General features: G+C 66.1%; 55 protein-coding genes (1 of these 55 running past the window's edge). 33 read left to right on the top strand and 22 right to left on the bottom strand.

Going from position 1 to position 52,906, the window contains the following annotated elements:
- Positions 1–261 precede the first annotated feature (261 nt).
- The 5 genes from BCY78_RS14095 to BCY78_RS14075 form a co-directional block, all read right to left on the bottom strand.
- Positions 262–1,182 carry an ABC transporter permease gene (locus BCY78_RS14095; protein WP_068302976.1) on the bottom strand — a complete coding sequence of 307 codons (921 nt, stop codon included), beginning with the start codon at positions 1,180–1,182 and terminating at the stop codon, positions 262–264.
- The gene (locus BCY78_RS14090; protein ID WP_068302975.1) at positions 1,175–2,185 is read right to left on the bottom strand and encodes an ABC transporter permease; all 1,011 of its coding nucleotides are present in this window, start codon (positions 2,183–2,185) and stop codon (positions 1,175–1,177) included. The genes BCY78_RS14095 and BCY78_RS14090 overlap by 8 nt, the downstream gene beginning before the upstream one ends.
- A 96-nt stretch (positions 2,186–2,281) precedes the next feature.
- Positions 2,282–3,988 carry a peptide ABC transporter substrate-binding protein gene (locus BCY78_RS14085; RefSeq protein WP_068302973.1) on the bottom strand — a complete coding sequence of 569 codons (1,707 nt, stop codon included), beginning with the start codon at positions 3,986–3,988 and terminating at the stop codon, positions 2,282–2,284.
- A gap of 55 nt (positions 3,989–4,043) precedes the next feature.
- Positions 4,044–5,045: an ABC transporter ATP-binding protein gene (locus BCY78_RS14080; protein ID WP_068302971.1), complete on the bottom strand. Its 1,002-nt coding sequence runs from the start codon at positions 5,043–5,045 to the stop codon at positions 4,044–4,046.
- The gene (locus BCY78_RS14075; RefSeq protein WP_068302968.1) at positions 5,042–6,061 is read right to left on the bottom strand and encodes an ABC transporter ATP-binding protein; all 1,020 of its coding nucleotides are present in this window, start codon (positions 6,059–6,061) and stop codon (positions 5,042–5,044) included. Before BCY78_RS14075 ends, BCY78_RS14080 begins: the two co-directional genes overlap by 4 nt.
- A 269-nt stretch (positions 6,062–6,330) precedes the next feature.
- On the opposite strand from BCY78_RS14075, the gene argE reads away from it, so the two are divergent.
- From argE to BCY78_RS14045, 6 genes are all read left to right on the top strand, one after another.
- Complete coding sequence (argE, locus tag BCY78_RS14070; protein ID WP_068302965.1) at positions 6,331–7,506, top strand: acetylornithine deacetylase; 1,176 nt, start codon at positions 6,331–6,333, stop codon at positions 7,504–7,506.
- A complete protein-coding gene (locus tag BCY78_RS14065) occupies positions 7,503–8,192 on the top strand; it encodes a type 1 glutamine amidotransferase (protein WP_068302962.1) in 690 nt (229 codons plus the stop codon). The genes argE and BCY78_RS14065 overlap by 4 nt, the downstream gene beginning before the upstream one ends.
- The gene (locus BCY78_RS14060) at positions 8,189–9,538 is read left to right on the top strand and encodes an FAD-binding oxidoreductase (RefSeq protein ID WP_068302959.1); all 1,350 of its coding nucleotides are present in this window, start codon (positions 8,189–8,191) and stop codon (positions 9,536–9,538) included. Before BCY78_RS14065 ends, BCY78_RS14060 begins: the two co-directional genes overlap by 4 nt.
- A 64-nt stretch (positions 9,539–9,602) precedes the next feature.
- A complete protein-coding gene (locus BCY78_RS14055; protein ID WP_068302957.1) occupies positions 9,603–10,775 on the top strand; it encodes a M20 aminoacylase family protein in 1,173 nt (390 codons plus the stop codon).
- 5 nt (positions 10,776–10,780) lie between these two features.
- Positions 10,781–11,950 (top strand): M20 aminoacylase family protein, encoded by a 1,170-nt coding sequence (locus BCY78_RS14050; protein WP_068302955.1) that lies wholly within the window; start codon positions 10,781–10,783, stop codon positions 11,948–11,950.
- Between the two features lie 31 nt (positions 11,951–11,981).
- The gene (locus BCY78_RS14045) at positions 11,982–13,142 is read left to right on the top strand and encodes a M20 aminoacylase family protein (RefSeq protein WP_068302952.1); all 1,161 of its coding nucleotides are present in this window, start codon (positions 11,982–11,984) and stop codon (positions 13,140–13,142) included.
- Positions 13,143–13,433: 291 nt separating this feature from the next.
- Here the strand turns inward: BCY78_RS14045 and BCY78_RS14040 are convergent, their stop codons facing one another.
- From BCY78_RS14040 to BCY78_RS14020, 5 genes are read right to left on the bottom strand one after another with little or no spacing between them, the layout of a single operon-like run.
- A complete protein-coding gene (locus tag BCY78_RS14040; RefSeq protein WP_068302950.1) occupies positions 13,434–13,817 on the bottom strand; it encodes a hypothetical protein in 384 nt (127 codons plus the stop codon).
- Positions 13,818–13,829: 12 nt separating this feature from the next.
- Positions 13,830–14,930 carry a flagellar biosynthesis protein FlhB gene (locus tag BCY78_RS14035; RefSeq protein WP_068302948.1) on the bottom strand — a complete coding sequence of 367 codons (1,101 nt, stop codon included), beginning with the start codon at positions 14,928–14,930 and terminating at the stop codon, positions 13,830–13,832.
- Positions 14,927–15,724, bottom strand: a complete 798-nt coding sequence (locus BCY78_RS14030; protein ID WP_083195038.1) for a flagellar biosynthetic protein FliR — start codon at positions 15,722–15,724, stop codon at positions 14,927–14,929. The genes BCY78_RS14035 and BCY78_RS14030 overlap by 4 nt, the downstream gene beginning before the upstream one ends.
- Complete coding sequence (gene flhA / locus BCY78_RS14025) at positions 15,721–17,802, bottom strand: flagellar biosynthesis protein FlhA (protein ID WP_068302945.1); 2,082 nt, start codon at positions 17,800–17,802, stop codon at positions 15,721–15,723. Before flhA ends, BCY78_RS14030 begins: the two co-directional genes overlap by 4 nt.
- Positions 17,799–18,509 carry a lytic transglycosylase domain-containing protein gene (locus BCY78_RS14020; protein WP_233499410.1) on the bottom strand — a complete coding sequence of 237 codons (711 nt, stop codon included), beginning with the start codon at positions 18,507–18,509 and terminating at the stop codon, positions 17,799–17,801. The genes flhA and BCY78_RS14020 overlap by 4 nt, the downstream gene beginning before the upstream one ends.
- A 310-nt stretch (positions 18,510–18,819) precedes the next feature.
- Here BCY78_RS14020 and BCY78_RS14015 point away from each other — a divergent pair, with 310 nt between their 5' ends.
- The 8 genes from BCY78_RS14015 to BCY78_RS13980 all read left to right on the top strand — a co-directional run bounded on the left by BCY78_RS14015 (position 18,820) and on the right by BCY78_RS13980 (position 25,845).
- The gene (locus BCY78_RS14015; protein WP_068302942.1) at positions 18,820–19,026 is read left to right on the top strand and encodes a cold-shock protein; all 207 of its coding nucleotides are present in this window, start codon (positions 18,820–18,822) and stop codon (positions 19,024–19,026) included.
- Positions 19,027–19,262: 236 nt separating this feature from the next.
- The gene (locus BCY78_RS14010) at positions 19,263–22,133 is read left to right on the top strand and encodes a monovalent cation/H+ antiporter subunit A (RefSeq protein ID WP_068302939.1); all 2,871 of its coding nucleotides are present in this window, start codon (positions 19,263–19,265) and stop codon (positions 22,131–22,133) included.
- A 1-nt stretch (position 22,134) separates the two neighbouring features.
- Positions 22,135–22,482, top strand: coding sequence for a Na+/H+ antiporter subunit C (locus BCY78_RS14005; protein WP_068302931.1), 348 nt, complete (start codon positions 22,135–22,137; stop codon positions 22,480–22,482).
- 10 nt (positions 22,483–22,492) lie between these two features.
- The gene (locus tag BCY78_RS14000) at positions 22,493–24,202 is read left to right on the top strand and encodes a monovalent cation/H+ antiporter subunit D (RefSeq protein ID WP_068302930.1); all 1,710 of its coding nucleotides are present in this window, start codon (positions 22,493–22,495) and stop codon (positions 24,200–24,202) included.
- A gap of 1 nt (position 24,203) precedes the next feature.
- Positions 24,204–24,695, top strand: a complete 492-nt coding sequence (locus BCY78_RS13995; RefSeq protein ID WP_068302927.1) for a Na+/H+ antiporter subunit E — start codon at positions 24,204–24,206, stop codon at positions 24,693–24,695.
- Entirely contained in the window at positions 24,692–24,961 is a 270-nt protein-coding gene (locus BCY78_RS13990) for a K+/H+ antiporter subunit F (RefSeq protein WP_068302925.1), read from the top strand. Before BCY78_RS13995 ends, BCY78_RS13990 begins: the two co-directional genes overlap by 4 nt.
- 10 nt (positions 24,962–24,971) lie before the next feature.
- A complete protein-coding gene (locus tag BCY78_RS13985) occupies positions 24,972–25,400 on the top strand; it encodes a Na+/H+ antiporter subunit G (RefSeq protein WP_068302922.1) in 429 nt (142 codons plus the stop codon).
- Between the two features lie 85 nt (positions 25,401–25,485).
- Positions 25,486–25,845 carry a hypothetical protein gene (locus BCY78_RS13980; RefSeq protein ID WP_068302920.1) on the top strand — a complete coding sequence of 120 codons (360 nt, stop codon included), beginning with the start codon at positions 25,486–25,488 and terminating at the stop codon, positions 25,843–25,845.
- Positions 25,846–25,879: 34 nt separating this feature from the next.
- Here BCY78_RS13980 and mscL read toward each other — a convergent pair whose 3' ends face one another.
- Complete coding sequence (gene mscL, locus BCY78_RS13975) at positions 25,880–26,332, bottom strand: large conductance mechanosensitive channel protein MscL (protein WP_068302916.1); 453 nt, start codon at positions 26,330–26,332, stop codon at positions 25,880–25,882.
- A 164-nt stretch (positions 26,333–26,496) separates the two neighbouring features.
- Between mscL and BCY78_RS13970 the strand changes: the two genes are divergently transcribed.
- From BCY78_RS13970 to BCY78_RS13955, 4 genes are all read left to right on the top strand, one after another.
- Positions 26,497–27,204 (top strand): glutathione S-transferase N-terminal domain-containing protein, encoded by a 708-nt coding sequence (locus tag BCY78_RS13970; RefSeq protein ID WP_068302915.1) that lies wholly within the window; start codon positions 26,497–26,499, stop codon positions 27,202–27,204.
- 225 nt (positions 27,205–27,429) lie between these two features.
- A complete protein-coding gene (locus tag BCY78_RS13965; RefSeq protein WP_068302914.1) occupies positions 27,430–28,083 on the top strand; it encodes a protein-L-isoaspartate O-methyltransferase in 654 nt (217 codons plus the stop codon).
- Positions 28,084–28,163: 80 nt separating this feature from the next.
- Positions 28,164–29,555, top strand: a complete 1,392-nt coding sequence (locus BCY78_RS13960) for a TolC family protein (RefSeq protein ID WP_068302911.1) — start codon at positions 28,164–28,166, stop codon at positions 29,553–29,555.
- Between the two features lie 81 nt (positions 29,556–29,636).
- Positions 29,637–30,506 carry a hypothetical protein gene (locus BCY78_RS13955; RefSeq protein WP_068302906.1) on the top strand — a complete coding sequence of 290 codons (870 nt, stop codon included), beginning with the start codon at positions 29,637–29,639 and terminating at the stop codon, positions 30,504–30,506.
- A 116-nt stretch (positions 30,507–30,622) separates the two neighbouring features.
- Here the strand turns inward: BCY78_RS13955 and BCY78_RS13950 are convergent, their stop codons facing one another.
- Positions 30,623–31,543 carry a manganese-dependent inorganic pyrophosphatase gene (locus BCY78_RS13950; RefSeq protein WP_068302905.1) on the bottom strand — a complete coding sequence of 307 codons (921 nt, stop codon included), beginning with the start codon at positions 31,541–31,543 and terminating at the stop codon, positions 30,623–30,625.
- Positions 31,544–31,633: 90 nt separating this feature from the next.
- Complete coding sequence (locus BCY78_RS13945) at positions 31,634–32,356, bottom strand: ZIP family metal transporter (RefSeq protein WP_233499409.1); 723 nt, start codon at positions 32,354–32,356, stop codon at positions 31,634–31,636.
- 39 nt (positions 32,357–32,395) lie between these two features.
- Between BCY78_RS13945 and BCY78_RS13940 the strand changes: the two genes are divergently transcribed.
- From BCY78_RS13940 to BCY78_RS13930, 3 genes are all read left to right on the top strand, one after another.
- Positions 32,396–33,064: a DUF2161 domain-containing phosphodiesterase gene (locus BCY78_RS13940; protein ID WP_068302997.1), complete on the top strand. Its 669-nt coding sequence runs from the start codon at positions 32,396–32,398 to the stop codon at positions 33,062–33,064.
- A 175-nt stretch (positions 33,065–33,239) separates the two neighbouring features.
- A complete protein-coding gene (locus BCY78_RS13935; RefSeq protein ID WP_139103173.1) occupies positions 33,240–33,692 on the top strand; it encodes a hypothetical protein in 453 nt (150 codons plus the stop codon).
- Positions 33,693–33,714: 22 nt separating this feature from the next.
- Positions 33,715–34,188 carry a hypothetical protein gene (locus BCY78_RS13930; RefSeq protein WP_068302899.1) on the top strand — a complete coding sequence of 158 codons (474 nt, stop codon included), beginning with the start codon at positions 33,715–33,717 and terminating at the stop codon, positions 34,186–34,188.
- Positions 34,189–34,204: 16 nt separating this feature from the next.
- Here the strand turns inward: BCY78_RS13930 and BCY78_RS13925 are convergent, their stop codons facing one another.
- Positions 34,205–34,669, bottom strand: a complete 465-nt coding sequence (locus BCY78_RS13925; RefSeq protein ID WP_068302897.1) for a protein-tyrosine phosphatase family protein — start codon at positions 34,667–34,669, stop codon at positions 34,205–34,207.
- 102 nt (positions 34,670–34,771) lie between these two features.
- On the opposite strand from BCY78_RS13925, the gene BCY78_RS13920 reads away from it, so the two are divergent.
- From BCY78_RS13920 to groL, 5 genes are all read left to right on the top strand, one after another.
- Positions 34,772–35,134 carry a GerW family sporulation protein gene (locus BCY78_RS13920; protein ID WP_068302896.1) on the top strand — a complete coding sequence of 121 codons (363 nt, stop codon included), beginning with the start codon at positions 34,772–34,774 and terminating at the stop codon, positions 35,132–35,134.
- The gene (locus tag BCY78_RS13915; protein ID WP_068302894.1) at positions 35,131–35,658 is read left to right on the top strand and encodes a hypothetical protein; all 528 of its coding nucleotides are present in this window, start codon (positions 35,131–35,133) and stop codon (positions 35,656–35,658) included. Before BCY78_RS13920 ends, BCY78_RS13915 begins: the two co-directional genes overlap by 4 nt.
- On the top strand, positions 35,655–35,942 hold the full coding sequence (locus BCY78_RS13910; protein ID WP_068302892.1) for a hypothetical protein: 288 nt from the start codon (positions 35,655–35,657) through the stop codon (positions 35,940–35,942). The genes BCY78_RS13915 and BCY78_RS13910 overlap by 4 nt, the downstream gene beginning before the upstream one ends.
- A gap of 130 nt (positions 35,943–36,072) precedes the next feature.
- Positions 36,073–36,360, top strand: a complete 288-nt coding sequence (groES, locus tag BCY78_RS13905; protein ID WP_068302891.1) for a co-chaperone GroES — start codon at positions 36,073–36,075, stop codon at positions 36,358–36,360.
- A gap of 48 nt (positions 36,361–36,408) precedes the next feature.
- Positions 36,409–38,058 carry a chaperonin GroEL gene (gene groL, locus BCY78_RS13900; RefSeq protein WP_068302889.1) on the top strand — a complete coding sequence of 550 codons (1,650 nt, stop codon included), beginning with the start codon at positions 36,409–36,411 and terminating at the stop codon, positions 38,056–38,058.
- A gap of 158 nt (positions 38,059–38,216) precedes the next feature.
- On the opposite strand, the gene BCY78_RS13895 is transcribed toward groL, so the two are convergent.
- On the bottom strand, positions 38,217–38,690 hold the full coding sequence (locus tag BCY78_RS13895; RefSeq protein WP_083195037.1) for an SRPBCC domain-containing protein: 474 nt from the start codon (positions 38,688–38,690) through the stop codon (positions 38,217–38,219).
- 1 nt (position 38,691) lies between these two features.
- Positions 38,692–38,895 carry a SlyX family protein gene (locus BCY78_RS13890; RefSeq protein ID WP_068302884.1) on the bottom strand — a complete coding sequence of 68 codons (204 nt, stop codon included), beginning with the start codon at positions 38,893–38,895 and terminating at the stop codon, positions 38,692–38,694.
- A gap of 112 nt (positions 38,896–39,007) precedes the next feature.
- On the opposite strand from BCY78_RS13890, the gene hisS reads away from it, so the two are divergent.
- From hisS to BCY78_RS13870, 4 genes are read left to right on the top strand one after another with little or no spacing between them, the layout of a single operon-like run.
- Entirely contained in the window at positions 39,008–40,534 is a 1,527-nt protein-coding gene (gene hisS, locus BCY78_RS13885; RefSeq protein WP_068302879.1) for a histidine--tRNA ligase, read from the top strand.
- Positions 40,535–40,536: 2 nt separating this feature from the next.
- Positions 40,537–41,628: an ATP phosphoribosyltransferase regulatory subunit gene (locus tag BCY78_RS13880; protein ID WP_199523158.1), complete on the top strand. Its 1,092-nt coding sequence runs from the start codon at positions 40,537–40,539 to the stop codon at positions 41,626–41,628.
- On the top strand, positions 41,625–42,314 hold the full coding sequence (gene hisG / locus BCY78_RS13875) for an ATP phosphoribosyltransferase (RefSeq protein WP_068302874.1): 690 nt from the start codon (positions 41,625–41,627) through the stop codon (positions 42,312–42,314). Before BCY78_RS13880 ends, hisG begins: the two co-directional genes overlap by 4 nt.
- Positions 42,311–42,973: an HAD family hydrolase gene (locus BCY78_RS13870; protein ID WP_068302872.1), complete on the top strand. Its 663-nt coding sequence runs from the start codon at positions 42,311–42,313 to the stop codon at positions 42,971–42,973. Before hisG ends, BCY78_RS13870 begins: the two co-directional genes overlap by 4 nt.
- A gap of 72 nt (positions 42,974–43,045) precedes the next feature.
- Here the strand turns inward: BCY78_RS13870 and BCY78_RS13865 are convergent, their stop codons facing one another.
- From BCY78_RS13865 to BCY78_RS13840, 6 genes are all read right to left on the bottom strand, one after another.
- Entirely contained in the window at positions 43,046–44,794 is a 1,749-nt protein-coding gene (locus BCY78_RS13865; RefSeq protein ID WP_139103172.1) for a hypothetical protein, read from the bottom strand.
- A gap of 451 nt (positions 44,795–45,245) precedes the next feature.
- The gene (locus BCY78_RS13860; RefSeq protein ID WP_068302869.1) at positions 45,246–45,980 is read right to left on the bottom strand and encodes an SDR family oxidoreductase; all 735 of its coding nucleotides are present in this window, start codon (positions 45,978–45,980) and stop codon (positions 45,246–45,248) included.
- Positions 45,977–47,296, bottom strand: coding sequence for an FAD-binding oxidoreductase (locus BCY78_RS13855; protein WP_068302866.1), 1,320 nt, complete (start codon positions 47,294–47,296; stop codon positions 45,977–45,979). The genes BCY78_RS13860 and BCY78_RS13855 overlap by 4 nt, the downstream gene beginning before the upstream one ends.
- Positions 47,287–47,712: a GtrA family protein gene (locus BCY78_RS13850; RefSeq protein WP_083195036.1), complete on the bottom strand. Its 426-nt coding sequence runs from the start codon at positions 47,710–47,712 to the stop codon at positions 47,287–47,289. The genes BCY78_RS13855 and BCY78_RS13850 overlap by 10 nt, the downstream gene beginning before the upstream one ends.
- Positions 47,706–49,157: a UbiA family prenyltransferase gene (locus tag BCY78_RS13845; protein WP_233499408.1), complete on the bottom strand. Its 1,452-nt coding sequence runs from the start codon at positions 49,155–49,157 to the stop codon at positions 47,706–47,708. Before BCY78_RS13845 ends, BCY78_RS13850 begins: the two co-directional genes overlap by 7 nt.
- A gap of 145 nt (positions 49,158–49,302) precedes the next feature.
- Positions 49,303–50,445: a winged helix-turn-helix domain-containing protein gene (locus BCY78_RS13840; RefSeq protein WP_068302988.1), complete on the bottom strand. Its 1,143-nt coding sequence runs from the start codon at positions 50,443–50,445 to the stop codon at positions 49,303–49,305.
- 867 nt (positions 50,446–51,312) lie between these two features.
- On the opposite strand from BCY78_RS13840, the gene BCY78_RS13835 reads away from it, so the two are divergent.
- The 3 genes in view from BCY78_RS13835 to BCY78_RS13825 are tightly spaced (at most 26 nt apart) and all read left to right on the top strand, a layout consistent with a single transcriptional unit that may run on beyond the window.
- Positions 51,313–51,726, top strand: coding sequence for a Rieske (2Fe-2S) protein (locus tag BCY78_RS13835; RefSeq protein ID WP_068302863.1), 414 nt, complete (start codon positions 51,313–51,315; stop codon positions 51,724–51,726).
- 26 nt (positions 51,727–51,752) lie between these two features.
- The gene (locus BCY78_RS13830; protein WP_083195035.1) at positions 51,753–52,826 is read left to right on the top strand and encodes an amidohydrolase family protein; all 1,074 of its coding nucleotides are present in this window, start codon (positions 51,753–51,755) and stop codon (positions 52,824–52,826) included.
- Position 52,827: 1 nt separating this feature from the next.
- Positions 52,828–52,906: the 5' end (the start) of an amidohydrolase family protein gene (locus BCY78_RS13825; protein WP_068302861.1), read on the top strand. It continues 1,031 nt past the right edge of the window; only the first 79 of its 1,110 coding nucleotides appear in the window; its start codon is at positions 52,828–52,830; its stop codon lies beyond the right edge, outside the window.

Genomic DNA, 52,906 nt, shown 5'->3' with positions numbered 1-52,906 from the left:
CGCCCACCCACCCCGTGCGCCTCGGCTGCCCTGCGCCTTAGGCGGTGCCTTGGGGAACCTGCGATCGAGTATTTGCCGCAGAGTGATGAGGCGGGGCGCGCGGTCCTCGACCGTCGTTGAGTATTTGCAACAAGGTGAGCGGGAATGGAGTGCATGCTTCCAACCGCGCGCATCTTTGTGCCCTAAATATCCTCGGGGGTGAATTTGCGCAGCAAAGAGGGGGCCCGAGGGCCCCCTTCTTCCTGTCCGATTTGCCCGCGGTCAGCGTCCGCGGATGCGGGGATCCAGAGCGTCGCGTAGTCCGTCACCGATATAGTTCACGCTCAGGACCGTCAGCGAGATGAACACGCCCGGCAGCATCGCCCGCGAAGGATATTGCTGCAGGTAGTCGATCCCGTCATAGACAAGCCGGCCCCAGGTCGGGAAATCGGGGGGGAAGCCCATGCCGAGGAAGCTCAGCGCGCTTTCGGTAATGATGGCGGTGGCGATCATCAGCGTGGCCGAGACCATGACCGGCGACAGCACGTTGGGCAGGATGTGGCGCAGGATCAGCCGGCGGTTCGGCGTGCCGATCGAGCGTGCGGCGAGGACGTATTCGCGCTCTTTCAGGGCCAGCACATCGCCGCGCACGACGCGGGCAGTTCGCATCCACGAGGTGATGCCGATGGCCGCGACGATCAGCAGGAACATCCCCGTCTCGACCCCGAACACTGCCGAGAGCGGCTGGCGGAACAGCATCGACATGACCAGCAGCAGGGGCAGCAGGGGCAGGGCGAGGAACAGGTCCGTCAGACGCATCAGCATGCCGTCCGCGCGGCGGAAGTAGCCGGCGGCGACACCAATCAGCGTGCCGATGAAGATCGACAGCAGCATGGCGACGATGCCCACCGCCAGCGAGACCTGACCCCCGGCCATCATCCGGGCCATGATGTCTCGGCCCAGCTGGTCGGTGCCGAAGGGATGGGCGAAGCTCATGCCCTGGTTGCGCGAGCGGATGTCGATATAGGTCGCGTCATAGGGCCAGAGCCAGGGCCCGACGAAGCAGAACAGCAAGATCAGGATGAACACGAGCGAGCCCGCGAGTGCGCCCTTGTGCACCTTGAACTGGTCCCAGACATCCCACCATTGGTTGCGGGGCGGCCGGATCTTGGCCGTATCCTTGGGGGCGGTGGCGTCAGTCATAGCGGATCCTCGGGTCGAACACCGCGTAGAGCAGGTCGGCAATCAGGTTGAAGAGCACGATCAGGATGGCGAACACGACGGAGAGGGTCAGCACCATCGGGATATCCGAGGCATAGATCGCGGTGATCAGCAGCTGACCGAGGCCGTTCACGCGGAAGATCTGCTCGGTGATGATGGCGCCGGTGAAGATCTGCGGGATCCCCAGCGCGATGACGGTGATCACCGGGATCATCGAGTTGCGCAGGACGTGGACCAGCAGGACGACATTCTCGGTCATGCCCTTGGCGCGGGCGGTGCGGACGTAATCCTGCGACAGGTTGTCCAGCATCGAGGCGCGCATGAAGCGGGTGATCTGCGCCGCGTTGTAAAGCGTCAGCACGAAGACCGGCATGGCCATCTGCCTCAGCTGCGTGAGGAAATCGCCCCAGCTGTCGACGACCAATGTCGTGTCGTAGATGATCGGGAACCAGCCCAGCCAGATCGAGAAGATCAGCATCAACAGCGGGCCGGTGAAGAAGGTCGGCAGCGAGAAGCCGACCATCGACACGAAGGTGCCCGCCTGGTCGAACCAGCTGTACTGGCGATAGGCCGACCAGATGCCGATCGGCAGGGCCACCAGAATGCCGAAGATGTAGCTCAGGCCCACGACCCACAGCGTCTGCGGCAGGCGCTGCGCGATGATGTCGCCAACCGGCGAGCGGGTCTGGAACGAGATGATCCGTTGCCCTTCCAGCGCCAGCCAGTCGAGGCCGGTCATGTTGGCCAGCACATGGCTGGGTTCCACGACCGAGAACAGGTAGAGCCACTTCACGAAGCGGGTGTACCAGGGTTCGCCCAGACCCAGCGCGAGGCGCATCTGCTCGCGCACTTCGGGCGGGATGGTGAGGGGCATGTCTGCCATCGGGTCGCCGGGCGAGAGTTCCAGCAACAGGAAGATGGCGAGAGCGATGAACAAAAGCGTCGGGATTGCCAGCAGCAACCGTCGCAGGGTGTAGTTGAACATGGGGTTCGGCGCCTTGGTTCAGCGTTCCGTCAAATGGGCCCGCCCCTTTTGCCTGGGGCGCGGGGCGGACCCGGTGAGTGTCAGATCGTACTCAGATCACTCGGTGCGGTACCAATCGGCGATGTTCCACAGGCCCGAGTCCCAGGTGTTCAGCGCAACGCCGCCCAGGGTGGTCGAGTGGGCATCGACGCGGCCACGGTGGACCAGCGGGATGATGACGAAGTTCTGCATCAGCATGTCGTTGAGTTCACGCGCGATGCGGGCACGCTCGTCGATCGAGGCGGTCTGCGCCAGCTGCAGGTGCAGCTCGTCATAGGCCGGGTCACAGTAGCGGTTGATGTTCTCGCCCTGCCACTGGGTCGACGGACGCGGCTCGCGGCCACAACGGTAGGCGCCCAGATACTGCTCGGGGTCGGTGCCGTTGAAGTTGTTCGCGTACATCTCGACGTCGGCATAGAACTTCTGGAAGGTGTCCGGCGAACCGGGGTCGCCACCGAAGAAGACCGACGAGTTGATGTTGCGCAGGTTGGCTTCGACGCCGATCTCGCGCCACCACTGCTGGATCAGGGCCTGGAAATCCTGACGCACGGCGTTGGTCGAGGTCTGGTAGTCCAGAACCAGGCGGCGGCCGTCGGCGTTCACGCGGATGCCGTCACCACCGACCGTCCAGCCGGCCTCGTCCAGCAGCGCGCGGGCACCGTCGAGGTCCTGCACCATGCAGGCGTCGTTGGCGTCCGAGGCGAAGGCGGGCGGGGCGGGGACCAGGTTACAGGTCACCTGACCGGCCTGACCATAGCCGACTTCGACCAGCAGTTCGCGGTCGATGGCCATCGACAGGGCCTGACGCACGCGGATGTCCGACAGGACCGGGTGCGGCGCTTCCAGCGTCGAGCGGACTTCCGGCGCCAGATCCGGCGACGGGTCGGTCAGGTTGACTTCGATACGCTCGACCAGCGTGCCGAAGGCCGACACGGGCATACCGCGACCGCCTTGAGCCATCGTGTCGATGACATCGGGGGCCAGCTGCAGGTTCCAGGCGTAGTCCATCTCGCCGGTTTCCATCACCGCGCGACCGGCCGAGGCCGCGTCACCGCCGCCCTTCAGGGTCAGCGTGGCGAAATGGGGCAGCATGGGATCGCGATAGTTCGGGTTCGCTTCCATCTGGATCACGTCGTTCGGACGGAAGTCCACGACGCGGAAGCCGCCGGTGCCGATCGGATAGAAGTTGGCTTCGGTGCATTCCGGAGCGCGGGCGCCAAGGCAATCCGCGAACTGGGCGGCTTGCAGGACCGGCGACTGGGCGGTCACGAAGGGCAGGTAGGGCACGGGCTTCGGCACGGTGAAGTGCACGATCACGGTGCGGTCATCGACGACTTCGACATTGTCGACGTCGTTGAAGAACGAGGCCTGCGCGCAACCGCCTTCGGGATGCATGCAGTATTCCGCGGTGAAGGCCACGTCAGCCGAGGTCACCGCCGTGCCGTCCGACCACAGAAGGCCTTCACGCAGGGTCCAGGTGATCGACATCAGGTCTTCGGCCACGCCGCCGTTTTCCACGGTCGGGATCTCTTCGGCCAGCCAGGCAACCAGCTCGCCGTCTTGGTTGTAGCGCGCGAGCGGCTCCAGCACGATCGACGAGGCTTCGACGTCCTTGGTCCCGCCCGAGAGGTACGGGTTCATGATGGACGGCGCCTGCCAATAGATGATGTTCAGGTGCCCGCTGTCCCCACGCTCGGCCGCGGCCGCAAGCGGCATCAGCGCGAGGGTGGCAGCAGCCCCGAACAGGGCCATTCTGCTTTTCATTAAACCTCTCCTTGTTGGGTTTGTCATATTGTGCTCGACCTCACATGCCGCCGGTTCAGCCGGCGGTCTGGGGTTTCGTCACCAGGTGGCAGGCCACGTAATGGCCGGGCGCCGCTTCGATGGTCTCGGGCTCCACATCCTTGCAGAGGTCCATGACCTTCGGGCAGCGCGTGCAGAAGTTGCAGCCCTTGGGCGGGTTCGCGGGCGAGGGCACATCGCCCTTCAGCACGATCCGGTCCTTGCGCGCCTCGAGCGAGGGATCGGGCTCGGGCACGGCCGAGAGCAGGGCCTCGGTATAGGGGTGCAGGGGGGCGTCGTAGAGGCGCGACACCGGCGCCAGCTCGACGATCTTGCCCAGATACATCACCGCCACGCGATCGGCGATGTGACGCACCATCGACAGGTCGTGCGAGATGAACAGATAGGTCAGGCCGAACTGGTCCTGCAGTTCTTCCAGCAGGTTCACCACCTGCGCCTGGATCGACACGTCCAGCGCGGCAATGGGTTCGTCACAGACGATGAACTTGGGGTTCAGCGCCAGCGCGCGGGCGATGCCGATCCGCTGCCGCTGACCGCCCGAGAAGGCATGCGGATAGCGATTGGCGAAGTCGCGGTTGAGACCCACGGCGTCCATCAGCTCGTAGATCCGCTCCAGCTTCTTGGCGCGCGACCAGTTGGTATGCTCGTCCAGCGGCTCGCCGATGATGCCCGCCACCGTCATGCGCGGGTTGAGCGAGGCCTGCGGGTCCTGGAACACCATCTGCATGCTGGGACGCTTGCGGCGCAACGTTTCCGGCGGGAGGGTGGCGATGTCGTCGCCGTCGATGCGGATCGAGCCCGCGGTGGCCTCGTAGAGGCGCAGCACGGCGCGACCGGCGGTCGACTTGCCACAGCCCGATTCGCCCACCACGCCCAGCGTCTCGCCCTCGAAGATGTCGAACGAGACGCCGTCCACGGCCTTCACCGCCCCGACCTGACGGCGCAGAACGCCGCCATAGATCGGAAAGTGCATCTTCAGGTCGCGAACCTCGACCAGCTTGCGTTTCTGCTCGCTCATGCCGGGGTCTCCGTGACGAGGGCGGCATCGGCACTGCGATGGTCCCAATGGCAGGCCACGTCATGGCCGGGGTCGATATCGCGGCGCGCCGGGTTCTCGGCGGCGCAACGGTCAAAGGCATGGACGCAGCGCGCCATGAACGGGCACGAGGTCGGATGACGGCCCAGCATCGGCGGCTGGCCCTCGATCACGCGCAGCTTGGCATCGCGGGTGCCGTGCATCTTCGGCATCGTCTGCAGCAGCGCGCGGGTATAGGGATGCGCCGGGTTGCGGAAGACTTCGCGCACCGGGCCGTGCTCGGCCACCTGACCGCCGTACATGACCATCACGCGGTCGGCGATGCCGGCGATCACGCCCAGATCATGGGTGATCCAGATGATGGCCATGCCCAGCTTTTGTCGAAGCTCTTTCACCAGCTCCAGGATCTGCGCCTGAATGGTCACGTCGAGGGCCGTCGTCGGCTCGTCCGCGATCAGCACTTTCGGGTCACAGGCCAAGGCGATGGCGATCATCACCCGCTGGCGCATCCCGCCCGAGAACTGGTGCGGATAATCGTCAAGGCGACGGCGGGCATCGGGGATGCCGACCAGTTCCAGAAGCTCGACCGCACGGTCCCGCGCGGCGGCCTTCTTCAGGCCCATGTGCTTCTTCAGAGGCTCGGTCAGCTGGAAGCCGACGGTGAACACAGGGTTCAGCGAGGTCATCGGATCCTGAAAGACGAACCCGATGTCCTTGCCGCGAATTTCGCGCAGGCGGTCTTCGCCGATCTTCAGCAGGTCCGTGTCGCCCAGCAACACCTGACCTTCGCGCACCTCGGCGGGTGGCGAGGGCAGGAGGCCCAGCAGCGACATCATCGTCACCGATTTGCCGGACCCGGATTCGCCCACGACGCCCAACAGCTCACCCGGCTTGAGGTCAAAGCTGACGGAATTCACGGCGTGTACTTCGCCCGATCGGGTACTGAAAACCGTCTTCAGGTTCTTGACCTCAAGAACCGGACTCGCGCCCTCTGTCATGCGCGTCTCCCCGTTAGTTTTTATCTACCGGTCAGTTTCTGACTCGGCGTTTGTTTCGTCGAGCTTGGCAATATTCGGATCATCGGGCAAGCCTGAATATGTGCTGTTATACGCTTGTGGAATGACGTCACTTGCCCACAGATTGAGCAAAATCAGAACCGAACCCCCTGATTCTGCATAGCGGGTGCCAGCCCATTGCAGCTTTCTTGGGCTTGACCTCTGTATTCGGCCACGGCGAGGATGCGCCGGGTAGCAGGCGGAGAACCTCCATGACGAACCCCGACGGCGCAGTGCTGAACCCGCGCCAGATTCTTGAAACCCTCGTGGCTTTTCCGACGGTCAGCCGCGACACCAACCTGCCGCTGGTCGACTGGGTGGAGGGCTATCTGACCGCTCAGGGCATCCCCAGCCACCGGGTGATGTCGCCCTGCGGGACCAAGGCGCATCTCTATGCGCAGGTTGGCCCCGACGCGCCGGGCGGCGTGATTCTCTCGGGCCACACGGATGTGGTGCCGGTGGACGGGCAGGCCTGGACCTCGGACCCGTTCACGCTGGTCGAGAAGGACGGCAAGCTCTACGGCCGGGGCGCCTGCGACATGAAGGGCTTCGACGCGCTGGCGATCTGGGCGCTGGTCAAGGCGGCCAAGGCGCCGCTGGCCAAGCCGCTGCAGCTGGCCCTTTCCTTCGACGAGGAAGTCGGCTGCATGGCCGTCGTCGATCTGGTCGAGGCGATGATCGCCTCGGACCTGCCGCGAGCGGAATCGGTGATCGTGGGCGAGCCCTCGATGATGAAGGTCGTGACCGGCCACAAGGGCGGGGTGGGCGTGAAGGTCCATGTCCACGGCTTCGAGGTGCATTCCTCGCTGCAGCCCTACGGCGTCAGTGCCGTGATGGAGGGCGCGCGCCTCATCCAATGGTGCAACGACATGAACGCGGCCAACGCCGCCTCGGCCCCGCCCAATCCGCTGGCCGCGCCGTTCGATCCGCCGTTCTCGACGCTGCATGTCGGCGTGATCTCGGGGGGGACCGCGCATAACATCACCGCCAAGGATTGCGAGTTCCTGATCTCGGCCCGTCAGGTGCCGGGCGATACCGGCTGGGGCGACAAGATCGTCGCGGCCGCCCGCGAGGTGGAAATCGGCATGAAGGCGATCCGCCCCGAGGCCTATATCGAGCTCGACAGCACCTTCGGCGTGCCGCCGCTGGCGCCTGAGATGGGTGGCCCGGCCGAAACGCTGGCCCGTCGCCTGACCGGGGACAACGGCGAGCACGTCGTCAGCTACGGCACCGAGGGCGGGCAGTTCCAGGTCCGTGGCTATTCCGCCGTGGTCTGCGGACCGGGCGATATCGCGCAGGCGCACCAGCCGGACGAATACCTGACGCTGGAGCAATTCGCGGCGGGCGAGGTCTTCATGGACAAGCTCATCGAGGATCTCTGCCGTTGAGCCGTGTTCTGCTGATCGGCCATGGCTACGACGCGCCGTTCCCGGACCGGGTGCGGCTTTTCCTGCAAGCGCAGGGCCGCGCCTATGACGAGATCGCGCCCTGCAACGGTGACGCCTTGCCCGAGAGCTTCGACGATATCGCGGCGGTGGTGATCTACGGCGGCGCGCAGGAGATCTACCAGACCGACCTCTACCCCTATCTTGCCGACGAGCACGCCTTTACCCGGCGTCTCGTCGCGGCGGATATCCCGGTGCTGGGCCTGTGTCTGGGCGCCCAATGCATCGCCTATGCCCATGGGGCCGAGGTCACGACGCGTTCCGATTCTGCCTATGAATTCGGCTATTACGACGTGACCCCGACCGAGGCCGGACATGATTTCCTGCCCGATGGCCCGGCGCGGATGCCGCAATGGCATTGGCATTACGCCGCGCTGCCGGAGGGCGCCGAGCTTCTGGCCCATAGCGAGCTGTTCCCGACTCAGGCGTTCCGGCTTGGCTCGGCCTACGGGTTCCAGTTCCACCCCGAGGTCACGCCCGAGATCATGCGCTTTTGGCAGGACCTCGACGGTGCGCCCTATGGCCGTCCCGGCAGCCAGACCCGCGATGAGCAGGATCGCCATCTGGCCGAGCAGGACGCCCGCATCGACCGCTGGTTCAACGCCTTCCTGACGGAGTTCTTCGCATGAACGCCTTCCCCTTCACCGCCAATGCCACGCCGGAATATCTGGGCTATGTGCCCGAGGCGGCGGATGTGGTGGTGATCGGGGGCGGCATTGCCGGGATCAGTGCGGCGTGGGAGCTGGCCGGCAAGGGCCTGCAAGTCGTGCTGTGCGAAAAGGGCCGGGTCGGGGCCGAGCAATCGGGCCGCAACTGGGGTTGGATCCGCGTGCAGGGCCGGGACCCGGCCGAGATCCCGCTGATGCTGGAAGCCCGCCAATTGTGGGAGCGCTGGTCGGAACGGCTGGGGCGCGACCTCGGGTTCAAGCGCAGCGGTGTCACCTATCTGGCCGATACCGACAAGGATCTCGAAGATTTCGAGGCCTGGATGGCCCATGCCCGAGAGTATGAGCTGGACACCAGGATGGTCTCGGCCGCCGAGACGGGAAAGCTGATCAAGGGCGCGGCTGCGGACCGTTGGAAAGGTGCGCTGCACACCGCCTCGGATGCGCGGGCAGAGCCCTGGGTCGCCGTGCCGATGATCACCCGTGCGCTGGCGCAGGCGGGCGTGACGATTTGCGAGCATTGCGCCGTGCGGGGGCTGGATATTCAGGGCGGGCGTCTGGTCGGCGTTTCGACCGAGATCGGGCCGATCCGCGCCGATGCCGTGGTGCTGGCGGGCGGTGCGTGGTCCTCGTTGTTTCTGCGCGCGCATGGGCTGACTTTGCCGCAGCTGTCGATCCTGTCGTCGGTCTGCGCGACCGATCCGTTGGACACCGCCTTCGACAGTGCCGCCGCCGATGGCCGCATCGGCTTCCGCCGCCGGGCGGATGGCGGGGTGACGCTGGCGGCGTCCTCGGCCCATACGATGTTCATCGGGCCCGATGCCTTCCGCCACCTGCGCCCGTTCTGGCATCAGGCGCGGGAGAATTATCGCAGCACAACGTTCAAGCCGTGGTCGCCGCGCAACTGGCCCGACAGCTGGCGCACCCCGCGCAGCTGGTCGCCCGAGGAAGCCACCCCGTTCGAGGCGATGCGCGTTCTGAACCCGACGCCAGACGCCGCCGCGCTGAACAAGGCCCTCGACGATTTCGCCCAAGTCTTCCCCAAGATCGGCAAGCCGGGTGTCCGCGCCCGCTGGGGCGGGATGATCGACAGCTTGCCGGATGTCGTGCCTGTCATCGACCGCATTGCCGCGCTGCCCGGCCTTGTGGTCGGCACCGGCCTGTCGGGCCATGGTTTCGGTATCGGCCCCGCCGTCGGGCGGGTGCTGGCCGACCTCGTGACCGGCGAAGACCCGCGCCATGACCTCAAGCGTTTCCGCTTCTCGCGCTTCAGCGACGGCAGCACGCTGAAGCCGGGGCCGGCTCTCTGAGCCCTCTTGCCCGGCGGAAAAATCCGCGCCACCTTCACATGTGAAGAAAATCCAAGGAGTCGCCATGCCCGTCCGCAACCGTCTTGCCGAGATGCATCCCGAGATCACCGCCTGGCGGCATGACCTGCACGAACACCCCGAGCTGATGTACGACCTGCCGCGCACCGCCGGCGTGGTCGAGGGCAAGCTGAAGGAGTTCGGCTGCGACGAGGTGGTGCCGGGGATCGGCCAGACCGGTGTCGTCGGCGTGATCCACGGGCGCAAGCGTGGCTCGGGCAAGGTCATTGGTTTTCGCGCCGATATGGACGCGCTGCCGATCACCGAGGCGACGGGGCTCGATTACAGTTCGAAGACGCCGGGCAAGATGCATGCCTGCGGCCATGACGGCCATACTGCGATCCTGCTGGGTGCCGCCAAGTATCTGGCCGAGACGCGGAATTTCGACGGCACCGTGGTGCTGGCCTTCCAGCCCGCCGAAGAGGGCGGGGCCGGTGGCAAGGCGATGGTCGATGACGGGCTGATGGACCGCTGGGGCGTGCAGGAGATCTACGGCCTGCACAACATGCCCGGCGAGCCGGTCGGCAAATTCGCGATCCGCGAGGGGGCGCTGCTCGCCTCGGCCGATGAATTCGAGATCAAGGTGACCGGGCGCGGCGGCCATGCCGCGATGCCCCATGCCGCAATCGACACGACCCTCGTGGCCAGCCATATCGTCATCGGCTTGCAATCCATCGTCGCGCGCAACATCGACCCCTTGGGCTCGGTCGTGGTCACGGTTGGCAGCTTCCACACCGATTCGGTGGTCTCGAACGTGATCGCGCATGAGGTCACGCTGAAGGGCACGGTCCGCACTTTGGACCCCGAGTTGCGCAAACTGGCGCATGAGCGCATCATGGCCTTGGCCCCGGCGACCGCCACCGCCTATGGCGCCTCGGCCGAGGTCGATTACCGCTGGGGCTACCCGGTGACGATGAACCACCCCGAGCAGGCCAAGTTCGCCGCCGATTGCGCGGCCGAGGTCGTGGGCGAGGCCAATGTCGAGCGCGACACCAAGCCGGTGATGCCCGCCGAGGACTTCGCCTTCATGCTCGAGGCCCGTCCCGGCGCCTATATCTTCCTCGGGAATGGCGACACGCCGATGTGCCACCACCCCGCCTATCGTTTCGACGACGACGCCATCCCGGTCGGGTGCAGCTGGTTCGTCACCCTCGCCGAACGCCGCATGCCGCTGGAGTAAGACAGATGCCGATCAAGAACCGTTTCGCTGAACTTCTCCCCGAGATCGCCGCCTGGCGTCAGGATTTCCACGCCCATCCCGAGCTGCAGTTCGACCTGCCCAAGACCACTGCCAAGGTCGCAGCCCTGCTGCGCGACTTCGGGGTCGACGAGATCGAGGAGGGCGTCGGCCGCTCGGGCATCGTCGCCGTGATCCATGGCCGCGAAAGCGCCTCGGGCAAGGTCATCGGCTTCCGCGCCGATATGGACGCGCTGCCGATCATCGAGGCGACCGGCCTGCCGCATGCCTCGACCCATCCCGGCAAGATGCATGCCTGCGGCCATGACGGCCATACCTCGATCCTACTCGGCGCGGCCAAGTATCTGACCGAGACGCGCAATTTCGACGGCAAGGTCGTGTTGATCTTCCAGCCGGCGGAAGAGGGCGGCGGCGGCGCCAAGGCGATGATGGCCGAGGGGGTCATGGACCGCTACGGCGTGCAGGAGATCTACGGTCTGCACAATAACCCCGGCACGCCGGTGGGCTCCTTCGAGATCAAGGAAGGCCCGCTGCTGGCCGCGGCGGATTTCTTCGAGATTATCGTGAAGGGCAAGGGTGGCCACGGCGCGCAGCCGCATGTCTGCTTCGATTCGACCCTCGCGGCTTCGGCGGTGGTGATGGCGCTGCAACAGATCGTCTCGCGCAATGTGGACCCGCTGCAGCCGGCGGTCGTCTCGCTGACGGGCTTTGCCACGGATACGATGGCGCATAACGTGATCCCGGCCTCGGCCAAACTGACTGGCACCGTGCGCACCTTCCATGTGCCGACAAAGGAGCTGGTGCGCGACCGCATCAAGGCGGTGGCCGAAGCGACCGCGGCGGCTTACGGCGCGACGATCGAGTTCACCTATGGCGACGGCGTGCTGCCGACGATCAACGCGCCCGCCGAGACCGGCCATGCGATCAAGGCCGCCGAGGCCGTCGCGGGCAGCGTTAACACCGATGTCACGCCGTCGATGGGCGGCGAGGATTTCTCGGAAATGCTGGCCGTCCGTCCGGGCGCCTTCATCCTTCTGGGCAACGGCGATTCCGCTGATCTGCACCACCCGCATTACGAGTTCAACGACGAGGCGATCCCGGCCGGTTGCAGCTGGTTCGCCACCCTGGCCGAGCAGCGCATGCCGATTTCGGCCTGAGCGCCGCCGCCTGAGACAGAGAGAGAAGACAATGCCGGTCAAGAACCGTTTCGCCGAATTGCTGCCCGAGATCACCGCGTGGCGGCGCGACTTCCATGAGAACCCTGAACTTCTGTTCGACACCCATCGTACCGCCGGCATCGTCGCCGAGAAGCTGCGCGAATTCGGCTGCGACGAGGTGGTCGAGGGCATCGGCCGTACCGGCGTCGTGGGCGTGATCAAGGGCCGCGCCACCGGCTCGGGCAAGGTGGTGGGGCTGCGCGCCGATATGGACGCGCTGCCGATCTTCGAGGCCTCGGGCGTCGAGCATGCCTCGAAAACGCCGGGCAAGATGCATGCCTGCGGCCATGACGGCCATACCGCGATGCTGCTGGGTGCCGCCAAGTATCTGGCCGAGACGCGCAATTTCGACGGCACCGTCGTGGTGATCTTCCAGCCCGCCGAAGAGGGAGGCGGCGGCGGCAAGGTCATGTGCGACGAAGGCATGATGAACCGCTGGAACATCCAAGAGGTTTACGGCATGCACAATTGGCCGGGCCTGCCGACGGGTCAATTCGCCATCCGGCCGGGGGCCTTCTTCGCCGCGACGGATACCTTCGTGATCAAGGTCGAGGGCAAGGGCGGTCATGCCGCGAAGCCTCACGAGACGGTCGACACCACGGTCGTCGCCGCGCATCTGGTGACGGCGCTGCAGACCATCGCCAGCCGCAACCATGATCCGGTGCAGAATCTCGTGGTCTCGGTTACCTCGTTCCAGACGGAATCGCAGGCGTTCAACGTGATCCCGCAGCATGTAGAGCTGCGCGGCACAGTGCGCACCATGGACCCTGACACCCGAAAGCTGGCCGAGGTTCGGATGAAGGCTTTGGCCGAAGGTGTCGCTGCTGGCTTTGGTGCCAAGGTCGAGGTCGATTGGCGTCCGGGCTATCCGGTCATGGTCAACGCGCCCGACCAGACCGATTTCGCGGCGTCGGTGGCGACGAAGGTCTCGGGCTCCTGCGCCGAGGCGCCGCTGGTCATGGGCGGCGAGGACTTTGCCTATATGCTGGAGGAACGGCCGGGCGCCTATATCCTCGTCGGCAATGGCGACACGGCGATGGTGCACCACCCGGCCTATGATTTCGACGACAACGCGATCCCGGCAGGCTGTTCGTGGTGGGCCGAGATCGTCGAGCAGCGCATGCCGGCGTGACGGGGGGAGCGGCCTGAGGGGGTGCGGCTTCTTCTGGACTTCCTGCGAGAGGTCTTGGCGCAACAACGGGCCGATGCCCCTTGGCCCGGAATCAAGCGCGAAGCGCGCCGGGCCAGCGCCCGTCCGCCCCCTCGGGCGGGCGCTTTTGCAACGTTACACTGCAATGACACGGTCATGCAGATTTGGCACGATAAAGTGCGCTAATCCGATGTTGCAGCGCCCACCCGCGGACGGTCGCTGGCCCTCGGTTTCGTTGAGGTCGTTCCGGGGTATTTCCGACAAGGTGAGGGATCAGTCGGGCTTGGCCTTTTCCGCCTTGACCTCGGCCCAGGCCTGTTCGGTCAGCTGATCCAGAACGGCGGCGCGGCCGAAGGCCTTTGCGGCGGCGGGTTTCTGGCGCAGCCAGTCGGCCGTGACCATGGCAAGCTGCTGGTTCAGGCGCCGCTGTTGCGCCTCGCCCCAGCGGCGATGGGCCATCCGCGCCTTGATCATCGCCGGGTCGTTGGCCTGTTCGTCCGGATCCAGCGGCGCTTCGGCATTGCGCAGGGCGGCGACGGCCTGCTGCAGGCGGTTGCGCGATTGCGAGACGGCGGCGAGTTTGGCCAGCTCGGCCTCGCGCTTCATCTTCGCCAGCTCTGCCAGCCGTCCGAGGTTGCGCGCCTGTTTGCTGTCCATCTGTCGGCTCCGTTACGATTTCCAGGTGCCACGGGCCATCGCCTTGAGGCGCATGGCCTCGGCGAAGCGGATCGCGGCGGCGACCGGGGCGTAATGCTCGGGCGTGATTTCCTCGCCGATCTTGATCGTCGCATAGAGGGCGCGGGCGGTGGGCGGATCGGAATGGATCGGCACACCGGCCTCGTTGGCCTTCTCGCGGATGCGGGCGGCGACTTCGTCCACGCCCTTGGCCACACAGACCGGGGCCAAGGCGCCATTCGGTGTCCATTTCAGCGCCACGGCGTAGTGCGTCGGGTTGACGATGACCACGGCGGCCTTGGGCACATCCGCCAGCATCTGGTTCATGGCGATTTCCTGCGCGCGCTGCCGGCGCTGGCCCTTGACGAAGGGGTCACCCTCGGACTGCTTGTGGTCTTCCTTCAGCTCCTGATGCGACATGCGCTGACGGCGTTTGTGATCGAACGATTGCCAGAAGAAATCGAGCCCCCCGATCACCAGCATGATCAGCACCACGAGGGCCATGAACTCGACCATCATGCGCATCAGGGCCAGGGTCGCCTGACCCGGGCTGGCACCGATGGTCGACACCAGCGTCGGCAGGCGCGAGAGCAGGAACAGCCACAGCAAGGTGGCATAGATCACCAGCTTGACCGAGGATTTGGCGAATTCCACCAGCCCCGAGATGCCGAACTTGTTCTTGGCGTTCGACAGGGGCGAGATGCGGGACAGTTTCGGCTGCAACTTATCCGGAGCGAACACGAGACCCTTCATGGCGATGAGAATGGCAAGGACGATGAAACCGGGGACGATCAGTGCCGGCGCCATGGCGATGCCGACGTTGCGCAGAATGGTGCCGCCCATGGCCGTGCCGCCATCCAGCAGCAAGGGCCCGAGGCTGTCGGCGCGGGTGAGCAGGCCTTGGCCCAGCTCACCGATCCGCGGGGGGACCCAGCCGCCGGGCAACAGGACCAGCAGCAGGAAGGATCCGGTCGCGACGGCCGCCGTGAGGTCGGCCATGCGCGGGATGTCGCCCTTCTTGCGGGCTTCTTCGAGCTTTCGCGCAGAGGCCTCGTGCGGCTTGTCTGAGCTGTCGTCATCGCCACCCCCGCTCACGGCATCACCGATTGCGTCGTGGGATCCGACAGGACCTCAAGGAAAGCGGGCAGCCAGACCGACAGCATGATCGGCGCGGCGACGAGGAACAGCAGCATCCCGCCCAAGGTCAGGGCCGGTGCGCCGACGAAGGCCACCATGAGCTGCGGCATGGCCCGGTTGATCGCCCCGAGCGCAAGGTTGTAGAGGCCCGCGCCGATCACGAAGGGCGCCGCCAGCGAGAACCCCAGCGCGAAGGCGCGCGAGACCTGAGCGATGCCCCATTCGGCCACGGCCGAGGGCAGGGGCCATTGGCCGGGCGAGAACAGGTCGTAGGACAGCACGATGTATTGCACCAGACGCTCGGGCATCCCGGCCATGGCGGCCATGCAAAGCCCGGCCATCACCAGCACATGCGAGATCGCGGGCTGAGGTTCGGCCCCGGCACCGCCAAAGGCTTGCGACAGCGAGGTTGCCTGCGCGGCCATGGTGCCGCCGATCATCAGGACCATGAAGATCAGCCGCAGGGCCATGCCCAGCATCACGCCGATCATCGATTCCGGCGCGAGAAACAGGAACCAGCCGATCGGCCCCTCGCCGGGAACGGGGATGTCGCCGACGACGGCCGGGGTGACCACCAGCGTGGTCGCCAGCGCGGCGATGATCTTCACGCGGGCCGGCACGCTGCGCTCGCCATAAATCGGCAACAGCGAGAACATCGGCCCGATCCGCACGAAGACCAGCGCGCCGCCCAGGAACCAGGCCTGGATCTGCACGGTCAGGGCGGTCAGGGCCTGGATCAAGTCCGGCGTCATGCCGCGATCTGCCCGACGAGGGCCGGACGCGCGTCCATGCCAATTTCCTCGAAGGCCAGCACCGGCGCGCCTACGTCGCGGGCGGCCATCACCGTGCGCAGGAAGCGGCGACGGCGCGAGGGCGAGACGAGGGCGGCATGGGTGCCTTCCTCGGCCAGCTCGGCGAAGGTCTTGGACAAGGCGTTGGCCAGCTTGCCGAAATCGGCCGGGGGCAGGGCGATGTCCATGCCGCCGCGCTCGCCGTCGATCTGGTAGCGCATGAAGACCTCTTCCCATTCCGGGGCCAGCTGCACCAGCGGCAGGGTGCCATCGCGGCGCTTGAGACCGGCAACCAGCTGGAAGCCCAGACGCTGGCGCACATGCTCGCACACGGCTTCCGGCGTCAGATGCGACACGCGCAGCTCCGAGATGCTCTCGAGGATCAGGGGCATGTTGCGGATCGACACACGCTCGTCCAGCAGCAGACGCAGCACTGAGAGCAGCATGTCCACCGGCACCTTGTCGGGGATCAGCTCGTCGATGAGGCGGCGGTTGGCCTGAGCGCGGGCAGGGTCCGACAGGTTGGTCATCTCGTCCAGCATCCGGCGCAGGCCGCGCAGCGACAGCAGTCGCGCGAAGTTCATCTTCAGCACTTCCAGCAGGTGGGTGGCCAGAACCTCGGCCGGGCCGACGACGGTCAGACCGCTCATGATTGCCGTTTCCTCGTCATGCGGCGAGATCCAGCGGGCAGGGGCCGCATAGACCGGCTCGCGCACATCGGTTCCCGGAGGGGCACCGGCGCCGCCCCCTTCGGGCAGCAGGGCGAGGCGGGCGTCGGGCCGCAGCTTGTCGCGGCCTTGCTCGACCCCTTGGATGAGGATCGCGTATTCGCCGGGATTGAGGGTCGCTTCGTCCGTCAGGCGGATCTCGGGCAGGATCAGGCCGTAATGCCGCGCGACGTGGTTGCGCATGTTCATGATCCGCGCGTCGAGGCCGGTGGCCGGGTCCAGCACCATCGGCACCAGATCGGCGGCGAAGGTCACATGCACCTCGTCGAGGTCCAGCACATCGCCCAGCGAGGTCGGCTTCTCTTCCTCGATCGTCGGTTGATCCGCGGCAACCGCCTGCTTGGCGTTGTTCTTGCGGGCCCACCAGCCGGCCGCGCCAAGGATCGCGGCACCGGTGACGAAGGGCAGGAAGGGCAGGCCGGGGATCAGCGCGAAGAGGCCCATCAGCACGGCCACGGTCAGAAGGGCGGCCGGGTACTTGCCGAGCTGCCCGACCAGCGCGATGTCGGTCGCACCATTGGCACCGCCACGGGCCAGCAGCAGGGCCGCGGCGATCGAGATGACGACGGCCGGGATCTGGCCGACGAGGCCGTCACCCACGGTGAGGATGGCATAGGTCTCGAAGGCCTCGCCCACAGGCATGCCATGCACCAGCGTGCCCATCATCAGGCCGACGATGATGTTCAGCGTGGTGATCAGCAGGCCCGCGACCGCGTCGCCCTTCACGAATTTCGACGCACCGTCGAGCGAGCCGAAGAAGGTCGTCTCGGCCTGGTCCTTCTCGCGGCGGGCCTTGGCTTCGGCATGGCTGATGGCACCGGCCGACATGTCGGCATCGATGGCCAGCTGCTTGCCGGGCATGGCGTCCAGGGCGAAGCGGGCGCCCACCTCGGCCATCCGGCCCGCGCCCTTGGTGATGACGATGAAGTTCACGATCAGGATGACGCAGAAGACCACCACCCCGAGGAAGATGTTGCCGCCCATGATGAAGCTGGCAAAGCCCTGAATGACCGAGCCCGCGGCACCGGGGCCGGTATGACCCTCGCCGATGATCAGGCGGGTGGAGCTGACGTTCAGCGACAGGCGCAGCATCAGCGAGGCCAGCAGCACCGTCGGGAAGATCGAGAAGTCCAGCGGGCGCTCGATGAAGAGCGTGATGGTGAACATCAGGATCGCCAGCGCGAACGAGGTCGCGAGGCCGATGTCCAGCATCCACGAGGGCATCGGCAGGATCATCATCACGATGACCGCCATCAGCGCCATGGCCAGCAACACGGTGGGCTGGAACAGGTTCTTCACGGAGAGGTTCATGGAGCGGCCTCGAAAAGCGGACGGGCGGAGGTGAGACCCATCGGGACAAGCGATCCCGTGGCTGGAGCGGTCGCGGCGGCGCCATCGGCCAGCAGCAGCGGGAAGGTGTTGATGCGCAGCCCGCCGGGATAGGCGTCATCGGCGCGCGTGGCGACAACGGTCTCGTCGGGCAGGGGGGCATCGCGCAGGCTGTCGCGCATCTCGGCGAAGCGGGCGCGGTAGCGGTTGGCGTATTGCGGCGTGCGCGAGTGATAGGCCCCGGCGGCGCCTTCCCAGCTGCCGAACTCGTCATGCAGGCGGGCGATCAGATGCGCGGCGTAGCGGCCGGCGACCATCGGGTCCAGCAGGTCTTCGGGGCGCGAGAAATTCTCGCCGTGCCAGCGCCAGTTGATCTGGAAGCAGCCGAGATCGAACAACGGCTGCCCGCGTGCCAGAAGGCGGCGGGCGAAATCGGCGGCTTCCTGACGGGTTTCGAACCAATGGCCCTCACCCTCGGCATTTGCGGTCCAGGGCCAGGGGCGCAGACGGCCGTCGCTGCGGCGGCCGGTTTCGGTCAGGGAAATGGCGAGCATCACGTCCACGGGGACACCGGCCTCTCGCGCGGCGGCGGCGGCGGCGGCTTCGCAAAGCTCAGCGCGCGCCCAGGCTTGGGGCGCGGCGGCAAGGGCAAGCCACAGCGTGGCGATCATCAGGCGAGATTTCTTCATCGCATGTTCCGGAAAAGGGGCCGGTCGTTAGCCGCACCTTACCGAGAGCGAGGTTTATGAAGCGTTTACAGGGGCAGGCAGGAATGTGGCAAAGCGGGTGAAACCGGCGGATTGTTTCCGGCCTCCATCGGCGGTTTTCCCACGGAACTTGTGTTTACCCTTGAAAATAACAGCGATCTGTCGCATGTATCGGGGCGCTACGTTATTTCCTTCGACTTGCTGTTGGCCACCGGCCGCCTCGTGCTCGATCAAGATCTGACAGAGCCGGGCTGCCGCATACTGTGGGCAGCGCAACTCAGGAGTACACACGATGGCCAATGGCACCGTGAAATGGTTCAACGCCACCAAAGGCTACGGCTTCATCCAGCCGGAAGGCGGCTCGAAGGATATCTTCGTGCACATCAGCGCTGTTGAGCGCGCCGGCCTGCGTGGCCTCGAGGATGGCCAAAAGGTCACCTACGATCTGGAAACCAGCCGCGACGGCCGCGAGTCGGCAAGCAACCTCGCGCTGGCCTGATCGGCCACGACACGCCTTGCCGGCCCTTCGGCCCGAGGCGAAATGTCACAGTGAATTCGGGACGGGCGGTACAGGTACCGCCCGTTTTCTTTTGCCCGGTGAAATCCTGACTATGTCGGTCCGGTTTCGCTTGACACCGGGGGGGTGTTTTCAATTTTAAGGGCTCGGACCCGCTCGGTCCGCCCTCCCATTTCTGCCCCGCGACGCGGCGGGGCATCCCGGACAAAGGAACCCGCATGTCCCTTGCCCTGATCGCGGCGCTGCCTTTCATCGGCGCGCTTCTGCCCGGTCTGATGATCCGCGCCGGACGCAATGTCTGCGCTTCTCTGACCTTCGCCACCACCGCCCTTGCGCTGATCGGCCTGATGATGAACGCCCCCGCCGTCCTGTGGCGCGGCGAGGTCGTCACCGAGGGTTGGGAGTGGTTGCCGCAGATCGGCCTGAACGTCACCTTCATGCTGGACGGGCTGGGTTTCCTGTTCGCGACGATGATCTTGGGCATCGGCCTGCTGATCATCACCTACGCGCGGTTCTACCTGTCGAAAACCGACCCGATGGGCAATTTCTACACCTATCTGCTGCTGTTCCAAGGCGCCATGGTCGGCATTGTCCTGTCCGATAACATCCTGCTTTTGCTGATCTTCTGGGAGCTGACCTCGCTGTCGTCCTTCCTGCTGATCGGCTATTGGAAGCACCTCCCCGAGGGGCGTCAGGGTGCGCGCATGGCGCTGACCGTGACCGGGCTTGGCGGCTTGGCGATGATCGGGGGCATGCTGATCCTCGGCCAGATCGTTGGCAGCTACGACATCTCGGTGATCATCCAGAGCGGCGATCTGATCCGCTCGTCGGACCTGTATCTGCCGGCGCTGATCCTGATCCTACTCGGCGCCTTCACCAAATCGGCGCAGTTCCCGTTCCACTTCTGGCTGCCCCACGCCATGGCCGCGCCGACCCCGGTCTCGGCCTATCTGCACTCAGCCACCATGGTGAAGGCCGGCCTGTTCCTGATGGCCCGCCTCTGGCCCGCGCTGTCGGGCACGCCCGAGTGGTTCTGGATCGTCTCGACCGCGGGCCTCATCACCATGGTGCTGGGCGCGGTGATCGCGCTGTTCAAGGACGACCTGAAGGCGCTTCTGGCCTTCTCGACCGTGTCGCACCTTGGCCTCATCACCATGCTGCTGGGCTTTGGGACCGAATACGCGGCGACGGCGGCGGTGTTCCACATCATCAACCACGCCACCTTCAAGGCGGCGCTCTTCATGACCGCGGGCATCGTCGACCACGAGGCCCATACCCGCAACATCCGCCTGCTGGGCGGCCTGCGCAAGCTGATGCCGGTCACCTTCCTGATCGGTACGATCGCGGCCCTGTCGATGGCCGGCATCCCGCTGTTCAACGGTTTCCTGTCGAAAGAAATGATGCTGGAAGCCGCGCATGAGGAGGGGACGTGGTTCACGGTTCTCGCGACCATCGGCGCGATCTTCTCGGTCGCCTATTCCTTCCGTTTCATCGTCCATACCTTCCTCGGCCCGGTGCGCGACGATTACCCGCACAAGCCGCATGACCCGGGCTTCGGCATGTGGGTGTCGCCGGCGATCCTGGTGGTGATGGTGCTGGTGATCGGCCTGTTCCCCGCCCAGACCGTGGGGCATTTCGTCGACGTGGTGGCCTCGGCCGTCACCGGGGGCGAGATCCACACCCATCTGGCATTGTGGCACGGGGTGACGGCGGCGCTGATCATGTCGGGCATCGCGGTTGGCGTGGGCATCGTGATCCTCGCCTTCCAGCGCAGCCTCGCGCCGATCTGGGACAACGCCCGCCGGCCCGAGGCCAAGGCGATGTTCGACTGGGTCATCCACCGCGCCGCCAAGGGCGCGAATGAGCTGACCGATGCACTGCATGACGGGGCGATCTCCCGCTATCTGGGGATCTTCACCACGGTGATCCTGGTCTACGGTGCCTGGGCCTTTGCCGGTGGCGAGTTCAGTCAGGGCACGCGCCCGCTGCTGCCCATCGGCCCGGTCGAGGTGGTCTTCTTCGCGCTGCTGATGGCCGCGTCGCTGGGCGTGGTGCTGACACACCGCATGCGCTTCGTCTCGCTGATCGTGATCTCGATCTGCGGCCTCGTTGTGTCGATGACCTTCGTGCAATTCTCGGCCCCCGACCTTGCGCTGACGCAGCTCACGGTCGAGGTGGTGACGATCATCCTGCTGCTTCTGGCGCTGAACTACCTGCCCAAGGAGACCCCGGTGGAATCCTCGGGCGCGCGCCGCCTGCGGGATGGCGTGATCGCGCTTGCGACCGGGGGCGGGGTGGGGATGCTGGCCTATGCCATTCTGACCCGTGACATGAGCCTGCCGACCATCGCCGATTACCATGTCGAGAACAGCTATATCGGCGGCGGCGGGACCAACGTCGTGAACGTGATCCTCGTGGACTTCCGGGGCTTTGATACGATGGGCGAGATCACCGTGCTGGGCATCGCTGCCCTCGTGATCTTCGCCATCGTCGAGGGGCTGCTTCAAGGCCCGGCCTCGCGCCGGTTGGCCAATTGGGTGCCAGACATGGCACAGGCGCGCGACCGTCACCCGCTGATGATGGTGGTGGCCACCCGCGTGGCGCTGCCGATCGCGCTGGTCGTTGGCATGTACATCTTCCTGCGCGGCCACAACCAGCCGGGCGGGGGCTTCATCGCCGGCCTCGTCGTCGCCATCGCGCTGCTGATGCAATACATGGCCTCGGGCTTTGCCTTCAGCCAAGCGCGCCAGAAGGTGGCCTATCACGGGATGATCTCGGCCGGGGTTCTGGTCGCGGTGCTGACCGGCACGGCCAGCGTGGTGCTGGGCTGGAACTTCCTGACCTCCACCAACTTCCACGTCCATATCTGGCCCTTGGATGACATCCACCTTGCCAGCGCGGCGGCCTTCGACCTCGGGGTGTTCCTCGCCGTTGTGGGTGCCGTGATGCTGGCGCTGGCCTCGCTCAGCCGGATCGGCCGGCGCGCGGGCGAGGGCATCAACCTGACCCCCATGGACGTCGATCCCAGTGCGGCCAATCCGGTCGGGGGTGTCGACATGAGCCGTGACCTGAACCCGGAGGACCGCTGAGATGGAGATCCTTGTCGCGACCGCCATCGGCGCCATGACCGCCTCGGGTATCTACCTGCTGCTGCGTCTGCGCACCTTCCCCGTCGTGCTGGGGCTGGCCATGCTGTCCTATGCCGTCAACGTCTTCATCTTTGCCTCAGGAAGGCTGGTGGCTGGTGCCCCGCCGATCCTGGGCGAGCTGGAGCGCACGACCGACCCGCTGCCGCAGGCACTGGTTCTGACCGCCATCGTGATCTCGTTCGGGATGACGGCACTGGTCGTGATCCTGGCGCTTGGCGCCTACCTGAATGCCGGGACCGATGCGATCGACATCGAGAAGCCCGGCGAACAACCCGAGACCGGGCGCTGAGGGGCCGATCATGCAACACTGGATTATCGCACCCATCGTGCTGCCGGCCCTGATCGGGGCCATGATCACCCTGACGATGCGCCATGACGTGCTGCTGCAGCGCGTGGCGGCGCTGGCCTCGGCGGTGCTGCTGGTCGGCCTGACCGGTGCCCTGCTGTTCGGCGCGGCCCAAGGCGGGGTCGAAAGCTATGAACTGGGCTCCTGGCCCGCGCCCTTCGGCATCGTTCTGGTGCTGGACCGCCTGTCCGGCCTGATGGTCACGCTGACCGCCGTGCTGGGCCTTCTGGTGCTGGCCTATGCCATCGCCACCGGCTGGGACCAACGCGGCCGAAACTTCCACGCCCTGTTCCAGTTCCAGCTGATGGGCCTGTTCGGCGCCATGCTGACGGGCGACATCTTCAACCTCTTCGTGTTCTTCGAGATCCTGCTCATCGCCTCCTATGGCCTGATGACGCATGGCGGCGGGCGGATGCGGCTGCGGGGCGGCGTGCAATACGTCATCTACAACCTCGCCGGTTCGACCCTGTTCCTGTTCGCACTGGGGACCCTCTATGCCGTGTTCGGCACGCTCAACATGGCCGATCTGGCCGAGCGCGCGACGCAGCTGCCGGCGGGCGACGATGCGCTGGTTCGGGTGACGGCGGTGCTGCTTCTCTTGGTCTTCATCCTGAAGGGCGCGCTGCTGCCGATGCATTTCTGGCTGCCGAACACCTATGCGCTGGCTCCGGCGCCGGTCGCCGCGCTGTTTGCGGTGATGACCAAGGTCGGTGCCTATTCGGTGATCCGCGTCTTCACCCTGATCTTCCCCGACACGCTGCCGTCGATCGGCGGGCTGGTCTCGGACGTCATGGTGCCTGCGGCACTGGTGACGCTGACCGTCGGCATGATCGGCGTTCTGGGCGGCGGCACGCTGGCACGCACCGTCTCGTTTGGGGTGATCGGCTCGATGGGGACGCTGTTCCTTGCCATCGGCACCTTCACCGAAGAGGCCCTGTCGGCCGCGATCTATTACATGATCCATTCGACGCTGGCCGCGGCTGCGCTGTTCCTCGTCGTCGATCAGGTGCGGGCGCGCCGGGGGAATTCGACCCTGTTGCCGCAAGCGCCGATGTACAAGGCGGGCGTGATCGCCGTCTTCTACTTCCTCGCTGCCATCGCGCTGGCTGGCATGCCGCCGCTCTCGGGCTTCCTGGGCAAGCTGATGGTCCTGCAGGCCATCCGGGCCGAGGAGTGGTGGGGCTGGGGCTATGCCTTTATCCTCGGCACCTCGCTGATCGCGGTGGTGGGCTTTGCCCGCGCGGGCTCGGTCCTGTTCTGGCGGCCGTTTGATGCCAGCAGCCCGCAAGTCACCGCGGGGATGCAGGCCGATGACCTCGCCGCCGAAACCGCCGCCGAGGAAAAGGCAGAGGCCGACGCCATCGAGGCCGAGGAAGCCTTCGAGATCGCCCCCAACGCCATCTCCGGTCTGGGGCAGGCGGTGCTGGGCGTAATGCTGGCCCTGCTGGTCGCGCTGACCGTCTTCGCAGGCCCCGTGTCGCGCTTCGCGCAGGCCACCGCCGCGCAGCTCTATGACACGCAGCAATATGTCTATGCCGTGCTCGGCTCGCCCGAGGAACGCGCGGCGCGTGAAGCGGCCGAAGAGGCGCTGGCCGATGATCTGCACGGCGCCGACCATGGCGCGCCCGCGCATAGCGAAACCCCGGCCGAGGAGGGACACTGACATGCTCCGCCGTGTATTTCCCCATCCGCTGCTCTCGCTGACGCTGGTCGCGACCTGGCTTCTGCTGGTCAACCAGATCACCGTGAACTCGCTGGTCTTCGCCGTGCTGCTGGGGATCTTCATCCCCATGCTCACGCGGCCCTATTGGCCCGAGATGCCGCGCCTCAGCCGTCCCCTGATGGTCGTCGAATACGTCTTCGTCGTGCTCTATGACATCGTGAAGGCCAATATCGACGTGGCGCTGATCGTGCTGTTCAAGCGCCGCGCCGATCTGCAACCGGCGTGGATCAGCGTGCCGCTCGACATCCGCACGCCCGAGGCGATCACCGCACTGGCCGCGACCATCACGCTGACGCCGGGCACCGTCTCGTGCGATCTGTCCGAGAACGGTCACGCCATCCTCGTCCATGCCCTGCATGCCCCCGATCCAGCCGCCGTGCGCGACGACATCAAGGCCCGCTACGAACGCCGCCTGAAGGAGATCTTCGCATGATCACCTATGCTCTCATCTTCGCCATCGGCTCGTTCTCGCTGGGGCTGCTGCTGTGCCTGTGGCGCGTGATCAAGGGGCCGCGGGTCTCGGACCGGATCCTCGCGCTGGACACGATGACCGTGAACGCCATCGCGCTGCTGATCCTCTTGGGCATCGCGCTCGGCTCGCCGATCTTCTTCGAGGTGTCGATGCTGTTCGCCCTCGTGGGCTTCGTCTCGACCGTCAGCTACTGCCGCTTCCTGCTGCGCGGCGACATCATCGAGTGAGGGGCACGCCATGACCGACAACCTTCCGCTCTGGGGCGAAATCGCCGTGACCGTCTTCCTCGTGGCCGGGGGGATATTCGGCCTCGTGGGCTCGTACGGCCTGATCAAGCTGCCCGACCCGATGACGCGCCTGCATGCGCCGACCAAGGCCACGACGCTGGGGATCGGGGGCGTGCTGATCGCCTCGATGATCTACATCTTCGCGACCGAAGGCCGGGTGTCGATGCACGAGCTGCTGATCACCATCTTCCTGCTGCTGACCTCGCCCATTACCGCGCTGTTCATCGCCAAGGTGCATCTGCACATGCGCGAGCGTCCCGACACCCTGCCCAAGCCCGAGGACAGCGAAGGCTGGGCCAGCTTCGAGGCCGACGGCCCGGCACGCGGCGTGCGGGATGTGATGCCGGTCGAACCCGGCTCGCCGGACAAAACCCGTTGATCGACAGATCGTGAACGTATCCGTCGCGCGATCTTTGCATTATGAAAAACCTCGGCCCGGATCCGTTTCCGGGCCGCAGGTTGGGATGCCGCTTTTGTGGGATGCAGAGGCCATCGATGCCCTGACCGAAACCGTGATCACGCGGTTGCTGGTCCGGGGCGATACGGCGCGCGCGGTGGCTATGGATCTGGCCCTCGGGCTTTCGGCTGTGCAACCGACCTTGCCGGCGCTGGCCTTGGCGCTGCCGTTCACGCTGGCGGCCTCGGCGATCGAGGAGATGCTGGGGGCAGGGGCGCCGGCCCGGGCTGCGGCGCTGGACGCCTGGCGCATCGCCGCGCTGATCGGGGCGGATGCGCTGATGCTGAAGACCGAGGGCGACGACAGCCTTGCCGCGCTGGCCGCGCAATGGAAAGCCGGCGACGAGGTTTTCGACGCCGGCTCGTGATTTGGGGCAGGGCGCTTGGCCCTGCCTGTGGTCCTCAGACCGTGCGTTCTTTCAGCAGATCGCGGATCTCGGTCAGCAGCGCTTCCGGCGACGGGGGCGGCGGCGCGGCGGGTTCGTCCGAGGTGACGGGCTCGGCGTCCTTGCGGACGGCGGCGTCCTTGACCTTGTTCACGCCCTTGACCAGCATGAAGACCACCCAGGCGATGATCAGGAAGTTGATCACGGCCATGATGAACGAGCCGAAAGCGAAGATCGACGCCCCGGATTCGCGCGCGGCTTCAAGGCTGGCATCGGCGGGAACCTCGCCCGACAGCACGAAGTAATTGTTGGTGAAATCGACGCCGCCGGTGAACAGGCCGATGATCGGGTTGATGAGATCGGCCACCAGCGAGCTGACGATGGCCGTGAAGGCCGCACCGACGATGATACCCACGGCCATGTCCATGACATTCCCGCGGGCGATGAAATCTCTGAATTCCTTGAGCATGACGTGCCCCGTTCTGTGACCGGGCCGTTCTGCCCGGATGCGTGTTTGCGCCATACGGTCCCTTGAACCGCCAAGACGGGCTGTTTACCTCGTCTGCCATCTGATGATGCCCTGTTGCCGGGGCAATACAAGCCGAAATTCTTCCCGTGCGGAAAGGGACTTACATGACGCAGACATTCGCCTCGCTGTCGGAGCATCCGATCACCAAGCGCTGGCCGGCCAAGGACCCGTCGGTTCTGCAGCTTTACTCCCTGCCGACGCCCAATGGCGTGAAGGTCGGCGTGATGCTGGAAGAGACCGGCATCGCCTATGAGGGCCACCGCCTGTCCTTTGGCGACAACGACCAGACCACGCCGGAATTTCTGGCGCTGAACCCGAACAACAAGATCCCGGCGATCCTCGATCCAAACGGACCGGGGGGTAAGCCGCTCGCGCTGTTCGAATCGGGGGCGATCCTGATGTACCTGGCCGAGAAGTCGGGCCAGTTCCTGCCCACCGATCCCGCCCTGCGCTGGCAGGCGGTGCAATGGCTCATGTGGCAGATGGGCGGCGTGGGCCCGATGTTGGGGCAGCTGGGCTTCTTCCATAAGTTCGCCGGGCGCGAGATCGAGGACAAACGCCCTCTGGAACGCTACCGCGCTGAAACGGCGCGTCTCCTCAAGGTGCTGGATGGCCAGCTCGAGGGCCGCGCGTGGATCGTCGGCGAGTACTCGGTCGCCGATATCGCCACCGCGCCGTGGATCAACTCGTTGGTCGGCTTCTATGACGCGGGCTCGATGGTTGGCTGGGACAGCCTGAAGAACGTACCCGGTTGGCTGGAACGTTTCCTCGCCCGGCCGGCGGTGCAGCGCGGGCTGACGGTTCCGGCCTGACGCCCTGTGGTCGGCGCCGGATCCGGGGCAGGCCGCCATGGCCAATCCGCCACAGGTCCGGGGTATCGTTCAATTCAAACTGAACTTTCCGCTTGTACCGGGCCGGGGTGCGTGTCACGAAGGCACAGTTCCCCGGCCAAGTCGTTCCTTGGACGGGGGGCGGCATTGCCAAGCTCCGGGCCCTTGTGGCAAGAGGGGCTGACAGACCCTGACGGAGCCTAAGCCATGCCCGATTTCGCCACCCGCCGGACCATCATGGTCGATACCCAGGTGCGCCCCTCGGATGTGACCAAGCTGCCGATCATCGAGGCCATGCTGTCCATCCCGCGCGAGCGTTTCGTCTCTGCTGATCTGGCCGAAGCGGCCTATATCGGCGAGAATATCGCCCTCGGCGGGGGCCGTGTCCTTCTGGACCCGCGCACGCTGGCCAAGATGCTCGACGCGCTGGACATCAAACCGACGGATCTCGTGCTCGATCTGGCCCCGGCGACGGGCTATTCCAGCGCCGTCATCGCCCATATGGCGCAGGCCGTCGTTGCCCTGGAAAGCGATTCGTCGCTGGCCGACGACGCCGAAGCCGCGCTCGAAGCGATCGGGGCCACCAATGTGGTTCTCGAACGGGGGGCGGCCGAGGCCGGTGCGGCAGCGCATGGCCCCTATGACGTCATCCTCGTCGAGGGTGGGATCGAACTCTTCCCCGCGGATCTGGCCGCGCAGCTGAAAGAGGGTGGCCGCGTCGCGGCGATCTTCATGCAGGGCGCGCTCGGCACGGTTCGCGTGGGGGTCAAGCACGGCGATTCGATTCGCTGGCGCGATGCCTTCAACGCCGCGGCGCCCGTCCTGGACGGCTTCTCCGCGCCGCGCGTATTCGCTTTGTAAACCGGGCTCCCGTCCTTGTGGCGGCGTCCTGGCCCCGTGGCCCGGGCGGAACGAGTGCCCAACCATGGACGGAGGGACGCATGAGCGTTCGCAACCGGATCCTCGCCGGCGTGGCGGGGCTTGCGCTGTCGATCGGTATGGCACTGCCCGCGTCGGGGGAATCCCTCGCCGATGCGCTGGCTGCGGCCTACCGCAATTCCAACCTGCTGGAGCAGAACCGCGCTCTTTTGCGCGCCGCCGATGAGGACGTGCAGCAAGCGGTCGCGGCTTTGCTGCCGGTGGTGAATTTCACCGCCACCGCGCTGAGCCAGTTGAACGCGCCCCTGTCCAACGCCACCCTCAGCGTGGGCCTTTCCGCGTCGATGACGCTTCTGGACTTCGGCCGCGGCAGCCGTTCTGTCGCGGCCACGCGTGAGACGGTGATGGCCACCCGCGCGGGCCTCGTCAGCGTCGAGCAGAACGTGCTTCTGAACGCGGTCACCGCCTATATGACGCTGTACAGCGATCTGCAGGCCGTCTCACTTCAGCGTAACAACGTGACGGTGATCACCCAGCAGCTTCGCGCCGCGCGCGAGCGTTTCGAACTGGGCGATTCGACCCGGACGGACGTGGCCTTGGCTGAAGCTCGGCTTGCTGCGTCGCGGTCGGCCTTGGCTCTGGCACAGGGCAACGTCGCCATCGACCGCGAGGTCTTCAACCTCGCCGTCGGTATGTATCCCTCGTCGCTGGATTCGCCGCCCAGCCTTCCGCGCCTTCCCGCGACGCTGGAAGCTGCCCAAGAGGTCGCACGCCAGAACCACCCGTCGATCAGCCAGGTACAGCACCAAGTCGCGGTTGCTGATCTGCTGACGGAGATCATCCAGCGCCAGCGTTATGGCACCGTCACGGGGTCGATCAGCGCCGAGCATTCGCGAAGCCGGGTGCAAGGGCTCCCCGACAGCGATGGCTCGGACATCGTTGCGCGCCTTGGTTATTCCGTGCCGCTCTACACCGGCGGGGCGCAATCCTCGGCCGAGCGTCAACAGGTCGCGCAGGCGCAGGCGCAACGGTCCAACCTGCACCAGACGATGGCGATCGTGCGCCAATCCGTCGCCGCCAGTTGGGCACAGCTGCAGATCGCGCGTGCATCGGTCGTGGCCAGTGACCAGCAGATCTCGGCCACGCAATCTGCCTATGACGCCGTGCGCGCCGAGGCCGAGCTGGGCTCGCGCACCACGCTCGATGTGCTGGACGCCGAGCAGGAACTGCTCGACGCCCGTTCGTCGCGCATCGCCGCCGCTGCCAACGTGCAGCTTGCAGCCTATTCGCTGCTGGCCTCGATGGGGCAACTGACGGTCGAGGCGCTGAACCTCGGTATCCCGACCTATGACGTCGAGGCTTATGGTGCCGGTCTGCGCCACGCCCCGGCGCCGGCCACCCGGTCGCGTCAAGGCGATGCGCTGGACCGGATTATGGGGCGCTATAACCGTTGATCACAACATCGGGGTCGAGGCGGTTGTCGGATCGCCTCGGCTCCGGTAACCTGTCGGCATAAAAGAGCAGGGGTATCGGGCATGTCGGATCCGATGAGTAACCGCGAGATCGAGGACGTTCTGACCTCCATCCGCCGTCTTGTCGCGCAGGAAGGGGATCGGTCGGGGGAGGCTCCGCGTACCGGGGGTACCCGACTTGTGCTCACCGAAGCGCAGCGCGTGGCTGCCGATCAAGGCGATGGCGGCCCGCAAGGGCTGACCAATCCGGCGTCGGCTGAGGGCGCGCCGCAGGCCGAGGCACCGGTGCTGACCGGGGCCACCGGGCCGATGATCCTGCAGCCCGCGAACGCTACGGCGGTCGATACTTCCGAGGTCTCCATCCCCGCACCGGATTTCGGCAAGCTCGAAGCGACGATTGCCGAGCTGGAAGCCGCCGTATCCGCGACCGGAGCGGATTTCGAAGGCGGTCCCGCCGATGAATCGCCGAAGCCGTCGAATGTCACCGAACTGTACGGCCGTCTGAGCTTCACCCACCGCAAGGCAGAGGTGCAGCCGCAGCCGGAACCCGTGGCTGAAGCCGCGCCAGAACCGGCACCCGTCGCTGATCTGCCTGACCCGGTCATCGAGGTCGACGACACGCCCGTGGCCGTAGCCGAAGCAACCACGGCTATCGAGCCCGTTGCCGAGGTCGATCAAGCGCCCCTCGTCGCTGAGCCCGAGGCGGCGGGTCCTGTGGCCGCACCGGCCGCGATGGCCGCAGACCCCGAGTCGATGATCGCCGAGGAGGTCTTCGAGGACACAGTGCTGGACGAGGAAGCCCTGCGCGAATTGATCTCCCAGATTGTCCGCGAGGAACTGCGCGGTGCCCTTGGCGAGCGGATCACCCAACAGGTCCGCAAACTGGTCCGCTCGGAAATTGCCAAGGCTCTGGACGATCGCGGCTTTCTCTGACGCAAACCGGAATAGAATGACATAAGGGGCCCCTCACGCGGCCCCTTCATCTTTGCTCCAAAAATATCCCGGGGGGTCGGGGGCAGAGCCCCCGAGGCCTCCGCCTCGCGCCACCCTCAGAGGGTCAGCGACGGGATGATCTGCTTCTTGCGCGACATCACACCCGGCAGCACGACGGTATCGCCGGTGACGGTGGCGCCGAAGCTCTTCTCGGCCATCTCCTTGACAAGCGCGTTCGGCACCAGAAGCGTCGCCTCTTCCTTCAGGATGTCGATGACGAAGAGCAGCACCTGATCCGCGCCGTCCTCTTTCGCCACGTCGACCATCGAGGCCATCAGGCTGTCCTTGCGGTCGAGCAGGATCTTCGGCGCGGTGGTTTCCAGCACCGAGACGCGCAGCTCCTTGCCGGCGACGGTGTATTCCTTCGAATCCATCCGCAGCAGCTCGGCATCCGAGAAGGCCGAGACATCGGATTTCGCCTCGAACATCGCGGTTGCCAGTTCGCCCATGTCGACGCCCAGATCCTTCGCCAGCGCCTCGGCCACGGCGCGGTCATGCGCGGTGGTGGTCGGGCTGCGGAACTCCAGCGTGTCTGACAGGATGCACGACAGCATCGCGCCCTTCACGCCGCGCGGGGCCTTGGCAATGTCGGCGCCCATCAGGTCGTGCATGATCGTCGCGGTGCAGGCCAGCGGGCGGACGGTGATTTCGATCGGCCCCTTGGTTTCCAGCCCGCCAACCAGCTTATGGTGGTCGATGATCGCCTGGATGTCAGCCTTGTTGATGTCCGCCGGCAGCTCGGCCGGGTTGTTAGTGTCGACGATGACCACCGGTGCGCCAGCCTCGACGCCCGCGATGATCTCGGGCTTGGGCAGGTCCCAATGCTTCAGGACGAAGGCGGCTTCGGTGTTCGGCTCACCCAGCAGCACGGGCTTGGCGGGCGTGCCTTTCACCTCGGACAGGTACCAGGCCCAGGCGATGGGCGAGCCGGTCGAGTCGGTGTCAGGCGATTTGTGGCCGAAAACTTGGATCGTCATGAGGATATCCCGTGGATGCAGGTGCAGCGAAATTCGCGGGTTTTATAGGCGCGAGGGGCGGGGTTGTCACTAGCCGCCAAGGTCGCAGCCTCAGCCCGCCAATTGCCCCAGTCCCTGCGCCGCCACGAGCCCGATGGCCACGGCGAAACCGGTGGCGTAGCTGTCCTGTGCGTAAGCCTTGGGGAAGACCTCGATCGCCAGAGAGGCCGCAACCACGCCCGCGGCAAAGACGCGGATCGGGCCCAGAACCTGCTCGGAGGCCTGATCGAGGGCGAGGTAGCCCAAGAGTGCCGCGAACGACAGCAGCAGCGCTGTCGCGGTCCAGATGGCGAAGACCTTGGTCTTGGAATAGCCGTCGTCCAGCATGCCCTTGGCGCCGCCCGCAGCCTCGGGCAGGTTGGACAGGAAGATCGAGCCTGCCAGCGCCGCGACCTCCAGCCCCGAGGCGCCGATCAGCGCGACACCGAGCGCGAGGTTCTCAGGGATGCCGTCGAGAGTGACCGAGACCAGCAACCCGCCGCCCGATTCCGCGCCGAGCTTCCGTTTGACGAACTTGTCGAGCAGGACGAAGGCTCCGGCGCCGGCAATCAGGCTCGCCGCCAGCACCAGCCACGGGATATGCGGCGCCGCGCGTTCCACCAGCTCTGACATGATCGACACGATCAGCGCGCCGCCGGCCAACGCGATGAGGAAGCCTTCCAGCCGCGCGGGCAGGGGCGCCCACAGACCCCAGGCGGCCCCGATCAGAAGGGCGAGCGCGACGAGGGCAAGGACGATCACGGTGGTCAGCATGAGCGGGAAACGTCGGGCCATTCCCTCCGGTTCCGGGGCGCGCTATCACATGCCATGACCGTGATGCGCGAAGCCGATCTCTATCCGCCCCTGAAGGCATATTTCGAAGCCAAGGGCCTTGAGGTGAAGGGCGAGATCGGGGCTGCGGATCTGGTGGCGATGGGCGGGCCGGACCCGGTGATCGTCGAGATGAAGCTCATGTTCTCACTGACCCTCTACCATCAGGCCATCGCCCGGCTGGCGGTGACGCCCGAGGTCTGGCTGGCCGTCTTGCGACCCGAAGGCAAGCAGGCGCGGCGGATGATGAAGGAGAACACCGCCCTGTGCCGCCGTCTGGGTCTGGGCCTGCTGACGGTGCGGGCGCGGGATCTTTTTGTCGAGGTCGTCGCCGAACCCGGCCCCTATGCGCCGCGCGGCTCGAAGGTGAAGCGCAAGCGGCTGGAGGCGGAATTCACCCGCCGGCAGGGCGATCCGAACGCCGGCGGCGCGACGCGGCACGGGCTGGTCACCGGCTATCGACAGGACGCCCTGCGCTGCGCCGCCTATCTGGCGGAATACGGCGCGGCCAAGGGCGCGGCGGTGGCGCGGGACACGGGCGTGCCGACGGCGACTCGGCTTATGGCCGACAACCATTACGGCTGGTTCACGCGGGTCACGACGGGCGTCTACGGGTTGACTGAGGCCGGACGGAAAGGCCTCGCGGATTGGGACGGGGCGCTGCCGGAGTAAGGGGGCCTCAGGACGCTCGGGGCTGCCTGAACCTTCGCAGGTCCGGACACCCGGTGACGCAACCGCGCAACAGTCCTTGCCTCACCGCAATGCAATATGTGCATGGCTCAGCAAACCGCTTGTTTCGCCTCGCCTGCCGCGAGCATCCTGTGCCCGTGTAATGTGCGAGGATATTATGACACGACGCCTTTTTACGCTCATCGCGGCAATCACAACTGTGGGTACTGGCGCGGCGCAAGCTGACACTGTTTGCCGGGCAAGCTCTATGCGGGGAACATGGCTTCTTTCCATGGTCGCCCCCGGCGGAAGCCCCACCAATCTTTGCGAATTGTCTGTCAACCGCCGCGGGTTTTTCAGCGGCCAATGCATCGTCACCGATCGCAACGGACAAGGCGGGACCGAGACTTTCACCCCGTCGGTTTCAGGCCGCATGGTGATGCGCGCGGGCTGCGCCATTACCGGGCGTCTGGTGATGGAAGGCGAGGCGGCCTCGCTGGAGGGGACGGTCTGGGCGCCGGTCGATGCTGTGCCGGTGGCTGGGTCGGTGCTGATGCAGCAAGCGGGGTATCCCGCGGTGACAGGCCAGTTGTTGCGGCGGCATGATGCCAATGCCTCGCTGTTCGATTGACCTTCTGTACTCGGTGAATGCTATGAAAACGAAACCTTTTGCGGCTCTGTGTGCCGCGGTGACGACCCTTGGCGCGGCGCAGGCGGAAACCGTGTGCACGGCGGCCTCGCTGCGCGGCAACTGGGTTGTCTCGGCTGTCGCGCCGGGCGGCAGTCCGACCTCGATCTGTGAAGTAAGCGTCGACCGTCGCGGCCGCTTCGCTGGTGACTGCATCACCACGGATCCCGACGGTTCCGGCGGTGTCGTGACCTTGACGCCCGAGACCCGTGGGCGCCTTTCGATGCGCGCCGGCTGCCGGGTGATCGGGACTTTCGAGCTGAACGATCCGCTCTATGGCTGGACCAGCGCTTCAATCGAAGGCTGGGTCTGGGCGCCAACCGCCGATGTTCCGACGGCAGGGCGGTTGCTGATGACGCAGCCGTTCCAAGGGCAAAACCTGCACCTGATCGTCGATCTGATGCGCCGCCATCCGAACACCACGCCGATCACGGAATAAGATCCGGCGCGCGCCCTTAGATCTCGCCAGAGGCCCAGCGAAGTTGGGCCTCTGTCTCGACCGCGCCCGGCCGGGCGGCGCGCAGGCGCTGCAGGGCTTCGTCGGCATGCTCGCCGGCTTCGATCATCAGTCGCAGGCACACCATGCCCGAGCGGCCAAGCCCGCCGCGGCAATGCACCAGCAAGGTGCCGCCATTCTCGAATATCTCGGCCGCTGCTTTCGACAGGGCGGGCCAATCCGCGCCCTCGGGCGGGATGCCGTAATCCTCGATCGGGAACGGGTGCCACGGGATGTGATGGCTGCGCAGCCAATCCGGCCAATCCTCGACCCCCAGCTCGGTCATTTCGGTCTGGCGGGTCAGCGTGACCACCAGATCCGGCGCGAAAGCCGAAACCGCAGCGCGTTGCGCCGTGGTCGAGGGGAGCGGGCAAATGGCAAGGGTGCCGTGCCGCAGGGGGAGGGATGCGATCGCGAAGGCCATGCCCTGCGGTAATCCGCCGCGAGACACGGCGCAAGATGCGTCAGATCATGGCGTCGTTACCCGATCCGCGCCAAGATGGCCGCGTGACACAGGAGGTGCGTGATGGACGACGTGGTGAAACTGCTCAAGGGCACGGTCGAGGAGCTGGAGAAGCTGCTCACCGCGAAGAATGTGCTGGGCGATCCCATCGACCGCGATGGCGCGACCGTGATCCCGCTGGTGAGCTATGGCTTCGGCTTCGGTGCGGGCGGCGGCACGGGGACGGCGCCCAGCAGCGGCATGGGCACGGCAGCGGGCGGCGGGGTGAAGCCGGTGGGTGCGATCATCCTCGATGCTGACGGGGCGCGGGTCGAACCCATCCGCAGCAACGCCGCCAGCATGGCCGAGGCGATCGGATCGACGGTCACCAAGGTGATGAAGGCGCGGTCTGGCGCCAAGGACGCCCCGGACGAGGGTGAGGCGTGAACCTTGCCCTCGGGCTGCTTGGTGGCCTTGGGGCTGTCCTGTTGCTGGGGCTATTCATGCTGCTCGTTCTGCCCGTGCGCGTGATGGCGCGGGCGGATGAGAGCGGTCTTCTGCTACGAGTGAGCCTGCTGGCGGGGTTGGTCCCGCTTACGCTGGTCGACAGCAGCCGTCCGCCGTCACCGCGCAAGGCCAAGACCAAGGCCGCGACCGGGGATGGCAAGGGGTGGCGCCCTTCGCGGAAGATGCTGAGTGCCGGCTTTCGGGCGGCGCTGGAGGCCTTGAGGACCTTGCGGATCGAACGGTTGCGGGCCGAGGTGCGGCTGGGCCTTGGTGATCCGGCGCTGACCGGCGAATTCTATGGCCGCGCGATGGGGGCGGTGGCCGCCTTGTCGCTGGGGGATCGGCTGCGGCTGGTGCCGTTGTTCGACCGTCAGGCCTTGGAGGGGCAGGGCGAGGCCATCGTCTCCCTCGTGCCGGCGCGACTGCTGCCGGTGGCGGTCCGGTTTCTCTGGGCACTGCGATGAGCGTTGAATTCACGAACAAAATCCATCTGGGTCATAAGGTGACGCACGGCGCGTGGAGCGTTGCTGGGGTTGCGGCGCTGGCCATGGATGCCTATGTCTCGGCTCAGGCCACGGCGGTCTCGGGCCGGCTGGTGCCGGTCGCGGTGATGATCGAGGGGCCGGGTGGACGACAGGCCTTTGCTCCCTCGGGCGAGGTGCTGGACGAGGTCGCGCTCGAGGCCCTGTTGCCGGGCGCTTGGGAGGCCTTTGCAGCGCAGACGCCGTCCACGGCGCCGCACGCGTAACCAAGCGCGAAAAAATCTCACGACCCGAGTGTTGACACCGAAAACTTGGCTGCCTACCTAGGGCGTCGTTAGCACTCGCCAACGCTGAGTGCTAAAAGCATTCGAACTGAACCCTAGGGAGTGTTCACTGATGGCTTTCCAACCCCTCCACGACCGCGTGCTGGTCCGCCGCGTGCAGAGCGACGAGAAGACCAAGGGCGGTCTGATCATCCCCGACTCGGCGAAAGAAAAGCCGGCTGAAGGCGAAATCGTCGCCGTCGGCACCGGCGCGCGCAAGGACTCGGGCGAGCTGATCGAAATGGCCGTCAAGGCCGGCGATCGCGTCCTGTTCGGCAAATGGTCGGGCACCGAAGTCACCGTCGACGGTGAAGAGCTGCTGATCATGAAGGAAAGCGACATCCTCGGCATCATCGCCTGAGCTGTCCTTCCGACCTGATCCAGAAACCCAATTCAAGGAGCATCCCCAATGGCTGCTAAAGACGTCAAGTTCGGCACCGACGCCCGCGACAAGATCCTGAAGGGCGTGAACGTCCTGGCCGACGCCGTGAAAACCACCCTCGGCCCGAAAGGCCGCAACGTGGTCATCGACAAGTCGTTCGGCGCCCCGCGCATCACCAAGGACGGCGTCACCGTCGCCAAGGAAATCGAACTGGCTGACAAGTTCGAGAACATGGGCGCGCAGATGGTGAAGGAAGTCGCTTCCCGCACCAACGACGAAGCCGGCGACGGCACCACCACCGCTACCGTTCTGGCTCAGGCCATCGTGCGCGAAGGCATGAAAGCCGTCGCCGCCGGCATGAACCCGATGGACCTGAAGCGCGGCATCGACATGGCGACCGCCAAAGTCGTCGAGACCATCAAGGCTGCTGCCCGCCCGGTCGCCGATTCGGACGAAGTTGCTCAGGTCGGCACGATCTCGGCCAACGGCGAAGCCGTCATCGGCCGCTTCATCGCTGACGCGATGCAGAAAGTCGGCAACGAGGGTGTCATCACCGTCGAAGAGAACAAGGGCATGGAGACGGAAGTCGAAGTGGTCGAAGGCATGCAGTTCGACCGTGGCTACCTGTCGCCCTACTTCGTCACCAACCCGGACAAGATGATTGCCGAGCTGGAAGACTGCTTCATCCTGCTGCACGAGAAGAAGCTCTCGTCGCTGCAGCCGATGGTCCCGCTGCTCGAGCAAGTGATCCAGTCGCAAAAGCCGCTGCTGATCATCGCCGAGGACGTCGAAGGCGAAGCGCTGGCGACCCTCGTGGTCAACAAGCTGCGTGGCGGCCTGAAGATCGCTGCCGTCAAGGCTCCGGGCTTCGGTGATCGCCGCAAGGCCATGCTGCAGGACATCGCGATCCTGACCGGCGGTCAGGTGATCTCGGAAGATCTGGGCATGAAGCTTGAGAACGTCGGCATGGACATGCTGGGCGTTGCCAAGAAAGTCTCGATCAACAAGGACAACACCACGATCGTGGACGGCACCGGCGAGAAAGCCGAGATCGAAGCCCGCGTGGCCCAGATCCGTCAGCAGATCGAGGAAACCTCCTCGGACTACGACCGTGAGAAGCTGCAAGAGCGTCTGGCCAAGCTGGCCGGCGGTGTTGCTGTCATCCGCGTCGGCGGCATGACCGAGATCGAAGTGAAAGAGCGCAAGGACCGCGTCGATGACGCCCTGAACGCGACCCGCGCGGCCGTGCAGGAAGGCGTGATCGTCGGTGGTGGCGTCGCGCTGGTGCAGGCTGGCAAAGGCCTCGAAGGTCTGGCTGGCATCAACAGCGACCAGAACGCCGGTATCGCCATCGTGCGCCGCGCCCTGGAAGCTCCGCTGCGTCAGATCGCTGACAACGCTGGCGTCGACGGCGCCGTCGTGGCTGGCAAGGTCAAGGAATCGACCGACGTCAACTTCGGCTTCAACGCCCAGACCGAAGAATATGGCGACATGTTCAAGTTCGGCGTGATCGATCCGGCCAAGGTGACCCGCACCGCTCTCGAGGACGCTGCCTCGATCGCCGGCCTGCTGATCACCACCGAAGCCATGATCGCTGACAAGCCCGAGCCGAAAGGTGCTGCCGGCGGCGGCATGCCCGACATGGGCGGCATGGGCGGCATGGGCGGCATGATGTAATCTGCCGACCATCAGGTCTTAGGAAAGGGGCGCTCCGATCGGGGCGCCCCTTTTCCGTATCCGGTTTGAGTATTTGCGGCAGAGTGAAAGGGCAGGCGCCGGCGCGAGATGGCGGGCCGGGGCATTTGAGTATTTTGAACAAGGTGAGGGGGGCGGGGTCAGAAACCGGTGGCGAGCAGGCTTTCGAGGCGCACGAAGCTGTCCTCCAGCCCCTCGGCGAGGCCGCCGGCCAGCATCTCGTCGCGCGCGGCGGCATCGGGCAGGCGCATGTGCAGCATCAGGTTGGTGCCGCCCGCCTCCTCGGCCAGCAGCGTCTCGATGACATTCTCGGGCGAGGCCTCGGGGACATGCATCCGTTCGACATGCAGCATCCGATAGGGCGGTTCGGCCTCGAGGACCTCGCCGGTCAGGGTCAGCACTTGTCCCATCCGGTCGGACCATTCCAGATGGATCAGTCCGCCCATGCGCGGGTCGAACTGCGCGCGGGTCATCGGCCAGCCGGGCGGGCCCATCATCCAGCGCCCCAGCAACGCGGGGCTGGTATAGGCCTGCCAGACCCGATCGGGCAGCGCATCAAGACGGCGGGTGAAAACCAGCGCGCTGCCCCCTTCTTTCGTGCAGCGCAGCAGCATCTTACCAATGCGGCGGGCGTTGGTCGGCCAGCGGGATCTCGGTGCCCGCAGCGGCTTCCCGCTCGGCCTCGCGTTCCATCAACATGCCGGTGCGATAGGTCAGCCGGTCGAGCTGCGTGCCCTGTGCGCGGACGATATCCGACAGGTCCTCGACCGCGCGGGTGAGGTGGGCGATGCGTTCTTCAAGGTCTTCGATCCGGGCCATGCTCCATTTAGCGCCGCCGCCGGGCCGCGGTCAATGCGGGACGGGGTCTGCCGCTCCTTGCCGCCGCGCCCCCCTTGGGCTAGACCACGCGCGGACAAAGCCGGATGCGATCATGAGCAAGACCAAAGTATTCCGTCCCAAGGCCGAAACGCCGAAGGGTTTCCGCGACTATTTCGGTGCCGAAGTGACGGCCCGCAAGGCGATGCTGGATCGCATCGCGGCGGTCTATCATCGCTATGGCTTCGACCCCTTGGAGACCTCGGCCGTCGAGACCGTCGAGGCGCTTGGCAAGTTCCTGCCCGATGTGGACCGCCCGAACGAGGGGGTCTTCGCCTGGCAGGAAGAGGACCAGAACTGGCTCGCGCTGCGCTATGACCTGACGGCGCCCTTGGCCCGGGTCGCGGCGCAGTACCGCAACGACCTGCCCGCGCCCTACCGCCGCTACGCGATGGGGCCGGTCTGGCGCAACGAGAAGCCCGGTCCGGGCCGTTTCCGCCAGTTCTATCAATGCGATGCGGATACCGTGGGGGCCTCGACCGTGGCCGCCGATGCGGAAATCTGCGCGATGCTGGCCGATGTGTTCGAGGATCTGGGCCTCGGCGGCGATTTCGTCGTGCGCATCAATAACCGCAAGGTGCTGAACGGCGTATTGGTTTCGGTGTTCGGTTTCGGCGATCCGAGTGATCGCGATGCCCTTGACCAAAACATTGATGCGCTAAAGAACACGATGGAGAAGCACGACGCCATCCTTCGAACGATCGATAAGTTCGACAAGGTTGGATCAGATGGCGTCATCGAGCTTCTCACGGCCGGGCGCAAAGATGCGTCTGGTGCGTTCATCGATGGCGTTGGCCTGTCTCGTGAGCAAGCAGATCGAGTGATGGCTTTCTTGCTTGCACGGGGGGCTGACAACGCTGAGACCATCGCGAATCTCAAAAGTGCAGTTGGAGACAGCGGGATTGGCGCCGAGGGCGTGGCCGAGCTGGAAGAGATGGCCGCGCTGCTGGCGGCACAGGGCTATGGCTCGGACCGTGTGGTCATCGACCCCTCGGTCGTGCGCGGCCTTGGCTATTACACCGGCCCTGTGTTCGAGGCCGAACTCACCTTCGAGATCCTCGACGAGAAGGGCCGCAAGCGCCAGTTCGGCTCGGTCGCAGGCGGCGGTCGCTATGATGACCTCGTGAAGCGCTTCACCGGTCAGGCCGTTCCGGCGACCGGCGTCTCGATTGGCGTGGACCGTCTGCTGGCCGCTCTGCAGGCCAAGGGGCGGATCGTCACGGACACGACCGGCCCAGTGGTGGTGACGGTCATGGACCGCGCCCGGATGGCCGAATACCAGAAGATGGTGGGCGAGCTGCGCCGCGCGGGCATCCGCGCCGAGGTCTATCTCGGCAACCCCAAGAACTTCGGCAACCAGTTGAAATACGCCGATAAACGCGGCGCGCCGGTAGCGATCATCCAAGGCACCGACGAGGCCGAGCGCGGCATGGTGCAGGTCAAGGACCTGATCCTCGGCGCGAAGATCGCCGAGAACGCGACGCTGGAGGAATGGAAGGAGCGCCCGGCGCAGGTTGAAGTGCCGGTGGCCGATCTGGTCGCGACCGTGAAGGGCATGCTGGCCCAGGACGACCGGAAATGAGCATCGTCACGCCCGCGGCCCGCGCCGAAGGCCAGCGGCTGTTCGGCGCCTTCCAGACCTGGGGCGCCGTCCCGGTCGAGGCGGCCGTGCTGCAACCCGCCGAGACGCTGCTCGACCTCTATGGTGAGGACATCCGCGCCCGCGCCTATGTCACGCAGGACCCGCTACAGGGCGAGATGATGCTGCGCCCGGACTTCACCGTCCCCGTCGTGCAGGCCCACATGGCCGGCGGCGCAGAGCCTGCGCGCTACTGCTATCTGGGCGAGGTGTTCCGCAAGCAGGAGGGGGCCTCGACCAAGGCCTCCGAATACCTGCAGGTAGGCTATGAGGTCTTTGACCGCGACCAGCCGCTCCGTGCCGATGCCGAGGTTTTTGCGCTGTTTTCCCGCATGTTGGCCGGCAAGGGCCTGCGCGCGGCGACAGGCGATATCGGTATCCTGATCGCCGCCGTGAAGGGCTTGCCGACCTCGGACACCCGCAAGGCAGCCCTGATGCGCCATCTCTGGCGTCCGGGTCGCTTCCGGGCGCTGCTCGAGCGTTTCGCCGGTCGCGCACCGCTGCCCAAGGGGCGAGAGGCGCTGCTGGATCGGCTGGCGAAGGGTGACAAGGTCGAAAGCCCCGCGCCGCAGATCGGCCTGCGCTCGCGCGCCGAGATCGAGGCGCGGATGACCAAACTCTCCGAGGATGCCGCCACCGCGCCGATCCCCGCCGCCGTGGTCGACGCGCTGGAGGCGCTGCTCAAGGTCGCCGACAAGGCCCCGAAGGCGCTGGAAGCGATGCGCGCGCTGGCGGCCGACATGCCCTGGATCGCGCCCTCGCTCGACCTCTTCGAGCAGCGCTTGCAGGTGCTGGCGGCGCATGGCGTGGCGGTCGACGACCTCGATTTCGAGGCCAGCTACGGCCGCACCACGCTGGAATATTACGACGGCTTCGTCTTCGGCTTCTATGCCGAGGCGCGGCCGGATCTGGCCCCGGTGGCCACCGGCGGGCGCTATGACGCGCTGACGACGGTGCTGGGGCAGGGACGCTCGATTCCGGCGGTCGGAGGTGTGATCCGCCCGGCGCTGCTGGTCGAACTGGGGGGCGTGGCATGAGCGTGAAGATCGGCGTGCCCTCGAAGGGCCGGTTGATGGAGAAGACCTTCGACTGGTTCGCCGAGCGCGGCATCACCATGAAGCGCACCGGGGCTGAGCGGGAGTATTCCGGCGCGGTCGAGGGGGTCGAGGGCGTGGACTTGGTGCTGCTCTCCGCCTCGGAAATCCCGCGCGAACTGGCGGCGGGGCGCATCCATATGGGCGTGACCGGCACAGACCTCGTGCGCGAGAAACTGGGCGCGAACAATGGCTTGGTCGACGAAGTTGCGCCAATGGGCTTCGGCCATGCCGACCTGATCATCGCGGTGCCGGAATGCTGGGTCGATGTCGAGACGCTTGATGACCTCGACGCGGCGGCCTCGGCTTTCCGGTCCGAGCATGGCTTCCGGCTGCGGATCGCGACGAAATATCACCGGCTGGTGCGCGACTATCTGCGCGCGCAGGGCGTGGCGGATTACCAGCTGGTCGACAGTCAGGGCGCAACCGAGGGCACGATCCGCAACCTGACGGCCGAGGCCGTGGCGGATATCACCTCGACCGGCGAGACGCTGCGCGCAAACCACCTGAAGATCCTCGAGGCCGAGCCGATCCTGCGCTCGCAGGCGACACTGTTCCTGTCGCGCGTGGCGCCCTGTGATGCGGCGGAAGCCGCTGCCTTGGCGGCGTTGCGGGAGCGGCTGGCATGACCGAGACGATTGACGGCATCGAACTGGTTCGCGCCGTGGTCTGGGACTTCGATGGCGTGCTGAACCGCGCCGGACGCCCCGATGCCTCGGGCGTGTTCCCGTGGCAGGCCAAGGTCGGCGAGGAGCTGGGCATCGACGCTGTGTCGATGGGCAGGGCAGTGTTTGGGCGCGACAAACAGGCGCTTTTCACTGGCAAGGACGACGTCATGGACCGGCTCGCCGATTGGGCCGAGGCCGAGGGCGTCGATCTGGACCCCGAGGACGTGCTGGAGATCTGGTTCGAGGCTGATCACGACCCCGATCCGGAGCTGGACCGGGTGCTGGCCCTGTTGGCCGAGGCCGGCGTGGCGCAGGTGATCCTGACGAACAACGAGGCCCGCCGCGCGCGTTGGATCGCCCAAGATGCCGGTTGGGGCGAGAAGGTCGACGCGATCTATGCCTCGGGCGAGATCGGGATGATGAAGCCGGATGCGGCGGTCTATCAGTATCTGGAACAGGCGCTGGACATGCCGGCGCATGAGATCCTGCTGATCGACGATACGCCGAAGAATGTCGAGGCGGCGGAGAAGCGCGGCTGGCTGGGCTGGGATTACACGACCGGCGGCTCGATGGCCTTGGTGCAGGCGTTGATGCCGCTGCTGCTGAAGGCGCAGGGCTGAGGTTCAGTTGTCAGGCAAAAAGAAAAACCGCGCGAGGCCAGGGGCTTCGCGCGGTTTCTTTGTTTTTGTGGCTCACTCGGCCAGCGCCAGAAGCTGCCGATTGGTGATTGTACCTTCCGAGGACACAAGCCCCGCCGTGCGGCTGTCCGACAGCAGATCCCGCAGGTCCACGGCGCGGCCATTGACGTAAGCGGTGCGCGAGACCAGCCGGATGCCATGGCTGTAGTCGGCGTACTGCGCACCGTGCACGGTGCTGAGCGGCTGGATGGCGCGCCCGTTGCGCTGGTGCCAGCCGTAGATCGCCACGCGACCGGGGTTCGACTGCAGACGGTTCGTCAGCACGAGGTCCTTCTTGTGACCCGATACCAGCTGCCCCAGACGCCCCCCGGCTTGGGACAATTGCCCCTGCACCGTGGTGTTGTGGCGCATGAAATAGCCGGTCGTCGACATGGCCGAGGTCGGATCCATCGGCGAGGGGCTCAGACGGACCTGCGCTTGTTGATAGATCGCGTCGACCATGGTCGTGGTCGGCAGGACCATGTCGAAACGCTCGGCCACGCGCATCGCGGCAGGCAGGCCCAGCGGCACGCGGACGAAATCACGGTTCGAGCCCACGGCAAGGTAGTCCGGCATCACGCAGATGGTGACGCGGGTCTGCTGGCCGTTAACCGAGCCCGTGAAGGTCACCGGAACCAGATTGCGCAGGAAGTCCGGGATGTTGCCCTGCAGGACTTCACCAATCACGGCACCGTCGCGCTCACTGCCGCCGGCATTGCCGAGGTGGCTGACCACGGTGCTGCCTTCTGCGGCGCGGCCCGGACGGCGCGGAATGGCGCGCGTCAGGCGGTCCGAGCAGGAATCGTTGCTGCGGCCGGTCAGCGCGGGGATCTCCAGGGCGGCGGGCACGACGCGGGCCGCCGGTTGGGCGGGCGCCGCATCGGTGATCGTCGCCGGGGTGTCCAGCGCCAGGCTGGCGAGGCGCGTGACGGCCTCGGGCCGGGGCTGCGGCGTGCGCGAACGGATCAGGCCGCCGTCTTCCAACGTGGCGAGCATCGCGCGCTCGGCATCCGCGAGCGGGGCCGCGGGCGAGACGGGGATCTCGGGCTCGGCCACCAACGCCTCGGGGCGCGGCTGCGGGCGCAAGGAGCGGCGGGGCGCGCGCAGGGCGAGGGTGGCCAGCGACGGGCCTTCCTCGGTCGCCTCGGGGCGCGCTTCGGGGACCCGAAGGACCAACGAGCCCAAGGGGGCGGTGCCTTCAGGGGCCAGTTGCAGCGCGGGGGCTGAGGTCGACTCGGCCTCCGCTTCGGCGCGCGGCAGGCTGGCGAAGACCGGGTGTTCGGTCTCGGCCCGGGCCATGCGGGGCGCGGGATGCGGTTCGGCCGGGATGGCGAAGCGGGGCGCGCTGTAGCCTTCCGGTGCGACCGGGGCGGCGACAACGGGCGGCTCGGCTTCAGAAGCCGGGGCGCCGGCGGGCGCGATGATGCGGCCGCGGGGCAGGACGCCACCATGGGCATAGCCGTCGGCTGCGAAAGGCGCATCCGTCAGGGTGGCGCTGGCCATCCAGATCTGTGGTGCGGTGTCGGCCGTTTGCGGGGCCGGGCTGCGGGTGATCGCCGCAAGCGCCTGCGTGACGGCCCCCCGCTGTTCAGCGGGTGCCCGTGCCGCCGTCAGTGCTGCGACGGCGGTCCGGTTGGCGGGCGTCTCCATCAGCATCTGCGCGCTGATGGCGATCAGGGTCAATGCCCCGAGGCCCGTTCCAACCAGAGTAAGCCGCCCCGCTACCGCGGAGAGGCGCGCCTTTGCGGCACGCGTTTCGTTCATGTCCCTCGTCATGCCTATAGACGTACCGGGGTATTGCCTAACGAGCAATGAATCCGTTTCCGGACCGGCAAAGGATCGGCGGCGGTTTGCCGACGCAGAATGGCCGATTCACCCTGTCAAAAAAGGGGTGCTCTTGCGTTTTTCGCACTTGCAGCATCAGCGGCGTCGTGGCGGGAGCGTCGACAAACCGGTGCTGTTGGCGAATTTCAGGCCTCAACCAAATGGTTACGCCCTGCGGTGACCGTGTCCGGAACGGCCTGGTGAGGCAAGGGTGCGCTTGCGGCATCGCCGTGACGTGAGCGACGAATTGCCGATCGCGCGGCTGGAAGTTAACGGCCGGATCGTGAATTTGACCGTTCGGTAAACCCGCGGGTCGGGCTGACAGGCGCAACGGGAATGCTGCAGGGCAGCATTCGGGGCCGAAATCGGCGCCCGCCAGCCCCGAATCGCATCATAGCGAGGTGCGTTTGAACAGCGCCTCGGGCAGCAATCGGATCACCGTCATCACCGCCAGCCAGATCGGTTTGACATAGAGCGTGTTGCGATGGTGCTTCTGCGCGTTCCAGATCGCCGTGGCGACCTCGGCCGGTTGGGCGGTCAGGCGCGGGTTCAGGGGCAGTCCTTCGGTCATGCGGGTGGCGACGAAGCCCGGCTTCACCGTCATCACATGCACGCCTTTCTTGGCCAGCCGGTTGCGCAGGCCCGACAGGAAGGCCGTGAAGCCCGCCTTGGCCGAGCCATAGACGTAGTTCGACGCGCGCCCGCGGTCGCCGGCGACCGAAGAGATGCCGATGATCGTGCCGTGGCCACGAGCCTCCATCCGTTCGGCCAAGGCGCCGAGGATCAGGGCCGGGCCTTCATAGTTGGAGCGCATGACCACCGCGGCGGCCTCGGGGTTCGCCTGCGAAGCCGGCTGGTCGCCCATGAAGCCCACCGCACAGAGGACGGTGTCGGGCAGGACGTGCAGGGCCTCAAGGAACGCTGCGAACCCTGCGGTGTCCAGCACGTCGAAGGTGTGGGTGCTGACCTCGACCCGGTGGCGCAAGCGCAGGTCCTGGGCTTCGGCGGCGAGCGCCTCGGGGTCGCGGGCGGCAAGTTGCAGGTCATAGCCCTCGGCCGCGTATTTCTGGGCGCAGGCCTGCGCCATGTCCGACGTCGCGCCGAGGATCAGGAGGGTGGGTTTCATGTTCCGAGCCTTTCGCTCTGGGCCGAGGTGAAGGCCGCCTTCAGGCCGGTGTCCTGCCGCATCCGCGCGAACTCCGCCCAGCGGGGATCGGTGCGGCGCAGGGTCTCGGCGCTGATGCGGCTGTCCTTGGCGAGGTAGAAGCGCCCGCCATGACCGGCGGTGATCGCGTCCAGCATGGGCATCAGCGCAAGGCTGCGGGTGTTGACGGGGAAGTCGAGGGCCAGTGTGTAGCCCTCCATCGGGAAGGAGAGGCGGCTTTCCTGCGGGCCGAAGCGCTTCAACACGGCGAGGAAGCTGCCCGAACCCGAAGCCGAGATCGCGCGCAGGATCTGGGTCAGGCCCTCGGCCTTCGTCTCCAGAGGGACCACGCATTGGAATTGCATGAAACCGCGGCGGCCGTAGATGCGGTTCCAGTCGCGGATCGCGTCGAGCGGGTAGAAGAACGGCTCCCAGCCTATGAGCCCCGTGCCGGTCGAGAGGCGGCCCTTGTGGTAATAGAGCTCGTTGAAGGCGCGGATCGACCAGCGGTTCAGGGCGATGCCGGGGAAGTCGACCGGGACGCGCGGGCTGAGGTGGCCACGCGCGGCGAAAGGGTTGGCGCGTTTTGCGGGGGGCAGCTGGTCGAGCGTCGCGTGCTCGCCGTTCATCACCAGCGAGCGGCCCATACGGTCGCCAGTGGCGGCACAGTCGATCCAGGCCATGGAATAGGTGGCGGAATAGGTGGCCTCGAAGGCGTCAAGCGCGGCCTGCAGGTTCGGCGCGGCGATCGAGGTCTGGCGGATCCAGCCTGATTGCACCTTCTTCAGCCTGATCGCCGCGCGCAGGATCACGCCGGTCAGGCCCATCCCGCCGAGGGTCCAGTGGAACAGATCGGCATTGCGGTCGCGGGCACAGCGGCGGACGATGCCATCGGCGCCCATCAGGTCGAACCAGTCGACGAAGGTGCCGAACGAGCCCTCGGTATGGTGGTTCTTGCCATGCACGTCCGAGGCAATGGCGCCGCCGAGCGAGACGAATTGCGTGCCGGGCGTGACCGACAGGAACCAGCCGCGCGGCAGGAAGGCGGCGATGATGTCCTTCAGCGTGACGCCGGCCTCGGCCACCAGCTGGCCGGTCTCGGGGTCGAAGTCGAGCATGTGGTTCATCCGCGCGGTCGAGAGCGCATGCGCCCCGATGGCGGCGTCGCCGTATGCCCGGCCCATGCCGCGCGCGATCAGCGGGCCGCCGGCGATGAGCGCGGCGATCTCGGCCTCGGTCCGGGGGGTGGAGACCTGACCTTCGGTGCGGGGGAACCGGCCCCATCCCATCAGTTGCATGGCACAGCCTCCGGGCGGGCGAAGACAAAGCGGCGGTCGAGCTGGTATTTCACCACATAGCCGATGGCGAGGCCGATCACCGCGCCCAGCTCGCGCGCCTCATGGCTTTGGGTGAGGGCCCAGGCGAGGGTCTCGGCGCCCCAGAAGATCGCGGTCGTGACCAGCCCCATCGCCGTGTAGAGCGAGAACTTCTTGCCGTGCGCCTTCACCCCGGTCTCGGTGTCGGCAAAGATCCAACGCTTGTCGAGGATGTATTTCACCACAAGGCCCAGCCCCGTGCCGGCGATGATCGCCAAGGTGAACAACAAGGGCCCCTCGCCAAGTGTCAGGACCGCGCGCTGTGCGCCAAGGTTGGCGATCGTCGCCACGATTGCGAAGGCGCTGTAGCGGATCAGCAGGGTCCAGCCGGTCACCATGCCAGCACCTTGGCGGCGATGAACAGCGCGGCAATAAGCGCCACGCTGACCAGACTGACTGGATCGCGTGCGGCGAAGACCGTGGGATCGTCATCCATCTTCCCGCGCGAGGCCACCAGCACCATACGCGACACCCAATACAGCAGGACAAGGCAGGCGGCCCAAAGCAGCAGCGGGTGGTTGTAGAGGGTCAGAACCTCGGGCTCGTTGAGATACAGCATCAGGACCAGCACGGCGACGAAGCCCGCGGCGGTGGCCATCTGCGTGACCAGCGGCAGGTCGGTGACGCGGTAGCCCCGGCCCGCAGCCTCGGTCACGCCGCGCTGGACCATGTCGACCAGCTCGGCCTGACGCTTCACGGCGCCGAGCGAGAAGAACAGGAAGGCCGAGAAGGCCATCAACCAGACAGACGGCGTGATCGAGGCCGCGGCTCCGCCGGCGATGACCCGCATGGTATAGAGGCTGGCCAAGGCACAGATATCGAGGATCGGCTTGCGCTTGAGCCAAAGGGAATAGGCCACGGTCAGAGCGTAATAGGCGGCAAGTGCCAGCAGGAAGGTGGGCGGCAGCATCAGCGCGAAGGTGATGCCCGCGGCCAGCAGGGCCGGGACCATGGCCATGCCGGTTCGCAACGGCAGCGCGCCCGAGGCCAGCGGGCGCAGGCGCTTGCGCGGGTGCAGCCGGTCCGAGCCGATGTCCAGAAGATCGTTGAGCAGATAAACCGAGGACGCCACGAGGCTGAAGGCCACAAAGGCCAGCGCGCCCATGTAGAGGGCGGTCATGTTGAAGTCATGCGCGGCGATCATCGGGAAGAAGATCAGCATGTTCTTCAGCCATTGATGCGGCCGCATCGCTTTCAGCAGCGCCGGCAGGGTGGATTTCGGCGGGCTCAGGTGCCGCGCGCCGGGGCGCAGGTCATCGACCCGGCGCCGCAACCGGCCGGAGACGCCGACGGTCATCGCCGCCCCGGCCTCGCGCCAGACGGCCATATCGGCATCGTGGTCGCCGGCATAGGTGAAGCCACCCTCGCCGAAGCGGTCGCGCAGGAAGGCGGCCTTGTTCGGGCCCTTGAGGTTCGTGGTCCCGTCCGAGGCATGGACCTCGTCGAACAGGTCGAGGTGATTGGCGATGGCGGTGGCGATCGTCTCGTCCGCAGCGGTGACCAGCGCGACCAACCCACCGGCGGCCCGCCAGTCGCGGATCACCTGCAGCACCTCGGCATTATAGGGCAGGGTGGCGGGGTCCGGGGCGCCCAAGGCCGCGAGCCGGGCCTTCAGCGCGGCCTTGCCATGCAGCAAACCGGCCAAGGCGCGCATAGGCGTGCGCCAATCGCGAGAGAACGCGGACCAGAAGGATTCGTACAGCATGTCCGAGCGCACCAGCGTCCCGTCCAGGTCGACAACCAGCACGGGCCGGACTTGGGTGGCCTGATCCATCTGCTGCATTGTCCCCGTCTAACATCCTGAACCGTCGGCGTGAAAATGGCATGGCCGGGGAAGGCGGCGCAAGAGGGGCCGGGGCAAGGCCATCAGATGGCTTGGCCCTTGGGGCGGCTGGGTGACAGCGCGGCCCGCGGCCCGCAGCGGGTGCCTATCGTTTCGGCGCGATGAGCCGTGCGAGGCGGGCCAGTTCGGCCTCGACCTTCTCGGGGCGTTTGGCGGGGCGGATGCCGGGTTCCAGCCACAGGTTCTGGATCTCCAGCCCGTCGCGTGCCGCATTGGGCCGCGCCTCCAGCCGACCGATGAAGCGATCCCCCTCCAGCAAGGGAAAGACGTAATAGCCCCATTGCCGTTTCTCGGCCGGGACGAACATCTCGACGGTATAGTCGAAGCCGAACAGCTTCTTCAGCCGCACCCGGTCGCGGATCGCCGGATCAAAGGGATTGACCACCCGCAGCCGCTGCGACGGGGGCTCCAATGCGGCAAGACGCGCCTCGATATCGGCGACGGCGACGGCCCTGTAGCGCCCGCCATCCGCCGTCTCGACCTCAATCGGCACGAGGTCGGGCGCGGCGGCAGCCCAGGCGGCAACCTCGGGCACCTCCGTTGCGTCCCAGAATTTGCGGATCTCGCCCAAAGTGCCAAAACCGATCCGGTCCAGCGCGGCATGGCACAGCCAGTCGATCTGCTCCGCCTCCGGCAGGTCGATGTCGCGCAGTTCGGCAGGGAAGACCTTCTCGGCGAGGTCGTAGAACTTGGTGAACCCCTCACGGTGGCTGGTCGCCAATTCACCGGTGTACCACAGGTAATCCAGCGCCTTCTTGTGCGGCGGGCGCGACCACATCGCGCGGTCCCCCTCGACCACGGTGTCGAAGGCGCGGGTGGAAAGCGGGCCTTCCTCGGCGACGCGGCGCTTCACATCGGCCATCAGCGCCGGGTCCATCGCCCCCCACCACGAGGACCGCGAGATCTTCTCGCCCATGCGCCGGAACTGCCGCCGCCACATCGGCAGGAACTCCATCGGCAGGACAGAGGCATCATGGGTGAAATGCTCGAACACCTTGCGGTCGCGGGCCATGAGCCGGTGCAAGTCACGCTCGCGGTAATTCTGATTGCGGCTCCACAGGATGTGGTGATGCGCCCGGGCGACGATCTGGATCGAGTCGAGCTGCACGAACCCCAGCCGGTGGATCATCGCCTCCGTGTCGAGCGGCCCGGTCGGCAGGCCCGAGAGCCCGTGCGAGGACAGCCAGAGCCAGCGCGCATCGCGGTTGGAAAGGGTCAGGGCTGTCACGGTATCCTCCAGCAAGGGAGGGGCATCTTCGCGAGATCGAGGGCGGAAGGCAACGTTCTGATGCCTTGGACGGTCGGGCTGTCCCAGAGTGGACGCCAGACGCAAATCCGTGAGGTTTCGCAGCAAGCAAGCCTTGGGTGCGGGGCGGTGAGGGTGCGGGTGGCGGATGGTTTGCGGGCCGCCGGCAGCGGGGCTTCGGCGCCTTCTCAGGCACTGGATACCGCCCGGTGGCGGGCTTTTCGAGACGTGCGGCAAACCCGCGACGCCAACACGCGGGTTTTATGCCTTGGGTTGCGTTAGGGGCTACACGGATGAACATGAGTTGTGTATACATGTTGACGAGTCAGTGCGCCATGCTGGCTCGAGGGAGGAGAATGGCGACAAGGCAGGGCTCGCGCTGTGCGAGGGCTGGTTTGAGCGGATTGGCATGTGAGCATTCGTTGCTCGTCAAGCGTTGGATCGCCCGTATCGTTGCAGTTGGGATCCGATTGGCCATCCTGTGTTGGCCCAAAGGGCGAAATGCCTTTGGCCTGGGCGGATGGCGCAAACGACGAGGTGGCGAACGCTTGAGGAGGGGTGTTCGGGGTCAAAAAGTACCGACCGGCTGTCAATGATCGCCTGAACGAGGTGCTGAGTGTATACATCCTTTGTGCTCATGCGCCGGTGCTTGGCGGGGGCTCAAAGGCTTTGTTCACACAGGTTGGCACCTTGTCAGGGTCGTGCGGCGCCCCGTCGTCCATAGATTTGCCTACTAAGTTGCTTAAGCAACAAAGTGATCCGCAATCTGCGTGGAAACCTCCCTTGAATGGCTTTCGCCGGGGGCGCTTGTGCGCCGCCCTAGAGTGACGACACTTCGAGGATCCGAGTATGCCAGAATACGTTGTCTGCAAGCTGACCGATATTCCCATGGGTCAGTCCCGCAGGTTCACTGCCGGAAAGCGCGACATCGCCATCTTCAACGTTCAAGGCGACTTGCACGCCATTGCCGACCGGTGCCCGCATGAGGGGGCAAGTCTGTGCAAGGGCGTGATCACCTCTCTGGTGTCGGGGGATGAGCCCGGCGAGTACCGGCTGGAGCGGCAGGGCGAGATGGTGCGCTGCCCCTGGCATGGTTGGGAGTTCGATATCCTGACCGGGAAGTCCTACTGCGATCCCAACCGCATGAAAGTGCGCAGCTACGACGTCAAGGTCGCGCCGGGTGAGACCTTGGCCGAGGGGCCGTATCAGATCGAAATCTACGATGTGTCCGTGCAGGACGACTACGTGATCGTGACGCTCTGAGCGGCCACGCAACAGGAGATGGAAGAATGAGTGACACTCTCGACCGGCCACGCGCGATGATCACGGCAGGGGCGATCGATACCGATGTGCATCCGCCACTGCCGCGCCAAGCCGACCTTCTGCCCTATCTCGATCCCTATTGGGCCGAGACCTTCCAGTCCCGCGATGTCGATGTGCTGGAACTGATGAGCTTCCCGGAACGCACGAAACCTTATCGCCGCGCCGATTGGCAGGGGGAGGGGGACGCGCTGGTGGCGATGCAGAAGGATCTGTTGGACCCACTGCAACTGGGGCAGGCGATCCTCAACGTTGTTTCGGGCGCCCATGCCTTGTTCGACCCGTACTTGCAGCTGGCGGTCTGTCGGGCGACGAATGACTGGCTGGCAGACCAATGGCTGTCGCGCGATGACCGGTTGCGGGCCTCGATACTGGTGCCCTTCTCGAACGTTGCCGGTGCGGTGCAGGAGATCGAGCGTCTCGCCGGTGACAAGCGCTTCGTGCAGATCCTGACGCTGGCCGCCGGGGAGCTGCCGCTGGGGCGGCAGAGCTACTGGCCGATCTTCGAGGCTGCCGAGAAACACGGCCTGCCGATAGGCATCCATGCCGGAAGCATGCTGCGTCACGCACCCAGCCATAGCGGTTATCATTCCTTCCTGATCGAGGATCACATAGCGATGACGCATGGCTTCGCCACGCAGATCGCCAGCCTGATCGCGGAAGGGGTGTTCGCCAAATATCCGGCGCTGAAGGTTGTCGCCATCGAGAGTGGCGTCTCTTGGGTGCCGCCGTTGATGTGGCGGATGTCCAAGGATTGGCGCGGCACGCGGGTCGAGGTGCCTTGGGTCAAGGACAGCCCGGCCGCCCTGATCCGCAAGCATGTGCGCCTGACCTCGCAGCCCTTCGATGCGCCTGAGGATCCGTCCGAGGTGGAGACGATGCTCTCGCATCTGCTGTCCGATGACATGCTGCTGTTCTCCAGCGATTACCCGCATTGCCATTACGAAGGGCTCGATGTGCTGCCGCGGGGTGTTCCCGAGGCAATGCTGCAAAAGGCGATGCGCGCCAATGCGCTGGCCACCTATCCCCGACTTGGAGGCTGACATGGAAGCGACCGAACTCGACCGTGAAAAGACTGCGCCGAAACGTCTGGGCGTCGTCGATTGCGACATTCACCCTGCGT

The sequence above is a fragment of the Pararhodobacter sp. CCB-MM2 genome (assembly GCF_001691415.1).
GTDB lineage: Bacteria > Pseudomonadota > Alphaproteobacteria > Rhodobacterales > Rhodobacteraceae > Pararhodobacter.
The sequence above is the reverse complement of the archived record's forward strand: the minus strand, read 5'-3'. Positions and strand labels throughout refer to the sequence as shown.

Coding starts and splice junctions, on each gene's coding strand:
- BCY78_RS14095 (WP_068302976.1), bottom strand. CDS start 1,182: ATGACTGACGCCACCGCCCCCAAGGATACGGCCAAGATCCGGCCGCCC.
- BCY78_RS14090 (WP_068302975.1), bottom strand. CDS start 2,185: ATGTTCAACTACACCCTGCGACGGTTGCTGCTGGCAATCCCGACGCTT.
- BCY78_RS14085 (WP_068302973.1), bottom strand. CDS start 3,988: ATGAAAAGCAGAATGGCCCTGTTCGGGGCTGCTGCCACCCTCGCGCTG.
- BCY78_RS14080 (WP_068302971.1), bottom strand. CDS start 5,045: ATGAGCGAGCAGAAACGCAAGCTGGTCGAGGTTCGCGACCTGAAGATG.
- BCY78_RS14075 (WP_068302968.1), bottom strand. CDS start 6,061: ATGACAGAGGGCGCGAGTCCGGTTCTTGAGGTCAAGAACCTGAAGACG.
- argE (WP_068302965.1), top strand. CDS start 6,331: ATGACGAACCCCGACGGCGCAGTGCTGAACCCGCGCCAGATTCTTGAA.
- BCY78_RS14060 (WP_068302959.1), top strand. CDS start 8,189: ATGAACGCCTTCCCCTTCACCGCCAATGCCACGCCGGAATATCTGGGC.
- BCY78_RS14055 (WP_068302957.1), top strand. CDS start 9,603: ATGCCCGTCCGCAACCGTCTTGCCGAGATGCATCCCGAGATCACCGCC.
- BCY78_RS14050 (WP_068302955.1), top strand. CDS start 10,781: ATGCCGATCAAGAACCGTTTCGCTGAACTTCTCCCCGAGATCGCCGCC.
- BCY78_RS14045 (WP_068302952.1), top strand. CDS start 11,982: ATGCCGGTCAAGAACCGTTTCGCCGAATTGCTGCCCGAGATCACCGCG.
- BCY78_RS14040 (WP_068302950.1), bottom strand. CDS start 13,817: ATGGACAGCAAACAGGCGCGCAACCTCGGACGGCTGGCAGAGCTGGCG.
- BCY78_RS14030 (WP_083195038.1), bottom strand. CDS start 15,724: ATGACGCCGGACTTGATCCAGGCCCTGACCGCCCTGACCGTGCAGATC.
- flhA (WP_068302945.1), bottom strand. CDS start 17,802: ATGAACCTCTCCGTGAAGAACCTGTTCCAGCCCACCGTGTTGCTGGCC.
- BCY78_RS14020 (WP_233499410.1), bottom strand. CDS start 18,509: ATGAAGAAATCTCGCCTGATGATCGCCACGCTGTGGCTTGCCCTTGCC.
- BCY78_RS14015 (WP_068302942.1), top strand. CDS start 18,820: ATGGCCAATGGCACCGTGAAATGGTTCAACGCCACCAAAGGCTACGGC.
- BCY78_RS14010 (WP_068302939.1), top strand. CDS start 19,263: ATGTCCCTTGCCCTGATCGCGGCGCTGCCTTTCATCGGCGCGCTTCTG.
- BCY78_RS14005 (WP_068302931.1), top strand. CDS start 22,135: ATGGAGATCCTTGTCGCGACCGCCATCGGCGCCATGACCGCCTCGGGT.
- BCY78_RS14000 (WP_068302930.1), top strand. CDS start 22,493: ATGCAACACTGGATTATCGCACCCATCGTGCTGCCGGCCCTGATCGGG.
- BCY78_RS13995 (WP_068302927.1), top strand. CDS start 24,204: ATGCTCCGCCGTGTATTTCCCCATCCGCTGCTCTCGCTGACGCTGGTC.
- BCY78_RS13990 (WP_068302925.1), top strand. CDS start 24,692: ATGATCACCTATGCTCTCATCTTCGCCATCGGCTCGTTCTCGCTGGGG.
- BCY78_RS13985 (WP_068302922.1), top strand. CDS start 24,972: ATGACCGACAACCTTCCGCTCTGGGGCGAAATCGCCGTGACCGTCTTC.
- BCY78_RS13980 (WP_068302920.1), top strand. CDS start 25,486: ATGCCGCTTTTGTGGGATGCAGAGGCCATCGATGCCCTGACCGAAACC.
- mscL (WP_068302916.1), bottom strand. CDS start 26,332: ATGCTCAAGGAATTCAGAGATTTCATCGCCCGCGGGAATGTCATGGAC.
- BCY78_RS13970 (WP_068302915.1), top strand. CDS start 26,497: ATGACGCAGACATTCGCCTCGCTGTCGGAGCATCCGATCACCAAGCGC.
- BCY78_RS13965 (WP_068302914.1), top strand. CDS start 27,430: ATGCCCGATTTCGCCACCCGCCGGACCATCATGGTCGATACCCAGGTG.
- BCY78_RS13960 (WP_068302911.1), top strand. CDS start 28,164: ATGAGCGTTCGCAACCGGATCCTCGCCGGCGTGGCGGGGCTTGCGCTG.
- BCY78_RS13955 (WP_068302906.1), top strand. CDS start 29,637: ATGTCGGATCCGATGAGTAACCGCGAGATCGAGGACGTTCTGACCTCC.
- BCY78_RS13950 (WP_068302905.1), bottom strand. CDS start 31,543: ATGACGATCCAAGTTTTCGGCCACAAATCGCCTGACACCGACTCGACC.
- BCY78_RS13945 (WP_233499409.1), bottom strand. CDS start 32,356: ATGGCCCGACGTTTCCCGCTCATGCTGACCACCGTGATCGTCCTTGCC.
- BCY78_RS13935 (WP_139103173.1), top strand. CDS start 33,240: ATGACACGACGCCTTTTTACGCTCATCGCGGCAATCACAACTGTGGGT.
- BCY78_RS13930 (WP_068302899.1), top strand. CDS start 33,715: ATGAAAACGAAACCTTTTGCGGCTCTGTGTGCCGCGGTGACGACCCTT.
- BCY78_RS13925 (WP_068302897.1), bottom strand. CDS start 34,669: ATGGCCTTCGCGATCGCATCCCTCCCCCTGCGGCACGGCACCCTTGCC.
- BCY78_RS13920 (WP_068302896.1), top strand. CDS start 34,772: ATGGACGACGTGGTGAAACTGCTCAAGGGCACGGTCGAGGAGCTGGAG.
- BCY78_RS13910 (WP_068302892.1), top strand. CDS start 35,655: ATGAGCGTTGAATTCACGAACAAAATCCATCTGGGTCATAAGGTGACG.
- groES (WP_068302891.1), top strand. CDS start 36,073: ATGGCTTTCCAACCCCTCCACGACCGCGTGCTGGTCCGCCGCGTGCAG.
- groL (WP_068302889.1), top strand. CDS start 36,409: ATGGCTGCTAAAGACGTCAAGTTCGGCACCGACGCCCGCGACAAGATC.
- BCY78_RS13895 (WP_083195037.1), bottom strand. CDS start 38,690: ATGCTGCTGCGCTGCACGAAAGAAGGGGGCAGCGCGCTGGTTTTCACC.
- BCY78_RS13890 (WP_068302884.1), bottom strand. CDS start 38,895: ATGGCCCGGATCGAAGACCTTGAAGAACGCATCGCCCACCTCACCCGC.
- hisS (WP_068302879.1), top strand. CDS start 39,008: ATGAGCAAGACCAAAGTATTCCGTCCCAAGGCCGAAACGCCGAAGGGT.
- hisG (WP_068302874.1), top strand. CDS start 41,625: ATGAGCGTGAAGATCGGCGTGCCCTCGAAGGGCCGGTTGATGGAGAAG.
- BCY78_RS13870 (WP_068302872.1), top strand. CDS start 42,311: ATGACCGAGACGATTGACGGCATCGAACTGGTTCGCGCCGTGGTCTGG.
- BCY78_RS13865 (WP_139103172.1), bottom strand. CDS start 44,794: ATGAACGAAACGCGTGCCGCAAAGGCGCGCCTCTCCGCGGTAGCGGGG.
- BCY78_RS13860 (WP_068302869.1), bottom strand. CDS start 45,980: ATGAAACCCACCCTCCTGATCCTCGGCGCGACGTCGGACATGGCGCAG.
- BCY78_RS13855 (WP_068302866.1), bottom strand. CDS start 47,296: ATGCAACTGATGGGATGGGGCCGGTTCCCCCGCACCGAAGGTCAGGTC.
- BCY78_RS13850 (WP_083195036.1), bottom strand. CDS start 47,712: ATGGTGACCGGCTGGACCCTGCTGATCCGCTACAGCGCCTTCGCAATC.
- BCY78_RS13845 (WP_233499408.1), bottom strand. CDS start 49,157: ATGCAGCAGATGGATCAGGCCACCCAAGTCCGGCCCGTGCTGGTTGTC.
- BCY78_RS13835 (WP_068302863.1), top strand. CDS start 51,313: ATGCCAGAATACGTTGTCTGCAAGCTGACCGATATTCCCATGGGTCAG.
- BCY78_RS13830 (WP_083195035.1), top strand. CDS start 51,753: ATGAGTGACACTCTCGACCGGCCACGCGCGATGATCACGGCAGGGGCG.